This is a genomic window from Neoaquamicrobium microcysteis, from assembly GCF_008180155.1.
Lineage (GTDB): Bacteria > Pseudomonadota > Alphaproteobacteria > Rhizobiales > Rhizobiaceae > Aerobium > Aerobium microcysteis.
On record NZ_VSZS01000060.1, the window covers coordinates 55,563 to 112,933 of the forward strand.

A 57,371-nucleotide genomic window follows, 5' to 3' on the forward strand; every position below is an offset into this window, starting at 1 on the left:
GGCGACATCACGCTTGAAACCGAACTGACGGAGCTTGGCATCCATTCGCTCGAACTCACCGAGATCATCTTCGACCTCGAGGACGAGTTCGGCATCGAGATCGAGATGAGCACAGTCGACGCCTGGTCCAACCTCAACAATGTCGGGGATATGGTGGAGGCCGTGCGCGGCCTGATCCAGAAAAAAGCCTGATATGTCGCGTCCCCGCATCGTCATCACCGGAATGGGCGGCATCTGCGCGCTCGGCACTGATGTCGCCGGCATATGGGACGCGATGTGTGCCGGACGCTCCGGTATCGGCCCGATCGAGACGGTGCCGCTGCACGACCTCAAGGTGCGCACGGGCGCCGAGATCAAGGCGCTGCCGGACCACGGCATAGACCATCGTCGCCTCGTCACCATGGATCGCTTCAGCGTTCTGGCCGTGATCGCCGCGCGCGAGGCTGCCGCGCAGGCGGGGCTGGTGGTCGACGAGACCAACACTCACCGTATCGGCGCCATTGTGGGCGCGGGCGTTTGCGGCTGGGAATCCATCGAGGACAACTACCGCGGCATCCTGCTCGACGGGCGACCGCGCGCCAGCATCTTCTCCGTCCCGCGCGCCATGACCGGCGCGCCGGCGGGCCAGGTCAGCATGGATCTGGGCCTGCGCGGCCCGGTCTTTGGCGTCACGTCGGCCTGCTCGACGGCCAACCATTCCATCAGCACGGCGGTCGACCAGCTCGTGCTCGGCCGCGCCGACGTGATGCTGGCCGGCGGTACCGAGGCGCCCATCGTGTGGGGCATTCTCAAGGCATGGGAGGCGCTGCGGGTGCTGGCTAAGGAGACCTGCCGGCCGTTCTCCGCGGATCGCGAAGGACTGGTGATAGGCGAGGGCGCCGGCGTACTGGTGCTGGAGACGCTCGACCACGCACTGGGGCGCGGCGCGACGATCCTTGCCGAATATGCCGGGTCCGGCATGTCGGCTGACGCCACCGACATCGTCGCGCCCACCGTCGAAGGGCCGACAGCCGCGATGGTGAACTGTATGGCGGATGCGGGGCTTTCGCCCGACGAGATCGACTACGTCAATGCGCACGGCACCGGCACCAAGGCCAACGACCAGATCGAGACCAAGGCGATCCGTGCGGCGTTCGGCGCGGCGGCCGATAGGCTTTCCGTCTCGTCCACCAAGTCGATGCACGGCCACTGCCTCGGCGCCACCGCGGCCATCGAACTGATCGCCTGCGTCAAGGCTATCCATGACGGCATCGTGCCGCCCACGGCCAACCACCGCGAGGCCGATCCGGCCTGCGACCTCGACGTTACCCCCAACACCGCGCGCCGACGCGAGGTGCGCGCGGCGATCAGCAACGCATTCGCCTTTGGCGGGACCAACGCGACCCTGGCGGTAAAAGCCTACAGACCCTGACAGGAATGGTGCAACCGAAGCTTGCGACGGCCCAGCGGATACCTATCTGTCACCGGTCACCCTCGCTGCTTCCGGCGACCTTCCACCAACAGGGGCGTATTCCATGACCGATCTATCGAGCTTTCCCGTTGCCGCGCGCTGGCCGGCAAAGGACGCGGGCAAGCTGCAGCTCTATTCCTTCCCGACGCCCAACGGCGTCAAGATTTCCATCGCGCTCGAAGAAATCGGCCTGCCCTACGAGGCTCACGCGGTAGACATCACGAAGAACGAGACCTGGACGGACGAGTTCCTGTCGCTCAACCCCAATGGCAAGATCCCGGCGATCATCGACCCTGACGGCCCCGGCGGAAAGCCGTTGGCGCTGTTCGAATCCGGCGCGATCCTCGTCTATCTCGCCGAAAAGGCGGACAGGCTGCTGCCACGCGATTCGGCGCGCCGCTACGAGGCCATCCAGTGGGTCTTCTTCCAGATGGGCGGCATCGGCCCGATGTTCGGCCAGCTCGGCTTCTTCTACAAGTTCGCCGGCAAGGATATCGAGGACAAGCGGCCGCTGGAACGCTATGCAAACGAATCGAAGCGCCTCGTCGGCGTTCTCGAAAAGCGGCTTGCCGGCCGTCAGTGGATCATGGACGACGACTACACCATTGCGGACATCGCCATCTTCCCGTGGGTTCGCGGCCTGCGCGATTTCTATCAGGCCGATCCGTTGATCGGCTTCGGCGACTTCCCCAACACGGTCGACTGGCTGGATCGCTGCATCGCCCGCCCGGCAAGCCAGAAGGGCCTCAACATCCCGTCACGCGGCTGAACGCTGGCCCAACCGGCGCGCTTCCGGCGGCCAATGCCGGCCGCTTCTCAAGCCCGGTCCTCCATGCGATAGGAGAGCTTCGGATCTTCCGGAGCTTTCCGCCATGACCCTTGCAGGCTTCGTTACCTATGCGGGCGCGCTCGCCATCGCCGCTGCGATACCCGGTCCCGGCATCGTCGCGCTGATCGCGCGTGCCCTGGGCGCGGGCTTTCGCCCGGCCATCTTCATGGCTGCAGGCCTGATCGTCGGCGATCTCGTATACCTCACGGCCGTCGTTCTCGGCCTCGCGCTGGTGGCGCAGACCTTCGGCACCGCCTTCCTCGTCATCAAATGGGCCGGCGTCGCCTATCTGGCATGGATGGCGTGGACGTTCTGGCGCACCGGCATCACCGCCGAGAAAGTGCATGCCGACCGCTCTCGCGACGGCGTCGCGGCCAGCTTCCTTTCCGGGCTGCTCGTCACGCTGGGCAACCCGAAGGTCATGGTGTTCTATCTCGCAATCACGCCCACCATCATCGATATCGCCACGGTCACCCTGTCGGATTACGGCGTGCTGATGGTCATTACGGCGATGGTGCTGCTCGTCGTGCTGGTACCGTATCTGGCGCTGGCGGCGAAGGCCCGCTGGTTCCTGGCCACCCCGCGCGCGCTCAAGGCGCTCAACCGCACCGCGGCGGGCTTCATGGCAGGGGCTGCCGCGGCCATCGCCTTCCGCCAGTAGTTGCGCTTCCTCGCCGCCGCCCGCTACTATCCGGCGTGTATTTGTGGCATCGCCGCGGGAGGACCATGCCGAAGATCAGGCTAGGCAAAGGCCTTGCCGCCGCCATGGCGCTTGCCGTGATCGCGGCGGTATCGCTCGTTGTGTGGCTGGTTGCGCTAGAGGCCGGCAAAAGACGGGCGCTGGCCGCGCTCGACCAGGAACTCAGCGTGCTCGCCCGCGCGGTGGAGGGCGGTATTGAACGTTTCCGCTACCTGCCTGCCATAGTCGCCCGCGACCGGCGCATCCTCGATGCACTGGCGTCACCCGAGTCCGGCTCCGTCGCCGCAGCAAACGCATACCTCAAGGCGGTGCGTAAGGACTCGCATGCCGACGAGCTCTTCGTGATGGCGCTTGATGGCGACACCATCGCGGCCAGCAACCATGACGAGCCCACCAGCTTCATGGGGCAGAACTACCGCTTCCGCCCCTATTTTCAGGATGCGTTGGCCACCGGCACCGGCCGCTACTACGCCGTCGGGGCCACCACGGGCATTCCGGGCTACTTCCTGTCGTCCGCCATCCGCGACGGCGAACGCGTCATCGGCGTCGCCATCGTCAAGGTCGACATGGGCGGCATGGAGCAGTCCTGGATCGACGGCCGGTCCATCCTTGGCGTGGCCGATGCCGATGGCGTGATCTTCCTCACCGGGCATGCACCGTGGAAATACCGCCCGCTTCACGCGCTCAGCGACGAGGCGCTTTCCGACATTGCGGTGACGCGCAAATATGACGGCGTGGACCTCGGCACGGCGAGCCCGATCTTCCCAGGCACTACCGCGCTGCCCGAAACGGCGAGGGTGGAGGGCGAGGACGCGCGGCGGCTCGTCCGGCAGGTGCGCATCGAGCCCGACGGCTGGCGGCTTCTGGGATTTGCCAGCTTGGCCCCCATTCATGCAAGCGCCCTGCTGATGGCACTTCTGGCCGCGCTTGCCGGCATGCTGGTGGCGGGCGCGGCGCTCTACATGTTGCAGCGCCGCCAGCTCATCAGCGCCAAGCTGCATGCCCATGCCGAGCTCGAGCGCCGGGTGGATGAACGCACCGTCGAGCTTAACCGCGAGATCGAGGACCGCCGCCGCGCGGAGGATGAACTGCGCGAGGCGCAGGCTTCGCTGATCCAGGCCGCAAAGCTGGCCGCGCTCGGCCGCATGTCCGCCGCCATCGTGCATGAGGTGAGCCAACCGCTGGCTGCGATGGAGAACACCCTGGCTTCCACCGGCCTTCTCGCCTCGCGCGGCGAAAGCGAGGCCGTGGCCGGCAAGGTGCGGGCGGCACGCGATCTGGTTCGGCGAATACAGCGCACGGTGAAACTGCTGAAATCCTTCGCCCGCAACGAGCCGGCGCGGCTGGAGCCGGTCGACGCCGACAAGGCGATGGCGATCGCGCTGGAACTCGCCGCACCGCGCGCCGCAGACGACGGCACGGCGATGACACTGCGCCCGCCCGTGCAGCCTGCGATGGTGATGGCCAACGCGACGCGGCTCGAACAGGTGATCCTCAACCTTATCGTCAACGCGCTGGACGCGGTGCGCAACATGCCCGACGCCAAAGTGGAGCTCTGGACCGAAACGGAAGACGACGCTGTGCGCCTCTTCGTGCGAGACAATGGCTCGGGCATTCCCGAGCATCTGCGCGACCGCATCGCCGAGCCGTTCTTCACCACCAAGGTCACGGGCGAGGGACTTGGGCTCGGCCTGTCGATCTCACGTGCCATTCTCGACGAGTTCGGCGGGCGGATGGATTTCGAGACGGGGACCGGCGGAGGCTGCACCTTCCGCATCATCCTTCCGGCCATAGGCCAACAGTCGCGCCGCGAGGCTGCCGAATGAGCCGTGGCACGGTGCTGCTCGTCGATGATGAGGACAATGTGCGCGAATCCGCGCGTGAATGGCTTTCGCTCAGCGGTTTCGACGTGGCCACCGCGCCCGACGCCGAGACGGCCATCGCCCGCCTGAACCCCGCCTCCTGCGATGCGCTCATCACCGATGTACGCATGCCCGGCATGGGCGGCGTGGCGCTTCTGGAGGTGGTGCGCATGCGCGACCCGTCGCTGCCCGTCATCCTGCTGACCGGGCATGGCGATGTGGCGCTGGCAGTGGAGGCGATGCGCGGCGGCGCGCACGACTTCTTGGAAAAGCCCTACGACGCCGATCATCTGGTCGCCGTCCTCGACCGAGCCGTCGCCCAGCGCCGTCTCAACGCCGAGGTGCATCGGCTGCGTGACGCGGTCGGCACGACCGCCCCGCTCGAGACGCGTTTCGTCGGCCTCTCGGCTGCCGCCCAGTCGCTGCGAACCCAGATCGCACAGCTTGCCTCGCTCGACGTGGACGTGCTGGTTCACGGAGAGACCGGCACCGGCAAGGAAGTCGTCGCTCGCGCGCTGCACGATTTCGGCAAGAGGCGCGCGCGGCCCTTCGTTGCGCTCAACTGCGCGGCGATTCCCGAAAGCGTGTTCGAGAGCGAGATTTTCGGCCACGACAGGGGCGCCTTCACAGGCGCTGCGCAGAAACGGGTGGGCCGCATCGAGCATGCCGACGGCGGCACGGTCTTTCTAGACGAGATCGAATCGATGCCGCTTTCCCTTCAGGCAAAGCTTCTCCGCGTCATACAGGAGCGTGTGCTGGAGCCTTTGGGTTCCAACCGACAGGTGCCGGTCGATGTGCGTTTCGTGGCCGCCACAAAGAGCGACCTGAGGACGGAAAGCGAGGCGGGGCGCTTCCGCGCCGACCTCTATTTCCGCCTCGCGACGGTGTCGCTTGCGATCCCGCCGCTGCGCCGTCGCCGCCAGGACGTGGGCCTGCTGTTCCGCCATTTCTGCCTTGATGCCGCGGCACGCCACGCGGTCGCCGTTCCCGAGCCGAGCCGCGGCCTGCTTACGACGCTGGAAGATGCCGAGTGGCCCGGCAATGCGCGCGAACTGCGCGCCGCTGCCGAGCGCTTCGCTCTCGGCCTGCCGCTGGATGCGGTGGCGTTCGGTGCGGAAGATGCCGATGCCGATGCCGCTGCCGATTTGCCGGCGCGCGTCGCGGCGTACGAGGCGCGGCTGATTGCGCAGGCGCTGGCCGACGCCGACGGGAACACGCAGGAAGCAAGTCGCCTGCTCGGTGTGCCGTTGCGCACCCTCAACGAGAAGATCGTGCGCCACGGGCTGCGCCCGCAGCGCAGCTAACCGGCGATTTCTTGCCGGGGCCAGTCGGCATCTGGCGGATTTCCGCCTCGGCGCGCCGCGTGATGTGGGTCAGGAAGCCGGCATTCCCGCGGATCTGGCAAGTTTCTTGGAAATGGCACGTGCCATGCTAGGTTGCGCCCGGGTGCGCGGCGGGAGGTCGCGCACAGACACAGTCTGCATATCAGGGAGGACTACGCATGAAACACGTCACCAGGAATCTGCTCGCAGCCGGCGCCGTCGCGCTCACGATGGGCCTCAGTGCCACCGCCGCCAAGTCGCAGGAATTCATCAACGTCCTCACCGGCGGCACGTCCGGTGTCTACTATCCGCTCGGCGTGGCGCTCGCGAAGATCTACAGCGACAACATCGAAGGCGTGCAGACCCAGGTGCAGTCGACCAAGGCGTCGGTGGAAAACCTGAACCTGCTGCAGCAGGGCCGCGGCGAGATCGGTTTCGCACTCGGAGATTCGGTGCAGGATGCGTGGGAAGGCAACACCGAGGCAGGTTTCCCCGGCAAGCTCGACAAGCTTCGCGCCATCGCGGCAATCTATCCCAACTACGTCCAGATCGTCGCTTCGAAGGAGTCGGGCATCACCGATCTCGAAGGCCTCAAGGGCAAGAGCCTCTCGGTCGGCGCGCCGGCCTCCGGCACCGAGCTGAACGCCCGCGCCATATTCGAGGCTGCCGGCATGACGTATGACGATCTGGGCAAGCTGGAATACCTGCCGTTCGCCGAATCCGTCGAGCTCATCAAGAACCGCCAGCTCGACGCCACGCTGCAGTCGGCTGGCATGGGCGTTGCGTCGATCAAGGACCTGGCGATCTCGTTGCCGACGACGGTCGTCGCCGTGCCTACGGAAATCGCAGAATCGATGGGCGCTCCCTTCATGCCCGCCACCATCCCGGCCGGCACCTATGAGGGACAGGCAGAAGACGTGCCGACGGTGGCGATCACCAACATCCTGGTCACGCATGATGGCGTGTCGGATGAGGTCGCCTATCAGATGACCAAGCTGCTCTTCGAAAACCTCGATGAGATGAGCGCAGCCCACGCAGCCGCGCGCGCCATCGCCGCCGACAAGGGCGCCGAAGGCCTTCCGATCCCGCTGCACCCCGGCGCCGAGCGCTACTACAAGGAAGCCGGCCTCCTGTAGAGCCTGACCTTGGACAGCGAGGAGACCGGCGCGGACTGCGCCGGTCTTCTCGTGGATTTGCAGCGTAGATTTCGGAGCACGCCATGACGAGCGCAGCGACCGGCCGTCCTGCCGACGAGGCAGCAGCCGCCATTCACGATCCCACCCATGGCAGCTTCCCGCTGACGCGTGAAGGAAAGGTCCTGTTCTGGATCGCCGTGGCTTTCTCCGTCTACCAGCTGGCATCGGCTGCGCACATCATCAACCTGCCAAGTCAGGTTGTGCGCGCCTTTCACGTCGGCTTCCTTGTTCTGCTTACCTTCCCGCTTGTGGCGGCGATGACTGGCAAGCCCCTCCCCGTGCGCATCCTGGCATGGGCGCTGGGCATACTGGGCATGTCGGTCGCCTTCTACCAATGGTGGGAATATGTGCCGCTGATCCAGCGCACCGGCTTTCCGCTCACCCGCGACATCGTGTTTGGCGTTATAGCACTGGCGACGGTGTTTGCCGCCGCCTGGGTCATCATGGGGCCGGCGTTGCCGATCATCTCCGGGCTGTTTCTGGCTTACTGCTTCTTCGGCCAGCATCTGCCGCGTCCACTCAACCACCGGGGCTACTGGTTCGACCAGGTCATCGACCATATGGCCTACGGCACCGAGGGTATCTACGGCATTCCGATCTACGTTTCGGCTACCTATATCTTTCTCTTTATCCTGTTCGGCTCGTTCCTCGAACGCGCGGGCATGATCAAGCTTTTCACGGACGTGTCGCTCGGTCTCGTGGGCCATGCACGCGGCGGCGCGGCGAAGGTCGCGGTCATCTCGTCGGGCCTCATGGGCACCATCTCGGGCTCCGGCGTCGCCAACGTCGTCACCACAGGTCAGTTCACCATCCCGCTGATGAAGCGCTTCGGCTACCGGCCCGCCTTTGCCGGCGGCGTCGAGGCCACCGCATCGATGGGTGGCCAGATCATGCCTCCGGTCATGGGCGCGGTGGCCTTCATCATGGCCGAGACGCTCGGCATCGAATATTACGAGGTCGTCAAGGCGGCCATCATCCCGGCAATGCTGTATTTCGGCTCTGCCTTCTGGATGGTTCATCTGGAGGCCGGCAAGCGCAACCTGCTCGGCCTGCCGCGCAACGAACTGCCGTCGGCCCTGCGCGCCATCAGGGAGGGCTGGTATCTCATCCTGCCGCTGGCAGCGCTGGTCTATCTGCTGTTCTCCGGCTACACGCCGCTCTATGCCGGCACCGTCGGCCTCGCGCTCACCGCATTGCTGGTGCTGGGCGGCACCGTCGCGCTCGGCGCGTCGTCGATCGTCCTGCGCTACATGTTCTGGATCGTGCTCGGCATCGTGGCGGCAAGCTTCTTCCGCTTCGGCATCAACGTGGTGCTGGCAGCGGCCGCTGTGCTCATCGTGGCCAATCTCTTCGTGGCTGGCGGGCGCGACACGCTGGCCGCCTGCCGCGATGCGCTTGCCGAGGGCGCCAAGACCGCTCTCCCGGTGGGTGTGGCATGCGCCGTGGTCGGCATCATCATCGGCACGATGACGCTGACCGGCATCGCCAACACCTTCGGCCAGTACATCGTCTCGGTGGGGCAGACGTCGCTGCTGCTGTCGCTCATCCTCACGATGATCGTCTGCCTCATCCTCGGCATGGGCATCCCGACGATCCCCAACTACATCATCACCTCCACCATCGCCGGTCCCGCACTTCTGGCGCTGGGCGTGCCGCTGCTCGTCAGCCACATGTTCGTCTTCTATTTCGGCATCCTCGCCGACCTGACGCCGCCTGTGGCGCTGGCCTGTTTCGCGGCCGCGCCGATCGCCAGAGAGGCCGGCCTCAAGATCGCGATGCAGGCGATCAAGATCGCGGCGGCCGGCTTCGTCATCCCGTTCATGGCGGTCTACACGCCAGCACTCATGCTGCAGGATGGCGGTGCGCTGACCGAGGCGATCGGCTTCTGGCCGGCGGTGGTCTACATCGTCTTCAAGGCGTCGCTTTCGATCATGCTGTGGGGTGCTGCGGTTATCGGCTATCTCAGGGGGCACCTTGCATTCTGGGAGCGGATCGTCGCCACCGTCGCAGCCTTCATGCTCATCATGGCGATGCCGATCACCGACGAGGTCGGCTTCGCAATGGCCGCGGCCTTCCTCGGCTGGCACTGGTGGCGCACGCGTGAAACCCCGCAGGCGCCTGCAAGCCAGGCCGGCGGCTAGCAGCATGAGCCTGTGTATCGCCGCCGGCGGCAAGGCCATCGTGCTGGCGGCGAACCTGTTCACCCTGTCGTGGCAACACTCGGTCGAAAGGACCGAGTGGCGTGAGGCCTGGCGCATAACGCCCGCAGGGCTCGAACTGGTAGAGGCGCGGGTCAAGGGTTCCGGCGCGGGCATCGATCCGCCCGAGGGTGCCACGCTCATCGAAGGATGGTGGGTCTGGAAACCGGCGCTACCCGCGCAGCCGCGTCTCGTGCTGGCCGCCTCCGGCGCGACCGCGTCCGGCTGGTCGGTGTGCGTCGGCGATGAATGCGTCAAGTTAGGAGATCGGGCGGGCGAGCCAGTTACGCTCGAGCCCTGCCCGAACGGGAAATCCGATTAGCGGAAGCTTGCGTTTGTGTGCACGCGCTGTGTGCGTGCGCATGCCGGCCCCGGTCCGCGCATGTAGTGGCGTTCCGGCTTGTAGCTCGGCAGAAAGAATTCGCGCACCGCAAGCACGCTGTTGAAGATGTGAGCCCAGATACGCATGACCCGATCCCTGTCCAGTCGGCTGTCCCTTCCGAATGGCGATCATTGTAGCGCTCACCCGTGAATAACCGGTGAACGCGTTGTTAAGTTGTTGCTGTTTAGCGGGCAAAGCGTGGCTGAAAAGCGGGTGATTCGCGGCGCTTTCGCGTTGCGCGCACGATTGCCGGTGTGTGTTGCATTTCTGCTACGCCGCACAATGCTGCGGCCGCTTCGGTAAACTCTTTTCTCTGCCGTTAAAATCTCGGAACCGTCCGCGACTTGCCTACGTTGGAGGGGCAGGCGGGCAGTACCCCCAGACGATACGGCCCAAGACGGTCGTTCGCCCCTCAAACGAAGAAAAGAAGAAGGCTAAGACGATGGGCATTTTCTCCAAAGACATCAAATCCATGGACGACCTGTTCGTCCACACGCTCCGCGACATCTACTACGCTGAAAAGCAGATCGCGAAGAACCTGCCGAAGATGATCGACAAGGCGACGAACGCCGAGCTCAAGAAGGGCTTCGAGAAACATCTGGTGGAAACCGAAGGCCATATCGAACGGGTCGAAGAGGTGTTCCGGATGCACGGCATCGAGGCCAAGGCAGTCAACTGTCCGGCGATCGACGGCATCCTCAAGGAGGCCGACGAGATCGCCGGTGAGGTCGATGACGACCGCGTTCTCGATGCCGCGCTGGTCGCCGCCGCGCAGGCCGTCGAGCACTACGAGATGACGCGCTACGGCACGCTGGTCGCATGGGCCAAGGAGCTCGGCCGCAGCGACTGCGCGGCAGTCCTCCAGAAGAACCTCGATGAGGAAAAGGCTACCGACAAGAAGCTCTCGGAGCTGGCCAACAGCCGCATCAATCTTCAGGCTGCCGAATAGCGCCTGACACGGGTAGTACGCCGGGGCCCAGGAGGCATCGGTATTCCGGCCCGCCGCTTTCCCAGCGGCGGGCCGACGTTCTTGGAGGGCTATCGTAGCCGTCTTTTGCGGCTATGATGCGTCGCGCAACGGTCAGGGAGGATGATCATGGCGGCGGTTCCGCCTGTCTGCGATTTCGGCTGGAAGGGCGTCGATGCCATTCTGCCGGGGGTGGATGGCAACGAGCATCAGCTTTCCGAGCATGTCGGACCAGGCGGGCTGGTCGTGGCGTTCATCTGCAATCACTGCCCCTATGTGAAGGCCGTCATCGGACGCATCGTGCGCGACGCAAACGACCTTCGCGGACACGGCGTCGGCTTCGTCGCCATCAATTCCAACGACGCGGTGGCTTATCCGGAAGACTCTTTTGCCCGCATGCAGGAGTTTTCCCGCGAGCACCGCATGAGCTTTCCCTACCTTCATGATGCCGACCAGTCGATCGCGCGCGCCTACGGCGCGGTCTGTACCCCGGATTTCTTCGGCTTCAACGCCGACATGAAGCTGCAATATCGCGGCAGGCTCGATGCCTCGCGCAGCACCGCCGGGCCTGAGGATCTTCGCCGCGATCTTTACGAGGCGATGGTGCAGATCGCGCAGAGCGGAGAGGGGCCGCGCGAACAGGTCGCCTCCATGGGCTGCTCCATCAAGTGGAAGGACGGCGGCGACTGGGCATGAGCGGCGAGCCGGAGGTCCTTTATTCGGTCACGGGGCACGTGGCGACGCTCACCATCAACCGGCCGGAGCGGCGTAACGCCATCACCGAGGGCGTCATTGCGGGCATCGGCGAGGGTATAGGGCGCGCTGCCGAAGATGCCGACATCCGCGTCGTCGTGCTCACCGGTGCAGGCGACAGGGCGTTTTGCGCGGGGGCCGATCTCGCCGGCGGCACGGCCCGCTTCGGCCTCGACCCGAACCGTTCCAGCCACCCCTTCGCGGACTTGTTGCGCGCCGCGCACGCCTGCCCGCTGCCGCTTGTGGCCCGGGTCAACGGCGCGTGCATGGCCGGCGGCATGGGCCTGCTTGCCATGTGCGATATGGCCGTTGCCGCCGACCATGCGAGCTTCGGCCTGCCGGAGGTCAAGGTGGGCGTCTTCCCCATGCAGGTTCTGGCCGCGCTGATGCCGCTGGTTCCGCCGCGCGACCTTGCCGAACTGTGCTTCACCGGCGAGCCGGTCGATGCGGATACGGCCTCGCGGATGCGGCTGGTGAACCATGTCGTGCCGGCTGCCGAGCTGGACGCCAAGACGCAGTGGCTGGTTGGGCGCATCATCGACAAATCGCCCGCCGCGATCCGCCGTGGTCGCCATGCGATGAATGCCGTGGGGGACATGAATTTCGAGCAGGCTCTTTCTTTCCTGGAAGGCCAGATCGCCCTCGTCGCCCAGACCGAGGACGCCCGCGAGGGGATCGCAGCCTTCAACGAAAAGCGCAGACCGCAATGGACCGGGAGGTGAAGACGGTCCGCATCGGCGGAGCCTGCGGCTTCTGGGGCGACAGCGCGCTTGGCCCGGTGCAGCTCGCCAGGAGCGGCATGGTCGATTACCTCGTCTTCGACTACCTGGCCGAGCTCACCATGTCGCTGTTGGCCCGCGCCCGCGCAAAAGATCCGGCGCTAGGCTTCGCCCCGGACTTCGTGGACGTGGTCAAGCTGATCCTCAAGGACGTCGCCGCGCGAAAGATACGCCTCGTCGCCAATGCCGGAGGCATGAACCCATCCGCATGCGCGGCCGCACTGCGCGCGGTGTGCGAGGGGGCCGGCGTGCCGCTGCGCATCGCAACGGTCGAGGGCGACGATCTGACGGAGCTTGTCGGCCAACTGCGCGCTGAGGGTGTCACCGAGATGTTCTCCGGCGAGGCGATGCCGGACGGGATCGTCGGCGCCAACGCCTATCTCGGCGCGCTGCCCGTCGCCGCTGCGCTTGGACGCGGTGCGGACATCGTTGTCACGGGCAGGGTGGCCGACAGCGCGCTGGCGCTCGGCATCCTGATGCACGAATTCGGCTGGGCTGGGGACGATTGGGACCGGCTCGCCTCCGGCAGCCTTGTTGGCCACATCCTCGAATGCGGCGCGCAGGCCACTGGCGGGCTGCACACGGACTGGCGCGACGTGCCGGATTGGGAAAACATTGGCTATCCGGTCGCGGAATGTTTCGAGGATGGCGCCTTTATCGTCACCAAGCCGCAGGGCACAGGCGGGCTCGTCACCCGTGCCGTCGTGGCCGAACAGATGCTCTACGAGGTGGGTGATCCGAAAGCCTACATCCTGCCGGACGTGGTTGCGGATTTTTCCGCCGTAACCATCGAACAGGAGGGCGACAATCGGGTGCGTGTATCACCCGGGCGCGGCCGGCCGGCCCCTGCCTCGCTAAAGGTCTCGGCGACGGTTGCCGACGGCTTCCGCGCCTTCGGTACGCTGTCGATCATCGGCATCGACGCGGCTGCGAAGGCGCAGCGGACGGCCGAGGCGATCCTGGCGCGTTGCCGGGCGATCTTCCGCCTGCGCAACCTTGCCGATTTTCGCCGGACCGATATCGAGATACTCGGCACGGAAGCGGTCTACGGCCCGCATTCCCGCGCCAGAGAAGCGCGCGAGGTTGTGATGAAGCTCGGCGTCGAGCATGAGGACGCGGCAGCCCTTGCCATCTTCGCGCGCGAGATCGCGCCCGCCGGCACCAGCTATGCGCCGGGCACCACGGGCTTTGCCGGCGGCCGGCCCAGGCCCCAGCCCGTCGTGCGGCTGTTCTCGTTCCTGATCGACAAGGCCCGCCTGCCGGTTGCGACCGTGACCATAGACGGCGAGCGGTTCGAGGTGCCGCTCGCGGGCCTTTCGGCGCAGCAAGGTCCGGCCTTTCCCGCCGAAAATCGCCCCGGCGATCCTGTCATCTTTGATGGACCTAACGTCCATCTCCCGCTGATCCGGCTTGCCTGGGCGCGTTCCGGCGACAAGGGCGACAGCGCCAATATCGGCGTCATCCCGCGCGATCCCGCATTGACCGATGTGCTTCGCCGCGAACTGACGGCGCAGCGCGTGAAGGATTATTTCGCGCATCTGGTAAAGGGCGAGGTCGAGCGCTTCGAGGTGCCGGGCATCGGAGGGTTCAATTTCCTCATGCACCGCGCGCTCGACGGCGGTGGCATGGCCAGCCTGCGCAACGACCCGCTCGGCAAGGGGCTGGCGCAGATGCTGCTGGACATCGAGGTGGCGGTGCCGCAGGAGATCGCATCCACGCTCTGACGAAGGCGTGAGCGTCTGGAACGGTCGATGAACCACCTGTGGCGCTGTGTCAGGTGATCTCCGGCGGCGATGGTGCATGCCGCAGGGAGAAAACCATGAACGCTTCGCCGGCTACCGACGCCGACATAGACGGCCGCTACGCATGGATGCGGCTGCTGATATCGGTGCTGATCGCCACGATCGGCAGCGTCGGTATGTGGTCGGTGGTGGTCGTGCTGCCCGCCGTGCAGACCGAGTTCGGCGTCGACCGTGCGTCGGCCTCGCTGCCCTACACGATGACCATGGTCGGCTTCGCCTTCGGCAACGTTATGCTCGGCCGCTTCGTCGACCGCTCCGGCATCTTCCTGCCGCTGGTGGCCTCGGCCGGCGCGCTCGTCGTGGGCTATCTTCTCGCCTCCGCCGTTTCATCCATCTGGGTTTTCGCCCTGCTTCAGGGGCTGATCGGCTTCGGCGCATCAGCCACGTTCGGCCCTCTGATCGCGGATTTGTCGCACTGGTTCCGCAAGCGTCGCGGCGTCGCGGTGGCGGCAGCCGCCAGCGGAAATTACTTCGCCGGCGCGCTCTGGCCGCTAGCCATGCAGTTGACCCTGCCGGGCGAAGGCTGGCGCTTCACCTATGCCGCCATCGGCATCTTCTGCATCGTCACCATGGTGCCTCTGGCGCTGCTGCTGCGCCGGCGTGCGCCGCATGTCGGGCTGCCCGCCGGCGGCGTCGCGGCATCTCCCGCGCAGACCCGCGCGATCGACCTGTCGCCGCGTGCGTTGCAAATCCTGCTCGCCATTGCCGGCGTCGGATGCTGCGTGGCCATGTCGATGCCGCAGGTGCACATCGTCGCCTACTGCGTCGATCTAGGCTACGGCGTTGCGCGCGGCTCCGAGATGCTGTCGCTGATGCTGGTGGGCGGCATCGTCAGCCGCCTCGCCTCGGGTTTCCTGGCCGACTATATCGGCGGCGTGAAGACGCTGCTTATAGGCTCGGTGCTTCAGTGCCTCGCGCTCTTCGCCTACATCCCCTTCGACGGGCTCGCCTCGCTCTATGTCGTGTCGCTGGTCTTCGGCCTGTCGCAGGGCGGTATCGTGCCGAGCTACGCCATCATCGTGCGCGAATACCTGCCGGCGCATGAAGCTGGCCAGCGCGTCGGCGTCGTCATTATGGCGACCATCGCCGGCATGGCGCTGGGTGGCTGGCTCTCGGGCTGGATATACGATCTCACCGGCTCCTACGCCGCCGCGTTCTGGAACGGCATCGCGTGGAACCTGCTCAACATCGCGATCATGGTCATGATCCTGCTGCGCACAAGGACACTGCGGCCGCTGCCGGCCTGAGATTCCCGTTGACACAAATGTTTCACTGTCGCTCTATTGCGTGACAAGTGTTTCAGGTGTGAGCGGGAACGGTGCCCCTTCAGGAAATCTGGCAGCGCATAGATGCCCGCTACGGCGCGTTCTCGCCGCAGCTCCGCCGTGCCGCGCGTTTCGTGCGAGAGCACCCGCAGGATGTCGCCCTGCAGTCGCTGCGCACCGTCTCGCGGCAGGCGGGCGTTTCACCGACCTCGATGACGCGGCTGACGCAGGCGCTAGACGTTGAGACGTGGGACGCCTTTCAGGCCACGCACCGCGCCTGGCTGACGGCTGGACGGCCGGGCGTCTTTTCCGGCAGGGCGGACAGGCTCATCAGCGGCACGCGGAAGCCAGGCGCGGAAGATCACCTTCTGGATGCCGTCGCCGAGGCCGAGCGCGCCAACATTGCCCACGCCCTTGATGCAGCGTCGCGAAGCCTGCTCAGGCAGGCGGCCGATCTTCTGGCGAATGCCCCGGCCGTTTCGGTCGCCGGCATCAGAAGCTGCTTCCCCGTCGCCTTCAGCCTGCATTACTCGCTGTCTCTGTTCATGCCCAACGTGAGGCTGATGACCGGGACGGGCGGCTCGCTGCTCGATGAACTGCATCATCTGCGCGCCGGCGATGCGCTGGTCGTCGTCTCGGTCGCGCCCTACAGCCGCGAGACGGTCGAAGTCGCCCGCCATGCGCGCAGCGCCGGCGTGCGCGTGGTCGGCATCACCGATGGGCCGCTGACGCCGGTGGCCCGTCTTTCCGACATCACGCTCGTCGCCGGCAATGACAGCCCGGCTCACATCGCCTCGCCCATCGGGCCCATTGCGGTCGCGCAGGCGCTTGCGCTCCTCGTGCTTGCGCGTGCGGGCGAAGGCGCGCTCGAAACCCTGCGCCGCCGCGAGGCGACGCTCGAAGCCACCTCCGCATACCTGCCCGAAGAGTCCACGACATGAGCGCCAACCGCACCCGCATCCTTCACCGCGAGCCCTCGCGCGACCTGCCCGTGGCGGTCGGCGGCGAGGGGCCGTTCGTGGTCGACAGCACGGGCAAGCGCTATCTCGACGCGTCGGGCGGCGCGGCCGTGTCCTGCCTCGGCCACAGCGAGCGCCGCGTCATCGACGCCATCAAGGCGCAGCTCGACCGGCTGCCCTACGCGCATACCGGCTTCTTCACCAACGAGCCCGCCGAGGCGCTGGCCGAACATCTCATCGCGCGCGCCCCCGAAGGGCTCGGCCACGTCTATTTCGTCTCGGGCGGTTCTGAGGCCAACGAGACGGCGATGAAGCTCGCGCGTCAGTATTTCTACGAGCGCGGAGAGACCGGCCGACGGCATTTCATCGCCCGGCAGCAGAGCTATCACGGCAACACCATCGCCGCGCTCTCGGCCGGCGGAAATGCCGGAAGGCGGGCCGTCTACGAACCGATCCTCCTGCCCGTCAGCCACATCGCGCCGTGCTTCGAATACCGCCACCGACGCGACGACGAGACGGGAGAGCAATATGCCATCCGCGCCGCCGACGAACTGGAGGCGGAAATCCTGCGTCTGGGGCCGGAAACGGTGATCGCGTTCATGGCTGAAACGGTGGTGGGCGCGACAGCGGGTGCGGTGCCTCCGGCTCCGGGCTATTTCCGCCGCATCCGCGAGATCTGCGACCGCTACGGCGTGCTGCTCATCCTCGACGAGGTGATGAGCGGCATGGGCCGCACCGGCACCCTCTACGGCTGCGAGCAGGACGGCGTATCGCCGGACATCCTCACCTGCGCCAAGGGTTTGGGCGCAGGCTACCAGCCGATCGGCGCGACGATCCTTTCGGAGAAGATTTTCGACACGATCACCGGCGGCTCGGGCGCCTTCCAGCACGGCTTCACCTATATCGGCCATGCCACGGCGGCGGCGGGCGCGCTCGCGGTGCAGCAGGTGATCGAGGAGGACGGCCTGCTGGAGAACTGCCGCGCGATGGGCGAAGCGCTCGATGCGCGCCTGCGCGATGCCTTCGGCGCGCATCCTTACGTGGGCGACATTCGCGGACGCGGCCTGTTCCGGGCCGTCGAGCTGGTCGAGGACCGGGCGACGAAGACGCCGTTCGATCCGGCGCTGAAGCTGCATGCCAGGATCAAGGCTGCGGCGATGGAGCAGGGGCTGATGTGCTACCCCTCCGGCGGCACGGCGGACGGAAAGGCGGGAGACCACGTGTTGCTCGCGCCGCCCTTCATCGTCGGCGAGGACCATGTCGGCCTCATCGTCGAGCGCCTGGGCGCGGCGATTTCGGCGGCGTTGGTGCAGGCGGGGGTCAAGGCTCCATGACCCAGCCCTTCGCCATCGCGGTTGCACCCAACGGCGCCCGCCGGACGAAAGCGGATCATCCTCGCCTGCCGATGACGGCGGACGAGATCGCGCGTGACGCTGCCGAGGCGCTGGAGGCGGGGGCGGCGATGATCCATCTCCACGTGCGCGACGGCGCGGGCGCGCACTCGCTCGATGTCGCGCTTTATCGTGAGGCGGTGAAGGCGGTGCGCGAAGCGGTGGGCGACGAGCTGGTGGTGCAGGTCACCACCGAGGCCGTCGGCCGCTACCGACCCGCCGAACAGATCGCCGTCGTCGATGCGCTGCAGCCGGAGTCCGTCTCGATCGCGCTGCGCGAAATCCTGCCCGAAGGCGAAGACGAGCGCGCCGCCGCCGCCCTTTTCGAGCGCATGGAGAAGGCCGGTACCCTGCATCAGATCATCGTCTACGACGGGGCCGAGCTTGCCCGCCTGGATGCGCTTTGCGCGCGTGGCGTTTTGCCGTCCGCGCCACTCGCGGTTTTGGCCGTGCTTGGCCGCTACACCGATGTCGGCGCGACTGACGCGGAGTTCGACGCGTTCGTCACCGCTGGAATCGCTCGTCATCAATGGATGCTTTGCGCCTTTGGCCCGCGTGAAACCGAATTCATGAGCCGCACGGCGCTGGCGGGCGGGCACGCGCGCGTCGGGTTCGAAAACAATCTGTGGTTGCCCGGTGGAACGCTTGCGCCGTCCAACGCAGCCATAGTAGGCGCAACCGTCAAAGTGGCGGCAGGCTTGCATCGCGGGGTTGCAAAAGCTGCCGATTTGCGCAGGCTCTGGCGAGCGCCTCCACCTGTGCTTGCCGCATTCAATTCGGCTGCCCGGAGGCAGCACGAACAACCGGACATCGTGCACGGATCGTCCGGACCAACCTCAACCAGCCCGCAAGGGGAACGTGCAAACAGCAAGGAGACGCAGATATGAAACCCAGAAACCTGATCGGCCTCGGCCTGGCGGTAGCGATGGGCGGCTCCCTGGCCGCAGGCGCGGCCGCCGCGCAGGACCAGCGCTTCGTTTCCGTCGGCACCGGCGGCGTCACGGGCGTCTACTACCCCGTCGGCGGGGCGATCTGCCGCCTGATGAACCAGACGCGCCGCGACCACGGCATCCGCTGTTCGGTGGAATCGACAGGCGGCTCGGTGTTCAACGTCAATGCTATCCGCGGCGGCGAGCTCGAATTCGGCGTCGTCCAGTCGGACGTGCAGTACAACGCCTTCAACGGCGCGGCCAACTTCGAAGCCGACGGCGCGCATGAAGATTTGCGTTCCGTGTTTTCGCTCCACCCGGAGCCGCTGACCCTCGTGGCCCGCGCCGAGGCCGGCATCACCGGCATCGCCGACCTGCCCGGCAAGCGCGTCAATGTGGGCAATCCAGGGTCCGGCCAGCGTGCCCTGTTCGAGCTTCTGATGGCAGAGAAGGGTTGGACGATGGACACCTTCTCGCTGGCCTCCGAACTGGCCCCTGCAGAGCAGAGCCAGGCGCTGTGCGACAACAACATCGACGTGTTCGCCTTCACCGTCGGCCACCCGGCCGGCTCGATCCAGGAAGCCACCACCTCCTGCGACACCGTCATCGCTTCTGTCACGGGCCCCGAGGTCGACAAGCTGCTGGAGGCCAACCCGTTCTACTTCACCGCGACCATCCCCGGCGGCATGTATCGCGGCAATGAGGAGGACGTCACGACTTTTGGCGTCGGCGCAACCGTCGTCACCTCCGCCGAGGTGCCGGAAGACGTCGTCTACACCTTCGTCAAGTCGGTGTTCGACGAGTTCGAAGGCTTCAAGGCGCTGCACCCGGCACTCGCCAATCTCGATCCAGAGACGATGATCGCTCAGGGCAATTCCGCCCCGCTGCATCCGGGCGCGGAGAAGTTCTACCGCGAACAGGGCTGGCTCCAGTAAGCCGCAAGCGAGGCGCCCGGTTGTCGGGCGCCTCTTTTCCATCGAACATGGCATTGCGCGCGTGCGTCACGAGAGGGGAACAGGATGGCGTCGAACGATCCGAAATCCGCGACGGGCACTTCGGCGCTCAGTGACGAGGAACTGCAGGATCTCGTAGCTGCGACCGATACCGGCGCGCGCGACCCGGCCGGGCTGGCCGGCTACATCATTGCAGGCGTCGCCCTTTGTTGGTCGCTGTTCCAGCTCTACATCGCATCGCCCCTGCCGTTCACGCTTTCGCGCGTGACAGGCCTGTCCCTGACGCTGAACGCGGCCGAGGCCCGCTCCATCCATCTCGCCTTCGCGCTATTCCTTGCCTATCTCGCCTATCCGGCGTTCAGGACCAGCCCGCGCGACCGCATTCCAATAATCGACTGGCTGCTGGCGCTGGGTGCTGCCGCCTGCGCGCTCTACATCTTCTGGTTCTACCGGGAGCTATCGCAGCGTCCCGGCCTACCAATCCGCGCCGACATCGTGGCGGCATCGCTGGGTCTCGTCCTGCTGCTGGAGGCGACCCGGCGCGCGCTGGGGCCGCCGCTGGTCGTCGTTGCCGTCGTCTTCCTCGCCTACGTCTTTTTCGGCAACTCCTCCTGGCTGCCAGACATGATCCAGTGGCGAGGGGCCACGCTGGCGCGCGCCATGAGCACGATGTGGCTCACCTCCGAGGGGGTGTTCGGCGTGGCGCTCGGCGTCTCTACCTCCTTCGTCTTCCTGTTCGTCCTGTTCGGCTCGATGCTCGACCGCGCCGGGGCCGGCAATTTCTTCATCAAGCTGGCTTTCGCCGTGCTTGGCCATCTGCGCGGCGGGCCGGCCAAGGCTGCTGTCCTCGCCTCGATGATGACAGGCCTCATCTCGGGCTCGTCCATCGCCAACGTGGTGACGACGGGCACCTTCACCATCCCGCTGATGAAGCGCGTCGGCTTCTCGGCCGAAAAGGCCGGCTCCGTCGAGGTCGCCTCATCCGTCAACGGCCAGATCATGCCGCCCGTCATGGGTGCGGCCGCCTTCCTGATGGTCGAGTATGTCGGTATCCCCTATATCGAGGTCATCAAGCACGCCTTCCTCCCGGCGGTCATCTCCTACATCGCGCTGCTCTACCTCGTGCACCTCGAGGCGGTGAAGAACGACATGCCCATGCTGCCCAAGGCGGTGCTTTACACCCGCCGCCAGGCGCTGATGCGGCAGGGCATCACCGTTCTTTCGATCGTCATCCTCGCGGGCGCGGCCTATTGGTTCATCAAGGGCGTGCAGATGCTGGTGCCGGCGATTTCCGCTCCGGTACTCATCCTCAGCCTGCTGGCGGTCTATGTCGCGCTCATATGGTACGCGGCCAGAAGCCCCGATCTCGAACTCGACGATCCCAACGCGCCGGTGGTCAAGCTGCCCATCGCGACAGAGGTCATCCGCACCGGCCTTCACTATCTGCTGCCGCTCTTCGTACTCGTCTGGTTCCTGATGATCGAGCGCCGGTCGCCCGGCCTCTCGGCGTTCTACGCCGTGCTGCTGCTGATGGTTATCATCATAACCCAGAAGCCACTCAAGGCGCTGTTCCGGGGGCTTCAGTCGCGCGAATGGCGCGACGCTACCATCGAGGGTTTCAGCGACCTGATTGTCGGCCTCATACTCGGCGCGCGCAACATGATCGGCATCGCCTGCGCCACGGCGGCTGCCGGCGTCATCGTCGGTACGGTCACGCTGACCGGCATCGGGCAGGTCATGGCGGAGTTCGTGGAGTTCCTCTCCGGCGGCAACTTCATGATTATCCTCATCCTCACAGCCGTCATCAGCCTCATTCTCGGCATGGGCTTGCCCACCACCGCCAATTACATCGTGGTCTCGTCGCTGATGGCGCCGGTCATTGTCGAGCTTGGGCTTGCCAACGGTCTGGTCATCCCGCTCATCGCGGTGCACCTGTTCGTGTTCTATTTCGGCATCATGGCCGACGTGACGCCGCCTGTCGGTCTCGCCTCCTTTGCAGCGGCGGCGGTGTCGGGCGGCGATCCCATCAAGACCGGACTGACCGCTTTCTTCTATTCGCTGCGCACTGTGCTGCTGCCATTCATATTCATCTTCAACACCGATCTGCTGCTCATCGGCGTCGGTGTCGTCGGGGCGATCTGGATTTTCATCAAGGCGACGACGGCGATGCTGGTTTTCGCAGCCGCCACCCAAGGCTACATGTTTGCCCGCTCGCGACTGTGGGAGTCGGCCGCTCTGCTGCTCGTCACGCTGATGCTGCTGCAGCCGGGGCTGTTCCTCGACAGGGTGCAGGCGCCCTACCGCGCCGTCGCCCCCGCGCAGCTCTTCGAGGTGGTCGGGGCCCAGCCTGAGGAGTCCATCGTACGGCTGGTCATCGAAGGTCCGGATTTCGACAACCCCGACAGGATGCTGTCGCGCACCTTGCCGTTCGAGCTCGGCCCACAGGGCGACGACGGCGAAACCCGGTTCGAGCGTGACGTCGGGATGGACGTCATGGTCGAGGGCGACGACATCCTGGTGGATGAGCCGCTCGATCCCAACACGCCGGTGGCGCGCGCGCTGCGCAACTACGATTTCTACGGCGACCCGCCCGTCAGGATCACCACCGTAGAGGTTGAGGCCGACCGCATGCCGGCCGAAATCTTCTACATCCCTGCGTTCCTGCTGTTCGGACTGGTGGCGTTCCTGCAGCTGCGCCGGTCGCGTGCGGCCCGCGAAAGCGCCGTGGCGTCTTGAGGGAGGCGGACATGTACAGGGACATTCTCGTTTCGGTCGATCTCGGTGACGCCAAGGCCGAAGTCGCGACTATTTTGGCCGCGGTTGAGTACGCCAGGGCATTTGGCGCACGTCTGCACGTCATGACGGTCGTGCCCGATTACGGCCTGTCCATCGTCGGCGGGTTCTTTCCCAAGGAGCACGAAAAGGCGGCGCTGGATCACGCCAACACCGCTCTTCACGAGTTCACCGTCGCCCACGTGCCATCCGAGGTGAAGCATCGCCACATCGTCGGGCACGGCTCCATCTATCGTCAGATCCTTCACTATGCGGGCGTGGTGAAGGCCGATCTGATCGTGCTTTCCGCGGGGCGCGAAGGGCCGGAAGATTATCTGATCGGTCCCAACGCGGCGCGCGTGGTACGCCACGCCAAGACGTCCGTTCTGGTGGTCAGGCAGGAGGGGTGAGGCCCCGCCTGCCGCGATCATCCGTTGACGGCGCAGTCGTGCCTCGCCAGACTTGGCCCTTACGGCACGGCGGCGTTGGGGCTGCGCTCGTGCCACAAAGGAAACGATGAGCACCATCCGCGAGGCCAGCAAACCCAGGCTTGACGACGCTGCGCGCGCCGGCTGGCTCTATTATGTCGCCGGCAACACGCAGGACCAGATCGCCGCCAAGCTCGGCGTGTCGCGCCAGTCTGCACAGCGTCTCGTCTCGCTTGCGGTCTCCGAGGGGCTGGTCAAGGTGCGCATAGACCACCCCATCGCCAACTGCCTCACCCTCGCCGACAGGCTTCGGCAGCGCTTTGCACTCGATTTCGTCGAGGTGGTGCCCAGCGATCCGGCCTCCGCATCCACCACGCTCGGCATTGCCGAAGCTGCCGCCGCCGAGATCGAGAAGCGCTTGTCCGCGCCCGAGCCTATCGTCATGGCGATGGGAACCGGCCGCACGCTCAAGGCCGCCATCGAGCGGCTGCCTTCGATGGATTGCCCGCACCAGAAGGTGGTTTCGCTGACCGGCAACATAGCGCCCGACGGCTCCGCGGCATTCTACAATGTCGTCTTCACCATGGCCGACAAGGTCAAATCGCGGTCTTTCCCGATGCCGCTGCCCGTCATCGCCTCCTCGCCCGAGGAGCGCGAACTGCTGCACGGGCAGGAGTTGATCCGCGCGACGCTGGATCTCGCTGCGCAGGCCGCCGTGACCTTCGTCGGCATCGGCGATCTCGGTCCAGATGCCCCGCTCTATCAGGACGGCTTCATCTCCAAAGACGAGCTCGCCGCGCTGCGCAAGGCCGGCGCGGTGGCGGAGATCGTCGGTTGGGCCTTCGACAGCGAAGGCAGGCTGATCGACGGCATCACCAACGACCGCGTTGCCTCCGCTCCCATACCCTCCCGCGAAACGTCGCTGGTGATTGCATTGGCAATGGGCGAGCGCAAGCTGCCGGGCATCGCCGCAGCTGTCGGTGCACGCCTCGTCAACGGCCTCGTGACCGACGAACGCACCGCCGCAGCACTGCTGGCGATGTAGCCCAGCCAGCCGCCTGACGGGCCTTTTTCCGCTTACTCCCGACCCATCGGACCGTGTCCGGGCTTTCGCTTGCTGCGCCGCAGCAACGAATCCGCCTTGACTCTGCGCCGGGGTAGTGAATATTTGCTCAAGACATAAGCAATTGCGCATCGTGGTTCTAGGGAGGATATCCATGAAACTGAGAACTGCCTTGCTCGGCGCCTGCTCGGTACTCGTTCTGTCCGGCGCGGCTTTCGCCGAAACAATCACCATCGCAACCGTCAACAACGGCGACATGATCCGCATGCAGCGGCTCGCCGAAGACTTCACGGCCAAGCACCCCGACATTCAGCTCCAGTGGGTGACGCTTGAGGAGAACGTGCTGCGCGAGCGTGTCACAACCGACATCGCGGCCGGCGGCGGCCAGTACGATGTCATGACCATTGGCAACTACGAAGTGCCGATCTGGGCGAAGCAGGGTTGGCTGCTGGAGCTCGACGGCCTGGGTGACGACTATGACGTCGACGATCTGCTGCCCGCCATCCGCGGCGGCCTTACCGTCGACGGCAAGCTCTATGCCGCGCCGTTCTATGGCGAGTCGGCGATGATCATGTACCGCACCGACCTGTTCGAGGCCGCCGGTCTCGAAATGCCGGCCTCTCCCACCTGGGAGTTCATCGGCGAGGCGGCACGCAAGATCAAGGCCGACAACCCCGACGTGAACGGCATCTGCCTGCGCGGCAAGGCCGGCTGGGGCGAGAACATGGCCTTCATCACCGCGCTCGCCAACTCCTATGGCGGCCGCTGGTTCGACGAGAACTGGCAGCCCCAGTTCGATCAGCCGGAATGGAAGGAGGCCTTCCAGTTCTACATCGATCTCATGAACGATGCCGGCCCGGCAGGCGCATCGTCCAACGGCTTCAACGAGAACCTGACGCTGTTCCAGCAGGGCAAGTGCGGCATGTGGATGGACGCCACGGTCGCGGCTTCCTTCGTGTCGAACCCGGAAGATTCGCAGGTGGCCGACAAGGTAGATTTCGCCATCTTCCCCAGCAAGGAAGGCGTGGACAATCACGGCCACTGGCTGTGGTCGTGGAACCTTGCCGTGCCGGCAAGCTCGGGCAAGGCGGAAGCCGCGCAGACCTTCATCTCGTGGGCGACCGACAAGGCCTACACCGAGATGGTGGCCGAGAAGGAGGGCTGGGCCAACGTCCCGCCCGGCACCCGCACCTCGCTTTACGAGAACGCGGCCTACAAGGAGGCGGCGCCCTTCGCGGAGCCGACGCTTGAGGCCATGAATGCGGCCGACATCACCAAGCCTTCGGTCAAGCCGGTGCCCTACACGGGCGGCCAGTTCGTGGCCATTCCCGAGTTCCAGGGCCTCGGCACGACGGTCGGCCAGCTCTTCGCGGCAGCCCTTGCCGGCCAGTCCTCGGTGGACGACGCGCTCGCACAGGCTCAGAACATCGCCACCCGCGAAATGACCCGCGCCGGCTACATCAAATAGGCCTCCTCCCGGAGCCTTGGTCGTCCGGCTTCGGCCGGGCGGCCGCTTTTCCCGACAGCACCGGAAACGTCTGCACGGCAGGGTGAATTGCCATGGCTACGCGACAGACAAGAACGCTCGCCCGCTTCATGATGGCGCCCGCCGTCGTCCTGCTGCTGATCTGGATGATCGTGCCGCTGTCGATGACGATCTGGTACTCGTTCCAGAACTATAATCTGCTCAACCCGATGACCCGCGGCTTCGCCGGCTGGTCGAACTACGTCTACTTCTACACCGACCCGGCCTTCTATCAGGCGATCGGCAACACGCTGATGCTCGTCGGCGGGGTACTGTTCATAACGGTCGTTGGCGGCATCCTGCTGGCGCTGCTGCTCGACCAGCCGATCTTTGGCCAGGGCATCGTACGCATCCTCGTCATCTCGCCCTTTTTCGTCATGCCGCCGGTCGCTGCACTGGTATGGAAGAACATGATCATGCATCCGGGCTACGGCGTCTTTGCCGACATATCCCGGTTTTTCGGCCTCCAGCCGGTCGACTGGTTCGCCCAGTATCCGCTGTTTTCCATCATCATCATCGTCGCGTGGCAATGGCTGCCCTTCGCCACGCTGATCCTGCTCACCGCCCTGCAGTCGCTTGACGAGGAGCAGAAGGAGGCCGCCGAGATGGACGGCGCAAACTTCCTCAACCGCTTCTGGTATCTGACGCTGCCGCATCTGGCGCGCGCCATCACGGTTGTCATCCTCATCCAGACCATCTTCCTGCTGGCGGTCTATGCCGAGATCCTCGTCACCACCAATGGCGGGCCGGGCTACGCGTCAACCAACCTCGCCTTCCTCATCTACCGCACGGCGCTCCTGTCATACGACGTCGGAGGGGCCTCCGCCGGCGGCGTCATCGCAGTCATCCTCGCCAACATCGTCGCCATCTTCCTGATGCGCGCGGTGGGCCGAAACCTGGATCGGTGAGGGAAGAAGAGATGAAAAACATCCGTCTTGCCCCCACCCCTTACCCCTCCCCTCAGGGGGGAGGAGGGCACCAGCGTCTCAGAACCCCCCTCCCCCCTGAGGGGAGGGGTAAGAGGTGGGGGTGGTCCAGCACGGCCTCTCATGCGGGGAGAATCTGATCATGGCGCGCAGAGTATCCACCCGTCACAAGGTCATCGCCACCTTTGCCGCCTGGCTGGTCGCGTTCGTGATCTTCTTCCCCATCCTCTACATGGTCATCACCTCGCTGAAGACCGAGCCGGAGGCGATCGCGGGCATCAACCTGATCCCGTCCTTCACGCTGGAGAGCTATGTCGCGGTGCAGCAGCAGAACGACTATTTCAAGCCGTTCATGAACTCGGTCGTCATCGCGCTGGGCTCCACGCTTGTGGCCCTCATCATCGCCATCCCGGCGGCGTGGTCGATGGCGTTCTCGCCTACTAAGCGCACCAAGGACATCCTGATGTGGATGCTGTCGACCAAGATGATGCCGGCCGTCGGCGTGCTGGTCCCGCTGTTCATCATCTTCCGCGACACGGGCCTTCTCGACACCCGCATCGGCCTCACGATGATCCTCACCCTCATCAACCTGCCGATCGTGGTGTGGATGCTTTACACCTATTTCCGCGAGATACCGGGCGAGATTCTCGAGGCCGCGCGCATGGATGGGGCCAGCCTTTCAGGCGAGATCATCTACGTGCTGACGCCGATGGCGGTGCCCGGCATCGCCTCGACCATGCTTCTCAACATCATCCTCGCCTGGAACGAGGCGTTCTGGACGCTGCGCCTCGCGGCGGCCAACGCCGCCCCGCTCACCGCCTTCATCGCTTCGTTCTCGAGCCCGCAGGGACTGTTCTGGGCCAAGCTCTCGGCGGCGTCCACGCTCGCCATCGCCCCCATCCTCATCATGGGCTGGTTCTCGCAGCGCCAGCTCGTACGCGGCCTCACCTTCGGCGCGGTCAAATAGGTTTCGGGAGGGGAGCCATGGGTAACATCACGCTCAAGAACGTTCACAAGGCCTTTGGCGCGACGGTCATCATTCCCGACATCGACCTCGACATCGCCGACGGCGAGTTCGTGGTCTTCGTCGGGCCGTCCGGTTGCGGCAAGTCCACGCTGTTGCGGCTGATCGCGGGGCTCGAAGACACCACCTCGGGCACCATCCTCATCGACGGCAGGGAGGTGACCGACGAAGCGCCAGCAAAGCGCGGTCTGGCCATGGTGTTCCAGTCCTATGCGCTCTACCCGCATATGAGCGTCTACAACAACATCGCCTTCCCCCTGAAAATGGCGAAGGTCGACAAGGACACTATCGACAGGAAGGTGCGCTCGGCCGCCACCACCCTAAACCTCACCAACTATCTCGAACGCCGCCCCGGCCAGCTTTCCGGCGGCCAGCGCCAGCGCGTCGCCATCGGCCGCGCCATCGTGCGCCAGCCCAAGGCGTTCCTGTTCGACGAGCCGCTGTCCAACCTGGACGCCGCGCTGCGCGGCACGATGCGGCTGGAGATCAGCGAACTTCACCAGCAACTGGCCACCACCATGATCTACGTCACCCACGACCAGGTCGAGGCGATGACCATGGCCGACAAGATTGTGGTGCTCAACGCCGGCAACATCGAGCAGGTCGGTTCGCCCCTGGAGCTCTACCGCAGCCCGCGCAACCTGTTCGTCGCTGGCTTCATCGGCTCGCCGCGCATGAACCTCATCACCGGCGCGGAAGCAGCCAAGCACGGCGCGCAGACCATCGGCGTCAGGCCCGAGCACCTCAAGCTTTCCACCGCATCGGGCACCTGGAAGGGCACCGTCGGCGTCGCCGAGCATCTGGGCTCCGACACCTTCCTTCACATCCAGGTGGACGGCATCGGACAGGTGACGGCGCGTGCTGATGGTGAGTTTGCGGTCGATCACGGCGATCAGGTCTGGCTGACGCCGGAACCGGGCAAGATTCATCGCTTCAACGAAGCAGGCGAGGCGATCTGATGCGCCGGCAGCCAGCCAGTCCCGCGCCGTTCAGCAGGGGAGACGCATCGCGATGACCGAGAAGCTTTCCCTGGCCGGGCTCGATCGCCTGCCGGATCGGGTCGCGCGGCCACGCTATCGCCGCGACGACCTTTCGCCCGGCATCGTCCATTTCGGCGTCGGCAACTTCCATCGCGCGCATCAGGCGGTCTATCTCGACGAGCTTTTCAATGCGGGCGAGGGGCGCGACTGGGCGATCGTCGGCGCAGGCGTGCTCGACGCCGAGAAGGTCGGGCGCGACCGGCTTGCCGGGCAGGATTTTCTGACCACCGTGGTCGAGCAGGATAGCGGCCACATAAGCGCGCGCGTCACAGGCGCGATGATCGATTTCATCGAGCCCGGCGCGACCGATGCTGTCATCGCGCAGCTGGCGGCGCCTGCCATCCGCATCGTCTCGATGACCATCACCGAGGGTGGCTATTTCATCGACCCGGCATCGGGCAGGTTCGACCCGGACCATCCCGCGATCCGCGCCGATGCCGCAAACATTGCACAGCCCAAGACCGTCTTCGGCCTCATCCTTGCAGGCCTGATGCGCCGGCGCGAGGCAGGCACCCCGCCCTTCACGGTCATGTCCTGCGACAACATCCCCGGCAACGGCCACGTCACGCAGGACGCCGTGGCGGGGCTCGCTGCGCTGGTCGATGCTGATCTGGCGAAATGGATCCATGACGAAGTGGCCTTTCCGAACGGCATGGTCGACCGCATCACGCCGGCGACGACGGATCGCGAGCGCTCAATCCTGCGCGACGAGTTCGGCGTCGAGGACGCATGGCCCGTCTTCTGCGAGCCGTTCCGGCAATGGGTGCTGGAGGACCGTTTCCCCGCCGGCCGCCCGGCGTTGGAGAAGGTCGGCGTCACCTTCGTGGACGACGTTTCCCCTTGGGAGCTGATGAAGATCCGCATCCTCAATGGTGGCCACGCGGCCATCGCCTATCCGGCAGCGCTGATGGACATCCATTTCGTCCATGAGGCGATGGAGGAGCCGCTGATCCGCCGCTTTCTCGAAAAGCTCGAGCGCGAGGAGATCATCCCCGTCGTGCCGCCCGTGCCGGACACGGACCTCAACGACTATTTCTCGCTGATCGAGCGCCGCTTCGCCAATCCGAAGATCGGCGACACCATCGCGCGGCTCTGCCAGGACGGTTCCAACCGCCAACCCAAATTCATCCTGCCCTCCGCCGCAGACAGGCTGAGGGCCGGCCAGAGCGTCACCGGCCTGTCGCTGGTCTCCGCACTCTGGTGCCGCTACTGCACTGGCGTCAGCGATTCGGGCCGCATCATCCCGCCCAACGACGCGGCTGCCGAACGGCTGAAGGAAGCGGCGCTGCGCGCGAAGGATGATCCCGGCGCCTTTCTGGCGCTTTCCGACATTTTCGGCGATACAGGCAAATCACCCGTCTTCGCCGGGCGCTTCGCCAGCAATCTCCGCACTGTCTGGGAAAAGGGCGCGAGGGCGACACTTGAATCCTACCTCGCCGGCTCCCTCTGACCGGCCCCGCCGGAGCACCGAGCCGCATGACCACAAGCACCGACCTCGTCATCTTCGATTGCGATGGCGTTCTGGTCGATAGCGAGCCGATCTCGATTGCCGTTCTGCGCGAGGTCATTGCACGCGCCGGCCACGACATCGACGAGGCCACCGCGTACCAGCGCTTTCTCGGTCGTTCCATGACCACCATCGGCGATACGCTGGCCGCCGAATACGGGCTGGTCTTAACCGAAGAGCACCTTGCCGATACGCGCGAGCTGATGTCAGCGCGCTTCCGCGCCGAGCTCAAGGCGATTGCGGGCATCCGTCAGGCGCTGCTGACGCTTCCCAACCGCCGCTGCGTCGCCTCTTCCTCGCGGCCTGAACGCATCCGCCTCTCGCTCGAGCTCACCGGCCTGCTGGACCTGCTCGAACCGGACATCTACAGTGCCACCATGGTGAAGCGAGGAAAGCCAGCCCCCGACTTGTTCCTGCATGCCGCCGCCAGGATGGGCGCACAGCCGCAGGCATGCCTCGTCATCGAGGACAGCCCGGCAGGCATCGAGGCGGCCAAGGCCGCCGGCATGCGTGTGTTCGCCTTTGCCGGCGGGTCGCATGCCGAGGCAGGCGGGCTGCGCACGGCATTCGAGGTGCTCAAGCCCGATCTGGTCTTCGACGACATGCGCCTTCTGCCCTCGCTGGTGGCGGAGGCGGATGCCAGGTGAGCGGAAGGTTGGTCTGTGCCGTCGATGTGGGAACGGGAAGCGCACGGGCCGGCATTATCGACCGCTCGGGGCGAATGCTCGGGCGCGGCGAGCACGCCATCGCGATGAACCGGCCGCAGGCCGACCATGCCGAGCACGATTCCCTCGACATCTGGGCCGCGGTCTGCGCCGCAGTGCGCCAGGCGCTGGAGGCCTCGGGGGCGTCACCGTCCGCTGTGGCGGGCATCGGCTTCGACGCGACATGCTCGCTGGTGGCGCGGGATAATCGTAACCAGCAACTTACATTGTCGACGTCGGGCCAGCCGCGCTGGGATACCATCGTCTGGCTCGATCATCGCGCGCTTGACGAGGCGGACGAATGCACCGCGACCGACCACAAGGTGCTCGATCATATCGGCGGCGTGATGTCGCCCGAGATGCAGACGCCCAAGCTGATGTGGGTCAAGCGCCACCTGCCGCAAAGCTGGCCTGCTGCGGCGCATTTCTTCGATCTTGCCGATTTCCTCACCTTCATGGCCACGGGTTCGACCGCACGCTCCCAATGCACGCTCGCCTGCAAGTGGACCTATCTCGCGCATGAAACGCCGGGCTGGCAGGGCGATTTCTTCGACACGCTCGGCATCGGCGACATGCCCGAACGCGGTGGCTTGCCGGAACGCGCCATGCCGGTCGGTTCCGATCTCGGTCCGCTGACGGCAGAGGCCGCAGCCGCCCTCGGTCTCACCACCGCCTGCCGTGTCGGCACGGGTCTGGTGGATGCCTATGCCGGCGCGCTCGGCGTTCTCGGTGGCTTTGCCGCCGACCGCGACGAGATCGAGCGCCACATGGCGCTCATCGCGGGGACGTCCAGTTGCGTCATGGCGATGTCCACCGACAAGAAATCTTTTGCCGGCGCCTGGGGGCCTTATTGGGGCGTCACTTTGCCGGACTTGTGGGTGATCGAGGGCGGCCAGTCCGCCACCGGCGCGCTGCTCGACCACGTCATCCGCTGGCATGGGGCAGGGGGCGATCCCACCGCGGAGACGCACCGCCGCATCGGCGAGCGTATTGGGCAATTGCGCGCTGTCGAAGGGCTCGACCTCGCCGGTCGTCTCCACGTCCTGCCGGATTTCCACGGCAACCGCTCACCGCTGGCCGACCCGCACGCGCTGGGCGTCATATCGGGGCTTACGCTTGACGCTTCGTTCGACAGCCTCGCGCGGCTCTACTGGCGCACCTGCGTCGGCATCGCGCTGGGCGTGCGTCACATCCTCGACACGCTCAACGGCAAGGGCTTCGTCATCGACACGCTGCACGTCACCGGCGGCCACACGCGCAACCCCATCCTCATGGAACTCTATGCCGACGCCACCGGCTGCCGCGTGGTCGAGCCGCTGGGTGGCGAGGCGGTTCTGCTCGGCTCGGGCATGGTCGCGGCTGCGGCGGCCGGCCTCTATCCCTCGCTGGAGGACGCCTGCGTCGGCATGAGCCAGCGCGGCCGCGAACGCGCGCCCAACCCGGCCGCCCGCGACCGCTTCGACCGCGACTACCGCGTCTTTCTGGAGATGCACCGCCAGCGGCAGACGCTGGAAAGTATAATGTAAAGCCTCAAAACGCCTTGAAGGTCAGCGTTGTCAGCGAGCGCACGATGCCCGGCACGTTGGCGACGTTATCGTTGATGAACTTGCCGATATCGACGCCCTCGTCGATATAGACCTTCATCAGCAGGTCGTAGTCGCCGCTGGTCGAATAGAGTTCCGAAGCGACCTCGCGCTTGAACAATTCGTCGGCGACCTCGTAGGTCCTTCCCGGCGAAACCTGAAGCTGCACGAAAACTGCTCTCATCATATTCCTCGTCAGTGGTGAGCCAAAGTCGGGCCTGGGGGTCAGCCTGTCAACAGCGTTTGCGTCAGCGCGTGGTTCGGGTCGGCCAGCCCGTCGATGACGTCAAAATGGTGCCTGTCGGGCTCTTCCATCACCAGTGTCGTTGCCCCCAGCCCGGTCCAGGCGTTGGCCAGAAGCGCGTTCTGCCGCACGAACTCCGACCGCTCGGCCGCCCCCACCCAGCACGCCAGCCGCGCGCCTTGCATGGGCTCGAGCAGAGCGGGACTTTCGGCGCGCGCCTCGGCAGCGTCGATCGTGAGCCCCTCGTTCATCTTCGTCGCCATCAACGGGCGCAGGTCGTGCACGCCGGATATCGACACGGTGTTGACGATACGCGCCCGCACGGCGTCGGGCAGAGGGGAGGTCGCGCTTATCATCCGCGTTACCAGATGCCCGCCGGCCGAATGCCCCGTCAGCCGGATCGGCCCTTCCACCATCGACGCGGCCTTCTCCACCGCGCGACCGACCTCCGTGACGATGCCGGAAATGCGGATGTCCGGGCACAGCGTATAGGATGGCATCGCCACCGCATGCCCATGCGCCAGCGGGCCGGCCGCAAGATGCGACCAGAAGCTCTTGTCCAGCCTTAGCCAGAACCCGCCATGCACGAAAACGACGAGGCCCTTCGGCGTGCCTTCCGGCATGAACAGGTCGAGCTTGTTTCGCGCCGCGTCGCCGTAGGAGACGTCGAGCCGCGCCCGGCCCTCCGCTTCCAGCCGCTCGCGAAAACTCCTGGCCGGCTCGACCCAGGCGTTCGGCCAGCGTTCGCCCTGCGGAATATTCGCGCCGTTGGCGTAGGCGTCGTCCCAGTCGTCGATGCGGTGATAGAACATCGCGCTCCCCTCTCCATTGCGCCCGATCCATGGCGCGGACCGGGCCATCCTGTCCAGTCTCCAGATTATTTCAACCTTGAAATTTTATGCTTGAAGGAAGCCGCCTTTGGTGCAATCCTCCTTCAAAACATAATAAGCAGGGAACACGGCGGATGAAGGTCGCAGTGCTTGGCGGGGGACCCGCTGGCCTCTACTTTGCGATTTCGATGAAGCTGCGCGATGCGGCTCACGAGGTCACCGTTTTCGAGCGCAACCGCGCCGACGACACCTTCGGCTGGGGCGTGGTTCTTTCCGACGAGACGCTGGACAATCTGGCCGCAAACGACGCCCGGAGTGCGGCCGCCATCCGCGAGCACTTCGCCTACTGGGACGACATCGCCGTAGTTCATAAGGGCGTGCGTACGGTCTCCACCGGCCACGGCTTCTGCGGCATCGGGCGCATGAAGCTGCTGCTGCTGCTTCAGGAGCGCGCCCGCGAACTGGGCGTCGACCTCCGCTTCCAGGCCGAGATCGCCGACCAAGAAAAACTGATGGGCGAATACGATCTCGTCATCGCTGCCGACGGGCTCAACTCGCGCACCCGCACGGCCTTCGCCGAACATTTCCGCCCCGACGTCGACACCCGCAAGTGCAAGTTCGTCTGGCTTGGCACGAAGCAGAAATTCGACGACGCCTTCACCTTCATCTTCGAAAAGACCGAGCATGGCTGGGTCTGGGCGCACGCCTACCAGTTCGATCCCGACACCGCGACCTTCATCGTCGAATGCACCGAAGCGACGTGGGAAAAATTCGGCTTCGGGCAGATGAGCCAGCAGGAATCCATCGCCGTCTGCGAGCGGATTTTCAGGGATCATCTCGGCGGCCACGCGCTGATGACGAATGCCAACCACATTCGTGGCTCGGCGTGGATCAACTTCCCGCGCGTATTGTGCGAGCGCTGGTCGTACAGGAATATCGCGCTCATGGGCGATGCGGCTGCGACGGCGCACTTCTCCATCGGTTCGGGCACCAAGCTGGCGCTGGAATCCGCCATCGCCATGGCCGAGTACCTCCATTCCGAACCCACTCTGGAAGCCGCCTTCACGAAATATGAGGATGCACGCCGGCTGGAAGTGCTGCGCCTGCAATCGGCGGCACGCAACTCGATGGAGTGGTTCGAGGAGGTCGAGCGCTACCTCGACCTCGATCCCGTCCAGTTCAACTATTCGCTGCTCACCCGTTCGCAGCGCATCAGCCACGAGAACCTGCGCCTGCGCGACGCGGCATGGCTGGGCGGCGCGGAAGACTGGTTCCAGCGCCAGGCTGGTGCCGCCGCCAACTCCAACCGCGCGCCGATGTTCGCGCCGTTCCGCCTGCGCGGTATGGAGCTGAAGAACCGCGTCGTCGTCTCGCCCATGGCACAGTACCGAGCCGTCGACGGCACTCCGACGGACTGGCACTTCGTCCACTACGCCGAGCGCGCCAAGGGCGGTGCTGGCCTCGTTTACATCGAGATGACCTGCGTGTCGCCAGAAGGCCGCATCACACCCGGCTGCCCAGGTTTCTACAAGCCGGAGCACGAGGCGGTGTGGAAGCGCATCGTCGACTTCGTCCATGCCGAGACCGACGCGAAGATTTGCGCCCAGATCGGCCATTCGGGTGCCAAAGGCTCCACCCAGCTCGGCTGGGAAGAGATGGACGCACCATTGAGGGACGGCAACTGGCCGCTGCTCTCGGCCTCCGCCACGCCGTGGTCGCCGAAGAACCAGACGCCGAAGGCGATGGACCGCGCCGACATGGATATGGTGTGCGACCAGTTCGTCGCCGCCGCCGAGATGGCCGATCGATGCGGCTTCGACATGCTGGAACTTCACATGGCCCACGGCTATCTGCTGTCCTCCTTCATCTCGCCGCTCACCAATCTGCGCACCGATGAATATGGCGGGTCGCTCGAAAACCGCATGCGCTGGCCGCTTGAGGTGTTCCACGCTGTCCGCGCCGTCTGGCCCGCCGACAAGCCGATCTCCGTTCGCATCTCCGCCAATGACTGGGTCGGCGACGAAGGCGTCACGCCGGAAGAGGCAGTCAGCATCGCACGCATCCTGCAGGAGGCCGGCGTCGACATCTGCGACGTCTCGGCCGGCCAGACCTCGCAGCGGGCGAAGCCGGTCTATGGCCGCATGTTCCAGACCCCGTTTTCGGATCGCATCCGCAACGAGACCGGCATGGCCACCATGGCTGTCGGCAACATCTACGAGCCCGACCACGTCAACTCTATCCTGATGGCCGGTCGCGCCGACCTCGTCTGCCTCGCCCGCCCGCATCTGGCCGATCCGTACTGGACACTGCACGCGGCGGCGAAACTTGCCGACAAGGGCGTCAAATGGCCCGACCCTTATTTGCCCGGCCGCGACCAGCTCTATCGTCTGGCAGAACGCGGTCCCGAACAGATGACGGGGAAGGTGTGATGGTGATGGTTGGCACCCACGCCCTCGTGACAGGCGGCGGCACTGGCATCGGCAAGGCCATTGCCGAGGCGCTCGCCGCGCAGGGCGTCGAGGTCACGATATGCGGCCGCCGCATCGAGGCGCTTGAGGCCGTCGCCGCCGGCAATACGCGCATCCATGCGCTTGCCGCCGATGTCACCGACGAGGTTTCGGTCGCCGCGCTCTACGAGAAGGCTACCGCCGCGCGCGGCGCTTTCGACATCGTCGTCGCCAATGCCGGCATGGGCTCCAGCGCGCCGGCCGGTCGCACCTCGCTCGACCTCTGGCAGCAGACGCTGGCCGTAAATCTCACCGGTGCGTTCCTCACGGTGCGCCCTGCGATCGATCCGATGCGCAAGGCGGGCAAGGGCCGCATCGTGTTCATAGCTTCAATCGCCGGGTTGAAGGGCGCACCATACATCTCCGCCTATGTCGCCTCCAAGCATGGCGTCGTCGGGCTGACGCGGGCGCTCGCGGCCGAGCTTGCGCAGACCGACATCACCGTCAACGCCGTCTGCCCCGGATATGTCGAGACGCCGATGCTGGAGCGCACCGTCGCCAACATCCTGGACAAGACCGGCCGCGACGAGGCGGCAGCGCGCGCAGCCATCGCAAAGGACAATCCGCAGGGCCGCATCATCGCCCCGCAGGAGGTGGCCGACACGGTCATGTGGCTGTGCGGCGAGGGCGCGCGTTCGGTCAACGGTCAGGCCATCGCGCTGTCGGGAGGCGAGGTCTGATGGACGCCACACTCGACACGCTCGAAGCACCGCCAGCCAGCAAGGACCGCCTGCGTCTGTGGATCAGGCTTCTGCGGGCCGCGCGCATTGTCGAAGGCGAATTGCGCGAGCGTCTCAAGACCAACTTCGACACCACCCTGCCGCGCTTCGACGTGATGTCGGCGCTCAATCGCCAGCCCGAAGGCATGCTGATGAGCGACCTGTCGCGCTTCCTTCTGGTGTCGAACGGCAACGTCACCGGCATCGTCGATCGCCTCGTGTCCGACGGCTTCGTCGTGCGGTCCAACCGGGAGGGCGACCGCCGCACATCCATCGTACGGCTGACGGATGCGGGCGCGGAGCGCTTCGCCGCAATGGCGGCCGCACATGAAATCTGGATAGCGGAACTGCTTGCCGAGGTGAGCGAGGGCGACGCGCGCAAGCTGTCGTCCATGCTCAAGGCGTTCCGCAGCAATTGGGAGAGCGAGCATTGACCCAGATGGCGGGCCTGAAGCCCCAGCATTTTCTGTGGAGCGTGGACGACCGCGTCGCGACCATCCGCCTCGACCGGCCGGAGCGCAAGAACCCGCTCACCTTCGCGTCCTACGCCGAGCTGCGCGACACCTTCCGCGACCTGGTCTACGCCGACGATGTCGATGTCGTCGTCTTCCTGCCGAACGGCGGCAATTTCTGCTCGGGCGGCGACGTGCACGACATCATCGGCCCGCTGGTCGACATGGACATGAAGGACCTCCTTGCGTTCACGCGCATGACCGGCGATTTCGTCAAGGCGATGCTCGCCTGCGGCAAGCCGATCATCTCGGCGGTAGACGGCGTGGCCGTCGGCGCCGGCGCGATCATCACCATGGCGTCCGACATCAGGCTGGCGACGCCGGAAGCCAAGACCGCCTTCCTGTTCACCCGCGTCGGGCTTGCCGGCTGCGACATGGGCGCGTGCGCCATGCTGCCGCGCATCATCGGTCAGGGCCGCGCCGCCGAGCTGCTTTATACCGGCCGCTCGATGAGCGCGGAGGAGGGCGAGCGCTGGGGCTACTATAATCGCCTCGTCGCGGCCGCCGAGCTTGAGGCCGAAGCGCTCAAGCTCGCCCGCCAGCTCGCATCCGGCCCGACCTTCGCGCACGGCATCACCAAGACCCAGCTCAACCAGGAATGGTCAATGGGATTGGAGCAGGCGATCGAGGCGGAAGCCCAGGCTCAGGCGATCTGCATGCAGACGCAGGATTTTTCGCGGGCGTACCATGCGTTCGTGGGCAAAGAGCGTCCGGTGTTTGAGGGGAATTGAGGATGCCTGACCGCTCATTCCTTGACTGGCCGTTCTTCGAGGACCGTCACCGCGAGCACGCCGAGCGCCTCGATGCGTGGTGCGAGGCAAACCTGCCGGTCGACCACTCCGACATCGACGCCGCCTGCCGCAAGCTCGTCGCCATGCTGGGCGAGGCCGGCTGGCTTCAGCCTACCGCCGTCGATCCGACCGATCCGCATCCGCTCGATGTGCGTAAGCTTTGTCTTACGCGTGAAACGCTTGCCCGCTACGATGGCCTTGCAGACTTCGCTTTTGCCATGCAGGGCCTCGGCACCGGCGCGATCAGCCTGTTCGGCACGCCCGAGCAGCGCCGGTGGCTGGATAGGACCCGTTCCGGCAAGGCGATCTCCGCCTTCGCGCTGTCCGAGCCCCGCTCCGGATCCGATGTCGCCAACATGGAGATGACCGCCACGCGCGACGGCGGCGACTATGTGCTTTCTGGCGAGAAGACCTGGATTTCAAACGGCGGCATCGCCGATGTCTACTGCGTTTTCGCCCGCACCGGCGAGGGCCCGGGCGCGAAGGGCATCTCGGCCTTCGTCGTGCCCGCCGACACGCCGGGCCTCACCGTTGGCGAGCGCATAGAGGTCGTCGCGCCGCATCCGTTGGCAACGCTCTCCTTCGACGACGTTCGCGTGCCCGCTTCCGCGCTTATCGGCAAACCCGGCGAAGGCTTCCGCATTGCCATGTCTGTGCTCGACGTGTTCCGCTCAACCGTTGGGGCTGCGGCCCTCGGCTTCGCACGCCGCGCGCTGGATGAAAGCGTGGCGCGCGTCCGCGATCGCCGGCTTTTCGGCGCGCCTTTGTTCGACCTGCAGATGGTGCAGGGCCACGTCGCCGACATGGCGCTGGATGTCGATGCCGCGGCCCTGCTCGTCTACCGCGCCGCGTGGACCAAGGATGCAGGCGCGCCGCGCGTCACGCGCGAGGCCGCGATGGCCAAGCTCTACGCGACCGACCGCGCGCAGCAGGTCATCGACAAGGCGGTGCAGCTTCACGGCGGCGACGGCGTGCGCAGGGGGCACATCGTCGAGAGCCTCTATCGCGAAATCCGGGCCCTGCGCATCTATGAGGGCGCGTCCGACGTCCAGAAGGTCGTCATCGCGCGGCAGGTTATGGGAGCAGGATGATGCAGTTCGGTCCCACCGCCCACACAGACACGTTCACGCGAGACAGTCTCCCGCCGCTCGACCAGTGGCCGGCGCTCCCGCAGGCCGGTTTCGACTATCCGGAATACCTGAATTGCGCGGTCGAACTCACCGACCGTATGGTCGAGAAGGGATTCGGCGACCGCACCGCGCTGATCGGCAACGGCCGCCGCCGAACCTACAAGGAGCTTGCCGACTGGACCAACCGGCTCGCCCGCGCGCTGGTCGAGAACTACGGCGTCAGGCCCGGCAACCGCATCCTCATACGCGCGCCGAACAATCCGGCGATGGTCGCCTGCTGGCTGGCCGCCACCAAGGCCGGCGCTGTGGTGGTCAACACCATGCCGATGCTGCGCGCCGGCGAACTCGCCAAGATCGTCGACAAGGCGGAGATCTCGCTGGCGCTGTGCGACACGCGCATCAAGGACGAGATCGTCGCCTGCGCCAAGGACAGCCGCTTTCTGAAACAGGTCGTGGGCTTCGACGGCACAGCCAACCACGATGCCGAGCTCGACCGCGCGGCTCTCGACAAGCCGGTCACCTTCGACGCTGTGAAGACCGGCCGCGACGATGTCTGCCTGCTGGGCTTCACCTCAGGCACGACCGGGGTGCCTAAAGCGACGATGCACTTCCACCGCGACGTGCTCATCATCGCAGACGGTTATGCGAAGGAAGTGCTGGGCGTTACCCCAGACGACGTGTTCGTCGGTTCGCCGCCGCTCGCCTTCACCTTCGGCCTCGGGGGGCTGGCGGTGTTCCCGCTGCGCTTCGGCGCGGCCGCGACACTTCTGGAAAGTGCTACCCCGCCCAACATGATCGAGATCATCGAGAAGTACAAAGCGACGATCTCGTTTACCGCCCCCACCGCCTACCGGGCCATGATGAAGGCGATGGACGAGGGGGCGGATTTGTCGTCGCTTCGCATCGCGGTGTCCGCTGGAGAGACGCTGCCAGCCCCCGTCTATGAAGAGTGGACGCAAAAAACCGGCAAGCCGATCCTCGATGGCATCGGCGCGACCGAGATGCTGCACATCTTCATTACCAACCGGCTCGACGATCGTGCGCCGGGCGTCACCGGCAGGCCGGTCACAGGCTACGAGGCGAAGATCGTCGACGAGGACATGAACGAGGTGCCGCGCGGGCAGGTCGGCCGTCTGGCCGTTCGTGGGCCGACAGGCTGCCGTTATCTCGCCGACGCGCGCCAGGCCGACTACGTCCGCGACGGCTGGAACCTGACCGGCGACAGTTTCATCCAGGATGAGGACGGCCGCTTCCGCTTCGCCGCGCGCTCCGACGACATGATCGTGTCTGCCGGCTACAACATCGCCGGCCCGGAGGTCGAAGCAGCGCTGCTGTCCCACGACCTCGTCATGGAATGCGCGGTCATCGGCGCCGACGACGGCGAGCGCGGCCAGATCGTCGAGGCGCATGTGGTTCTAGTCGCGGGCGTTCCCGCCGATGCCGGGACAGTCAAGCTGCTGCAGGAGCACGTCAAGGCGACGATCGCGCCCTACAAATACCCTCGCTCGGTAAAGTTCGTGGCGTCGCTGCCGAAGACCCAGACCGGCAAGATCCAGCGCTTCCGCCTTCGGGAGGAGCAGCAGTGAACGTGGCCCCAAACGGTACCTCCACCCCTTACCCCTCCCCTCAAGGGGGAGGGGGCCGCCGACGCCGCAGAATCCCCCTCCCCCTTGAGGGGAGGGGTAAGGGGTGCGGGTATGACGGTGCCTCTCCCTTCCAGAGGGGAGAGGATAAGCGTGAGGGGCAGCGCTGCGGGAGAAGCATTCCATGACCGATCACGGCGCACAGACCGACTTCCGCGGCCGCATGTCCTATGCCGACTATCTGCATCTGGAAAAGGTGCTCCACGCGCAGGAGACGCTGTCGTCCTCGCCCGACGAGCTTCTTTTCATCATCCAGCACCAGACCTCCGAATTGTGGATGAAGCTCGCCATCCACGAGATTTCCTCGGCGCTGGAGGCGATGCGCGCTGACGATCTGCGCCCCGCCTTCAAGATGCTCACGCGCGTCGCGCGCATCTTCGAGCAGTTGAACAGCGCATGGGACGTGCTGCGCACCATGACGCCGTCCGAATACACCCGCTTCCGCGGCGCGCTCGGCCAGTCTTCGGGCTTCCAGTCGGCGCAGTATCGCGCCATCGAGTTTCTGGCCGGCAACCGCAATCTCTCTATGCTCAAGCCCCACGATCACCAGCCGGAGATCATGGGCAGGCTGGAGGGGATACTCGCCCGGCCCAGCCTCTACGACGAGGCGCTGGCGCTGCTTTCCCGCAACGGTTTCGACATCGGCGCCGACGCTGCGCGAACCGACTGGCGCGAGAGCCGGCAGCCCAATGCGGCCGTGCTTGCGGCTTGGCAAGCGGTCTATGCCGAGCCGGAGAAGTACTGGGCACTCTACGAACTGGCGGAGAAGCTGGTCGATTTCGAGGACTACTTTCGCCGCTGGCGCTTCAACCACGTCACGACCGTCGAACGCATCATCGGCCTCAAGCGGGGCACGGGCGGCACGGCGGGTGTCTCCTATCTCCGTCGCATGCTGGAGGTCGAACTCTTCCCCGAGTTGTGGACGGTCAGGACGGAGCTTTGAAATACCGGCCGCCAATGGCCCAACAACAAAAACACTGACGCGGACTGGCAATGCCGCCAGATTTTTTTCATCGTGCGGAACCCCAGAGGGTTCCTTGGGTAACAACGGGAGCAGGAAATGAAGAAGCTTATCGCCGCCAGCATTGCGGCACTTGCCATGGGCGTGTCGGGTATCGCGTCCGCCGAGCCGATCAAGATCGGCATGATAACGACGCTTTCGGGCGGCGGCGCAGGCCTCGGCATCGACGCGCGCGACGGTTTCATGCTGGCGCTCAAGAACGCCGGCGACGCGGCCGCCGAAATCGAGGTCGTCACCGAGGATGACGGCCAGAAGCCGGAACTCGCGGTGCAGATCGCCGACAAGATGATCCAGTCCGATCAGGTCGACATCCTCACCGGCATCATCTGGTCCAACCTGGCCATGGCCGTGGTTCCCAGCGCGGTGGCGCAGGGCAAGTTCTACCTGTCGGTCAATGCCGGGCCGTCGCCGCTCGCCGGCGCGCTGTGCAACGAGAACTACTTCAACGTCGCCTACCAGAACGACAACTTCCACGAGGCGATGGGCCAGTACGCCAGCGAAAACTACGAGAAGACCTTCATCATGGCGCCGAACTATCCGGCGGGCACCGATGCGCTCACCGGCTTCAAGCGGTTCTACGGTGACGATGTCGCAGGCGAGATCTACACCCAGGTCGGCCAGACCGACTACGCGGCTGAGATCGCACAGATCCGTGCGTCGGGTGCGGATTCGCTCTTCATCTTCCTGCCGGGCGGCATGGGCATCGCCTTCATGAAGCAGTACGCGCAGTCGGGCGTCGACATTCCGGTCATCGGCCCGGGCTTCTCGTTCAGCCAGGACGTTCTCCCCGCCATCGGGGAAGCCGCGCTCGGCGTGAAGAACTCCTCGTCCTGGGCGAAGGACCTCGACAACGAAGCCTCGAAGAAGTTCGTCGAGACCTTCCAGGCGGAGTACAACCGCCTGCCGTCGATCTACGCCGCACAGGCCTACGACACCGCCAATCTCATCGTCTCGGCGGCAGGCAAGGCCAGCGTCAAGGACGCCGAGGCGTTCCGCGCCGCACTCAAGGAAGCCGATTTCGACAGCGTTCGCGGCAAGTTCTCGTTCAACACCAACAACCACCCGATCCAGGACATCTACGTCACGGAAGTGGTGGACGAGGGCGGCGTGCTGACCAACCACATCATCGCCACCGCCTTCACCGACCACAAGGACGCCTACGCCGAACAGTGCCAGATGCAGTAGCGGCATCGACGCCCCCTCCACCGTCTACCGGCGGTCCTCCTTCCCCGTGAACCGGGAAGGATGAAGGTTGCGGCCCTCCGCGACCCGGTTCCTCCCCTGCGAAGCGGGGGAGGGGACCATGCGAAGCATGGTGGAGGGGGCGTAAGCCTACAGTTGAATTGTTCGCCACCACTGCGGCGGAATGACAAGGGCCGGAACCACCCGTGCAAACCGCACTCTTCATCGAACAGATACTCAACGGGCTCCAGCTCGGGGTAATGCTGTTCCTCATGGCAGCCGGGCTGACGCTCATCTTCGGCGTCATGGGGCTCATCAACCTCGCCCACGGCTCGCTCTACATGGTCGGCGCTTTCGCCTGCGCGGCGGTGGCGGCCGCGACCGGCTCGTTCTGGCTAGGGCTTGCCGCATCGCTTGCAGCGGCGGCCGCGGCCGGTGCGATCATGGAAATCCTTGTCATCCGAAGGCTTTATGAGCGCGACCATCTCGACCAGGTGCTGGCGACCTTCGCCCTCATCCTCATCTTTTCGGAAGGCACGCGCTGGCTGTTCGGCTCCTTCCCGCTCTATCTCGACATTCCGAAACTCTTGCAGGGCACGGTGCCCATACCCGGCGGCTCGCGCTACCAGCTCTACCGCCTCGCCATTATCGGCGTCGGGGTGGCCGTCGCCGTCGGCCTGTTCTTGCTCATCTCGAAGACGCGGCTCGGCATGCGCATCAGGGCGGGCGAAAGCGACCGCGAGATGATCGGGGCGCTGGGCGTCGACATCCGCACGCTCTACACCGTCGTCTTCGCGCTGGGTGCCGCACTCGCCGGGCTTGCCGGCGCGATGGTCGGCGCGCTGCAATCCGTGCAGGTTGGCATGGGTGAGCCTGTCCTCATCCTTGCCTTCGTAGTCATCGTTATCGGCGGTATCGGCTCCATCAAGGGGGCGCTGGTCGGCGCGCTTCTCGTCGGCCTCGTCGATACGATGGGCCGCTTCCTGCTGCCGCAGCTCTTCGGCATGCTCATGCCGCCGTCGCAGGCCGGTCTGGTCGGCGGCGCGCTCGCCTCCATGCTGATCTACATCGTCATGGCTTTCGTGCTGGCCATGCGCCCGCAGGGCCTTTTCCCGGCTGCGAAGGGCTGATGCGATGACGATCTCTCGCGAAACCGTCATCAACCTCGCTCTGGCGCTGCTGCTGCTCGCGATCCCTTATGCCGCGATCCAGCTCGGCAATCCGTTCTACGTCACGCTCGCCACCCGCATGGCCATCCTCGGCCTCGCCGCGGTCGGGCTCAACATCGCGCTGGGGCTGGGTGGGCTTGTGTCGTTCGGCCATGCAGCCTTCTTCGGCGTCGGCGGCTACGTCGCTGGTATCCTCGCCAGCCACGCCATGTCTATGCAGCCATTCAATTTCGGCTTGTTCACGCTGTCGGGCAGCAACCAGATGCCGGTCATCTGGTTGGTCGCGCTCGTTGCAGGCGGCCTGCTCGCCGCCGCCATCGGCGCGATCTCGCTGCGCACGTCCGGCGTCTACTTCATCATGATAACGCTCGCCTTCGCGCAGATGACCTACTACTTCGCCATCTCGTGGCCAGCCTATGGTGGCGAGGACGGGCTTTCGATCCTCATCCGCAACCAGTTTCCCGGCGTTAACACCATGGTGCCGCTCAACTACTTCCTCATCTGCTACGCGGTGCTCATCGCGGCGATCCTCGTCTCGATGCTGATCCGCGATTCGCGCTTCGGCGCGGCTCTGCAGGCCTCACGCCAGAACGAGGTCCGCGTCGCATCGGTCGGCATCGCGCCGTTCCGCATCCGGCTTGCCGCCTTCGTCATCTCGGGCATGATGACCGCGCTCGCAGGCGCGCTCTACGCAGACCTCAACCGCTTCGTCAGCCCGTCGATGCTGTCGTGGCATATGTCGGGCGAGTTCATCGTGCTCATCATCCTGGGCGGCGTCGGCCGTCTCTACGGGCCGGTCGCGGGCGCGATGCTGTTCGTCATGTTCGAGTTTCTGCTCGGCGGCATGACCGAGCGCTGGCAGTTCTTCCTCGGTCTCGTGCTGTTGGGCGTGGTGCTGTTTGCGCGCGGCGGCCTCATCGGGCTTCTGGCCGGGAGGGCGCGTCATGGTTGAGTCGAGCGGGCCTGACGCGGTCCTGTCCATCCGCGACCTGTGCAAGAGCTTCGGCGCGCTCAAGGCGACCGACCACGTCTCGCTCGACCTGCGCGACGGCGAAATCCACGCCCTGATCGGCCCCAACGGCGCGGGCAAGTCCACGCTCATCCACCAGATCGCCGGCACGCTCCGGCCCGATGCCGGCGAGATCGACTTCCTCGGCCAGCCGGTCGGCCATCTGGGGGTGGCGGAGCGCGCGCGGCTGGGTCTGGGTCGCTCGTTCCAGGTCTCCTCGCTCGCGCCCGAGTTTTCGGCGCTGCGCAATGTGATGCTTGCGGTGCAGTCGCGGCAGGGCTCGTCCTTCCGCTTTTTCAGGCCCGTGATGCGCGACGCCTCGCTTGTCGATCCCGCAATGGCAGCACTCGAGCGCGTGGGGCTGAAGGACCGCGCCCGCATCCCGGCAGCCGAGCTCTCCCACGGCGAGCGCCGCCAACTCGAGATCGCGATAGCTCTCGCATTGGGCTCGCGCGCCTTCCTGCTCGACGAGCCGATGGCCGGCATGGGGCCTGAAGGCTCGCGCCAGCTCACCGGCTTCCTCGACCGTCTTCGCGGCGAAGCGCCCATCCTGCTGATCGAGCACGACATGGATGCCGTCTTCGCGCTGGCCGACCGCGTCTCGGTCCTGGTCTACGGCCGCGTCATCGCGTCCGGCAGCGTCGACGAGATCCGCAACGACGCGGAAGTCCGCCGCGCCTATCTGGGAGACCCGGCATGAGCCTGCTGCAGATCTCAGGTCTCGAAACCTTCTACGGCGCAAGCCAGGCTCTGTTCGGCGTCGAACTCGACGTTGCCGAGGGCGAGGTCGTCGCGCTCATGGGCCGCAACGGCATGGGCAAGACCACCACCATCCGCTCCATCATGGCGCTCACGCCGGCGCGCGCGGGCGAGGTCCGCTTCGCCGGCCGGACGATCCAGGCGATGAAGCCGCACCGCATTGCGCGGCTTGGGCTCGGTCTCGTGCCCGAGGGGCGCCGCTGCTTCCCGAACCTCACCGTCGCCGAGAACCTCACGGCTGCCGCGCGGCCCGGCCGCTGGACGCGCGGGGAGATCGACCGGCTGTTCCCCCGCCTTGCCGAGCGCCGCGACCAGATGGCGCGCACGCTTTCGGGCGGCGAGCAGCAGATGCTGGCCATCGGCCGTGCCCTGATGACCAACCCGTCGCTGCTCATCCTCGACGAGGCGACGGAGGGGCTTGCGCCCGTCATCCGCCACGACATCTGGAGCGTCATCCGCACGCTCAAGCAGGAGGGCCAGTCGATCCTCATCGTCGACAAGACGCTGGCGGAGCTTCTGCCTTCCGCCGACCGCTGCTTCGTGCTCGAAAAGGGGCGCACGGTGTGGACCGGCCATCCCGCCGAGCTCACGCCCGAACTACAGGACCGCTATCTCGGCGTCTGACGCCGCAACGAAGAGCGGGGCGGCAGGCCCCGCCATCGGAGGATTCCCGCATGACCGAAACCGCACCCCCCCACGAAATCCTTCACCCGGCAGGCTGGAAGAAGGCGTCCGGCTACGCCAACGGCGTCGCTTCCGAAGGTCGCACCGTATGGGTCGGCGGCCAGATTGGCTGGAACGGGCAGCAGGTCTTCGAGGCCAGCGACCTTGCCGGACAGACGCGGCAGGCGCTGGAAAACATCGTCGCCGTTCTCGCCGAGGCCGGCGGCCGGCCCGAGCATGTCGTGCGGCTGACGTGGTACGTGGTCGACAAGCGCGACTACCTCGCCAACCTCAAGGGCATCGGCGAAGCCTATCGCGCGGTCATGGGCCGACATTTTCCGGCCATGACGATGGTCCAGGTCGTCGCCCTCATCGAGGATGAGGCCAAGGTCGAGATCGAGGCGACGGCGGTCCTGCCATAGGCTCATAGCCATGTGCGGCTACGTTGCGTAAGCAATTGCTTACAATATAATTGTGCACTGCATCCGGCATGGCTGCCATGCGGCTGCCCCGGTTGACTGCTGAAACCTTGGGCGTCCATCATTGAGCCTGACGCCTCTCCATCCATCAACGGGAAAGTCTCATGTCCAAAGCGGAAATCGGTCTCATCGGCCTCGGGGTCATGGGCTCCAACCTCGCGCTCAACATCGCCGAAAAGGGCTATCCGATCGCGGTCTACAACCGCACTTCCTCGCGCACCGGGGCGTTCTTCGAGAATGCGGGTGACCTGCGCGAGAACATCGTTCCCTGCGCCACACTCGAAGAGCTGGTCGCCCAGATCAAGCCGCCGCGACCCATCATCCTTATGGTGCAGGCCGGCAAGGCGGTGGACGAGCAGATCGAGGTGCTGCGCGACCTGCTGCAAAAGGACGACATCATCATCGACGCGGGCAACGCCAATTTCCGCGACACCATTCGCCGCTTCGAGGAGCTTGAAGGCTCGGGCCTCACCTTCATCGGCATGGGCGTTTCGGGTGGCGAGGAGGGCGCGCGCCACGGCCCGTCCATCATGGTCGGCGGCAAGGAAGATGCCTACAAGCGCGTCGAGAAGGTGCTGACGGCGATCGCCGCGCGCTTCGAGGACGAGCCCTGCTGCGCCTGGCTTGGCGAGGGCGGCGCCGGCCACTTCGTCAAGACCATCCACAACGGCATCGAATATGCCGACATGCAGATGATCGCCGAGATTTATGGCATCCTGCGCGACGGCTTCGGCATGAAGGCCGGCGAGATCGGCGCGATCTTCAAGCGCTGGAACGAAGGCCGTCTCAACTCATACCTCGTCGAGATCACGGCGGCGGTACTGGAGGCGAATGATCCGCAGACCGGCAAGGCGATGGTCGATATGATCCTCGACCGCGCCGGCCAGAAGGGTACCGGGCGCTGGTCGGCCATCGAGGCGCAGATGATGGGCGTGCCGGCCACCGCCATCGAAGCGGCCGTCGCCGCACGCAGCCTGTCGGCCGAGAAAAGCCTGCGCGAGGCCGCTTCCGAAGCCTATGGCGAACCCGCGCCTGCCGGCGGCACGCCCGACGCCGCGTTCATCGACGATCTCGAACTGGCGCTTTTCGCCGGCAAGATCGCGGCCTACGCGCAGGGCTTCGCGGTGATGGCCGAGGCGTCTTCCGAGTTCAAGTGGAACCTGCCGATGCCCACCATCGCGCGCATCTGGCGCGCCGGCTGCATCATCCGCTCGCAGTTCCTCGGCACGCTGGCCCAGTCCTTCGAGGCTGATGCCGGTGCGGAGAACCTGCTGCTCATCGGCGATTTCGTGGCTATGATGAAGGAGGCGAACCCCTCGCTGCGCCGTATCGTCTCCCATGCAGCACTGGCGGGCCTGCCCGTGCCGGCGCTTTCGGCCGCGCTCGGCTATTTCGACGCCTTCCGGCAGGCCCGTGGCACCGCCAACCTCATCCAGGCCCAGCGCGACTTCTTCGGCGCACACGGCTTCGAGCGCATCGACGCGGAGGGTGAGCACCACGGCCCATGGGGTGGCAAGGCCGGATAAGTCTCGGCCGCCGCCCTCTCCTTCCCTTCGGGACACCCGCCCTGCTTCGCAGAGAGAAGGAGCCAGGGTTGTGTGCGGCCGCGACGCAGGATCTTCCCCCGTTAACGGGGGAAGGGGACCACGCGAAGCGTGGTGAAGGGGGTGTCGGCACGGGATGTTCCGCGTAACGTGAAGCGCGCTAGCGAACCTACCCCCTCGCCGGCCCTTCGACAGCACCCGGCAGTGCCAGTGTCTGGAGCCCCCGCGCATCGGCCCCGCCGATGGACGCGATCACCGCGCGCGCCAGCTCGCGGCCAGCAAGGCGGAAATCCTCGTTCACCACGATCAGGTCGCGGCGCACCATTTGCACCAGCTTGCTCGACTGCTTGGTGACGACATCGACATCCCGGCCCAGTACCAGCCCTGCATCCTCGATCGCTGCCGCCAGCGCGAACGCACCGGTGCCGCTGGAGCATACGAGCCCGTCGGGGCGCGAGCCCTCGCGCAGCAGGCTCAGCGCGCGTTCGCGGATCCGCTCGACCGGCTGGTCGATCCACGTGTCGCCCAGAGATGCCTCGCTGGCACCCGTCTCTGCCAGTCCGCCGGCAAACCCGTCGCGCGTGTGCTGGTGGTAGGTGTAGCCCGGCGGCGGGGCCAGCAGCGCCAGCCGCCTTCGGCCGCGCGCCGCGAGCGTCTTCACCGCCTCCAGCGCGAATGCGTGATTGTCGAAATCATGCCAGGGATGCTCGACCCCCATATGCGTGCGGCCATGCGTGGCGAAGGGAAAGCCGTGCTCGCTCATATAGCGCACGCGCGCGTCGTTCGGCTCGGTCTGCGATATGATGATCCCGTCGGCCGAGTGCGTCTCCACCACATAGCGCACCGGGTCCATCGGGTCGTTGCGGCTCGAATAGGGCGTCAGGATCAGGTGGTAGGGCGAGTTGGCCAGTTCTGCCGACACGCCGTAGATGATGTCGGAGATGAAGCCCATAAGCTGTTCGTCGGTGTTCAGCACCAGCGAGATCACGTTGGTCTTGCCCGTGCGCAGGCGAACGCCGGCCCGGTTGGGCCGATAGCCAACCTGCCGGGCCACCAGTTGCACGCGCTTCTTGGTCTCCACGCCGATATCAGGCGCATCCTTCAGCGCCCGCGACACGGTGGTCACGCCCAGCCCCGTCATGAAGGCGATCGTCTTCAGCGTCGGCCGCCCGGCTTCCGCCGTACCGCCTCTGTCGATCTCGCTGCTGTCTTCCATTGCCATCTTTGCCCATCCCTTGCGGCGCATGGCTTACTTCATGCGCGACAGAGACGCCAGTGCGGCGGTTCGTGTCCAAACTGTAACGTTACAGTGATGATATTCGATTGAACAGGCAGGGCGGTCATTTTCATCTGCATATCGCCTGTCGAGCGACGCCGCGGCAGGCTTCGCGGACGCAAGTGATGCGGCGCACCATGCCGGTGAATCAGGCACTTAACGGCAAAAAAGCTCCGCAATCGCTGCAATGCAGCAATCGTGACTCGTGGTTTCTCACGGCATTCGATTCCCAGGGCTTTTATTCGGGCTGCGAAAAAAATCGCCTCGCTGGTCCGATTCACCGTTGCGCTCCCTTTCCGATTGCCCTAGCCTTCCACCTGTAACGTTACAGTTTCAGGGAGGAATATGATGCGTTATAGGCTCCTCACGGCCGCTCTCGGTGCGACGGCCGCACTCACAATCTCCGGACCATCACAGGCCACGGATCTCGAAGTCACACATTGGTGGACCTCCGGCGGCGAAGCGGCTGCGGTCGCCGAATTTGCCAAGGCGTTCGACGCCACGGGTCACAAATGGATCGACGGCGCCATCGCCGGCTCCGGCGGCACGGCCCGCCCGATCATGATCAGCCGGATCACCGGCGGCGACCCGATGGGCGCCACCCAGTTCAACCACGGACGCCAGGCGGAAGAGCTTGTCGAGGCAGGTCTCATGCGCGACCTCACCGACATCGCGGAAGCCAATAACTGGAAAGAGGTGGTTCATCCCGCCTCGCTGCTCGATTCCTGCACGCTCGACGGCAAGATTTACTGCGTCCCCGTGAACATCCATTCCCAGCAGTGGCTGTGGCTGTCACACAAGGCGTTCGAGGATGCCGGTGTACCGGTGCCCACCAACTGGGACGAATTCGTCGCCGCTGCGCCCAAGCTCGAGGAAGCCGGCAAGATTCCGCTGGCGATGGGCCAGCAGCCTTGGCAGACGTCGCTGGCCTTCCAGGTTCTCGTTGTCGCCCTCGCCGGCCAGGACGCCTACAACAAGATCTACGGCGACAAGGACGCAGAGGTCGCCGCCAGTCCCGAGCTTGCTAAGGTCTTCGAAGCGGCAGACCAGGCGCGCTCCATGGCAGCGAAGTCCAACGTGCAGGATTGGAACCAGGCTACGAACATGGTCATCACCGGCCAGGCCGGCGGGCAGATCATGGGCGATTGGGCGCAGGGCGAATTCCAGGTCGCGGGACAGGTCGCCGGCGAGGATTATTCCTGTCTGCCCGGCCTCGGCGTGAACGAGGTCATCCAGACGGGCGGCGACGCGTTCTACTTCCCCGTCCTTGCCGACGAGGAAAAGAGCGCTGCTCAGGCGGACCTCGCTGCTCTGATGCTTTCTCCGGAAGTGCAGGTCGCCTTCAATCTCAAGAAGGGCTCACTGCCCGTCCGCGGCGACGTCGATCTCGACGCTGCGAATGACTGCATGAAGAAGGGTCTCGACATCCTGGCCAAGGGCAACATCATCCAGTCGCCCGACCAACTCATGTCGGCGGATTCGCTCACCCGGGTGAACGACCTGTTCGTCGAGTTCTTCAACAACACGAGCATTACGGCCGAAGACGCTCAGAAGCGGTTTGTCGACATCGTCGCCAGCGCGGACTGATATCGCTCTCCGTGTGCCCCGCCTTCCACTGGAAGGCGGGGTGCCGGCTCTTTGACTTTCCCGCGATGGAGTGAACCGGCATGGAAGAGGCTCGCCGCCCCAACCAGCTGTTCAGGAACCTGAACGCAAAGTTCGCCGCCATACCGATGGTGCTCACCGCCCTGGTGGTCTTCGTCGGCGGCACGATCTGGACGATCGTCTATTCCTTCACCGACTCGAGGCTTCTGCCGCGGGAAAACTTCGTGGGGCTCGCGCAGTACGAGCGGCTGTGGAGTTCGAGCAAGTGGCTGATTTCGATCCAGAACCTGTTCATCTACGGCGTCTGCCTGCTGATCTTCTCGCTGGTCATCGGCTTCATCCTGGCGGCGCTCCTTGATCAGAAGATCCGTTTCGAAAACACCTTCCGCACCATCTTCCTCTACCCGTTCGCATTGTCTTTCATTGTAACCGGCCTCGTCTGGCAGTGGATACTCAACCCGCAATTCGGCATCGAGGGCGTGGTGCGCTCATGGGGCTGGACGAGTTTCTCCTTCGATCCGCTCTACAATGCCGACATCGTCATCTACGGCATCCTCATTGCCGCCGTGTGGCAGAGCACCGGCCTGATCATGTGCCTCATGCTGGCCGGCCTGCGCGGCATTGACGAGGACATCTGGAAGGCCGCGCGCGTCGACGGCATCCCGATGTGGAAGACCTATCTCTTTATCGTCATTCCGATGATGCGGCCCGTCTTCATCACGACGCTGGTCATCATCGCTTCCGGCATCGTGCGTGTTTACGACCTTGTCGTGGCCCAGACGGGCGGCGGCCCGGGCATCGCGTCGGAAGTGCCGGCCAAATACGTCTACGACGCGATGTTCCTGTCGCAGAATCTGGGCCAGGGCTTCGCCGGCTCCACGATGATGCTGCTGTCGGTCCTCATCGTGCTCATCCCGTGGGCTTATCTCGAATTCGGAGGCAAGAAGCGTGGCTGAGCTGACCCTGAATTACGCGCAAGGCGACGCCGCCACCCGTGCCGACGCTCTCGCCGGCCCGGCCGGGCCCAAGCCCCGGCGTGCCTTGTCGCGCCGCAACATCTTCATCTATGGCACGCTCATCGTCGTCTCGATGTACTACCTCTTGCCTCTCTACGTGATGATCGTCACGTCGCTCAAGGGCATGCCCGAGATCCGCATGGGCAACATTTTCTCCCCGCCGGTCGAGATCACGTTCGAGCCCTGGGTCAAGGCCTGGGCACAGGCGTGCACTGGCCTCAACTGCGAGGGGCTTTCGCGCGGCTTCTGGAATTCGGTGCGCATCACGGTGCCGTCCGTCGTCCTGTCCATCGCGATCGCCTCGATCAACGGCTACGCCCTTGCCAACTGGCGCTTCAAGGGCGCCGACATCTTCTTCACCATCCTCATCTTCGGCGCCTTCATTCCCTATCAGGTGATGCTCTACCCGATCGTCATCCTGCTGCGCGAAATGGGCCTGTATGGCGGCCTCTACGGCCTCATCCTGGTTCACTCCATCTTCGGCATGCCGATCCTGACGCTGCTGTTCCGCAACTACTTCACCTCGCTGCCCGAAGAGCTGTTCAAGGCGGCGCGCGTCGATGGCGCGGGTTTCTGGGGCATCTACTTCAAGATCATGCTGCCGATGTCGCTGCCCATTTTCGTGGTGGCCATCATCCTGCAGGTCACCGGCATCTGGAACGACTTCCTGTTTGGCGTCGTCTACACGCGGCCCGACTACTACCCGATGACGGTTCAGCTCAACAACATCGTCAATTCGGTGCAGGGGGTGAAGGAATACAACGTCAACATGGCCGCCACCCTGCTCACCGGTCTGGTGCCGCTGGTCGTCTATTTCGTTTCCGGCAAGCTGTTCGTTCGCGGCATCGCGGCCGGCGCGGTCAAGGGTTGAAGAATATGGCTGTGGGAGGAAGCATGCCCAGTGTGGTGGTCCGCGACGTGTCGCTCAATTTCGGCTCGGTCGAGGTGTTGAAGAGCCTCAACCTGGAGGTCGGCCGGGGCGAATTCCTCGTCCTTCTCGGCCCGTCCGGTTGCGGCAAGTCCACGCTGCTCAACTGCATCGCCGGCCTGCTCGACGTGTCGCAGGGGCAGATCTTCATCAACGAGCGCAACGTCACCTGGGACGAGCCCAAGGACCGCGGCATCGGCATGGTCTTCCAGTCCTACGCGCTCTATCCCCAGATGACGGTCGAGGGCAACCTCTCCTTCGGCCTCAAGAACGCCCGCCTGCCGAAGGACGAGATCGCCACCCGCATCGCGCGCGCGGCCGAAATCCTGCAGATCGAGCCGCTGCTGAAGCGAAAGCCTCTGGCGCTGTCCGGCGGCCAGCGCCAGCGCGTCGCCATCGGCCGGGCGCTGGTGCGCGACGTCGACGTGTTCCTGTTCGACGAGCCGCTGTCCAATCTCGACGCCAAGCTGCGTTCCGAGCTGCGCGTCGAGATCAAGCGCCTGCACCAGAAGCTCGAGAACACGATGATCTACGTCACCCACGACCAGATCGAGGCGATGACGCTGGCCGACCGCATCGCGGTCATGCGCGGCGGCATTATCCAGCAGCTCGATACGCCGCAGGCGATCTATTCGCGCCCCGTCAACCGCTTCGTCGCCGGCTTCATCGGCTCCCCCGGCATGAATTTCATCGAGGGTGAAGTGGTCGGCGGTGCCGCCCCCGCCTTCGACGCCGGCGGCATCAAGGTGCCGCTGGACCGCTACGAGTTCGGCGATGGCGGCGCGCGCGGCGGCAAGGCCGTCTTCGGCGTGCGGCCCGAGCATGTGGCGCTCGGCGATGCCGCTGCCGCCATGCCCTGCCAGTACGATGTCGAGGTGGAGATCGTCGAGCCGATGGGCTCCGATACGCTGGTCTGGGGCAAGTTCGCCGGCCAGAACCTCAGCTTCCGGGTCGAGACCGAACGCGCGGTTTCCGTGGGCGACCGCGTGCGGATCGGCTTCGACCCCGGCCGCGCTTCCCTGTTCGACGCCGACGGCGGCGAGCGCATCTGAAACTGACCCGAACGACGGATACTGCAATGAACTGGTCTTTCCAACTTTACTCCGCGCGCAAGTTCCAGCCGTGGGAAAACGTGTTCAAGACGGTCGCCGCTGCCGGCTATACGCAGGTGGAAGGCTTCGGCGGCATCTACGAAGACCCGTCGGCGCTGCGCGCGCAGCTCGACGCCAACGGCCTGTCCATGCCGACCGGGCATTTCTCGCTCGACATGCTGGAGAACGATTTTGCCACCGCGCGGCGCATCGCCGAAACGCTGGGCATCGGCACGCTGATCTGTCCGCACATCGCGGCCGAATTTCGTCCCACCGACGAGGCGGGCTGGCGCTCCTTTGCCGCCCGGCTCGCCGCCGTTCACGAGAACTGCCGCAAGGCCGGCCTGCGCTTTGCGTGGCACAACCACGATTTCGAGTTCGTGCCCTGCAAGGACGGCTCCGTGCCGCAGCGTGTCATCCTCGATGCCGCGCCAGAGATCGGCTGGGAGATCGACGTCGCCTGGGTGGTGCGCGGCGGGGCAGACCCGCTGGCATGGATCGGCGACTACGCCTCGCGCATCGTAGCCGCCCATGTGAAGGACATCGCTCCGACCGGCGTTGCCGAGGACGAGGACGGCTGGGCCGATGTCGGCCACGGCACGATGGACTGGCCCGGCATCATGAAGGCGCTGCGCGAGAAGACGCCCGCCCGCGTGTTCGTGATGGAGCACGACAATCCCAACGATGTCGGCCGCTTCGCGCGCCGCTCCATCGAAGCAGCCAGAAACCTGTAGGGGCACGGCTGGAACATGAAAGTCGCGGCGGCCTCATACCCCCATCCCTTAAGGGGAAGGACGTCGCCGGCGGCTCAGAATCCCCCTCCCCGTTGAGGGGAGGGGTAAGGGGTGGGGTGCCTCAGGCGACCGCCCCGCCGAAAAATCAGGGGGATCGACGGTGCGGTCCGGCAAGAACTCATTTCTAGGAGCATCATAAAATGGCGAGGAAACTCGGAGTCGGCGTGATCGGCTGCGGAAACATCTCGGCGGCCTATTTCAAGCTCGCGCCCCTTTTCAAGGGCGTGGAGATGCGTGCCTGCGCTGACCTTGACCCGAAGGCGGCGGAGGCCCGCGCCAAGGAATTCGGCGTCCGTGCGGAAACCGTGGAAGGGCTGCTTGCGGCCAACGACATCGACATCGTCGTCAACCTCACGACTCCTGCTGCGCATTACGAGGTTTCCCGGGCGATCCTCGACGCGGGCAAGCACGTTTATTCGGAAAAGCCGTTCGTCCTGTCGGTTAAGGAGGGGCAGGATCTGGCGAAGCGCGCCGCGAAGAAGGGGCTGCGCGTCGGCTCGGCGCCCGACACGTTCCTGGGCGGCGCCCATCAGCTCGTGCGCAATCTGATCGACACGGGCAAGGTCGGGCGCGTCACCAGCGGCACCTGCTACGTGATGAGCCACGGCATGGAGCACTGGCACCCCAACCCGGATTTCTTCTTTGCGCCGGGCGGCGGGCCGATCCTCGACCTCGGGCCCTACTACATTTCCAATCTGGTGCAACTCATCGGTCCCGTGACGCGCGTCGCAGCCCTTGCGAGCATCCCTGCGAAGGAGCGCACGATCACGTCCAAGCCGCGCTTCGGCCAGAAGATACCGGTCACGACGCCCACCACGATCCATGCGCTGCTCGAATTCGCCAACGGCGCGACGATCACCTTCAACGCAAGCTGGGACGTGTGGAAGCACGGCCATGCGCCCATCGAGCTCTACGGCGAGGAAGGCACCATCTTCGTGCCCGATCCCAATTTCTTCGGCGGCGACGTGATGTTCACCAACCGGGCCGACCCAGTGAAGAAGCTGCCGAAGTGGCAGCACGCCTTCTCCGTGCCCAACCAGCAGCATGCGCAGGGAATGATGGCCAATTACCGCGCGTCTGGCCTTGCCGACATGGCTTTGGGCATCCTGGAAGACCGGCCGCATCGCTGCTCGCTGGAGTTTTCGCTGCATGTCATCGACGTGATGACCGGCATTCTCAAGTCCGGCGAGACGGGCAAGTTCGTGGCGATGCAGACGACCTGCGAGCGCCCCGCCGCGCTTTCGCCGGCGGATGCCAAGGCTATGCTGGCGAAGAAGAAATAGTTACGAAAGGGCCGGCGCCTGTGCGCCGGCCCTCTCGTGAAAGGAACAGACATGACCTGGCAGCCAGCTGACACCCGCTACGATTCGATGATCTACAACCGCTGCGGCCGGTCGGGACTGAAGCTGCCTGCCATCTCGCTCGGTCTCTGGCACAATTTCGGCGGCGATACCCCCCACGAGACAAAGCGTGCCATCTGCCGCAAGGCTTTCGACCTCGGCATCACTCACTTCGACCTCGCAAACAATTACGGCCCGCCTCCGGGCTCCGCCGAAGTCGCCTTCGGCGAGATGCTGCGCGCCGACTTTGCCGGCTATCGCGACGAGATGATCATCTCGACCAAGGCCGGCTACAACATGTGGCCCGGTCCCTACGGCGAGTGGGGCAGCCGCAAATACGTACTCGCCTCGCTCGACCAGAGCCTCAAGCGCATGGGGCTCGACTATGTCGACATCTTCTATTCGCATCGCTTCGATCCCGAGACCCCGCTCGAAGAGACCATGATGGCGCTCGACCACGCGGTGCGGTCCGGCAAGGCGCTCTATGTCGGCCTGTCGTCCTACAACTCCAAGCGAACCCGTGAGGCCGTGGCGATCCTCAGGCAGCTCGGCACCCCGTGCCTCATCCACCAGCCCAGCTATTCGATGATCAACCGCTGGGTGGAGGAGGACGGTCTTCTCGACACGCTGGACGATCTCGGCATCGGCTCCATCGTGTTCTCGCCGCTCGCGCAGGGCATGCTCACCGACAAATATCTCGGCGGCGTGCCGGACGATGCCCGCGCCGCCCAGGGCAAGTCGCTGCGTCCGGAATTTCTCAACGAGCGCAACCTCGCCAACATTCGCGGCCTCAACGAGATTGCGAAAAAG

Annotated in this window: 53 protein-coding genes (2 of these 53 cut by a window edge); 49 read left to right on the forward strand and 4 right to left on the reverse strand. The window is 65.4% G+C overall.

Annotated features, from left to right (window positions below; translation table 11 throughout):
- The 9 genes from FY036_RS08580 to FY036_RS08620 form a co-directional block, all read left to right on the forward strand.
- On the forward strand, positions 1-192 hold the 3' portion of the coding sequence (locus FY036_RS08580) for an acyl carrier protein (protein WP_148914304.1). 63 nt of this gene lie to the left of the window's left edge; 192 of the gene's 255 nt are visible here — the last part of the coding sequence; its start codon lies off the left edge, out of view; its stop codon occupies positions 190-192.
- 1 nt (position 193) lies between these two features.
- Positions 194-1,411, forward strand: coding sequence for a beta-ketoacyl-[acyl-carrier-protein] synthase family protein (locus tag FY036_RS08585; protein WP_148914305.1), 1,218 nt, complete (start codon positions 194-196; stop codon positions 1,409-1,411).
- A gap of 103 nt (positions 1,412-1,514) precedes the next feature.
- Positions 1,515-2,219 (forward strand): glutathione S-transferase family protein, encoded by a 705-nt coding sequence (locus FY036_RS08590; RefSeq protein ID WP_148914306.1) that lies wholly within the window; start codon positions 1,515-1,517, stop codon positions 2,217-2,219.
- A 103-nt stretch (positions 2,220-2,322) separates the two neighbouring features.
- Positions 2,323-2,940, forward strand: a complete 618-nt coding sequence (locus FY036_RS08595; protein WP_148914307.1) for a LysE family translocator — start codon at positions 2,323-2,325, stop codon at positions 2,938-2,940.
- 65 nt (positions 2,941-3,005) lie between these two features.
- On the forward strand, positions 3,006-4,805 hold the full coding sequence (locus tag FY036_RS08600) for a sensor histidine kinase (protein WP_148914308.1): 1,800 nt from the start codon (positions 3,006-3,008) through the stop codon (positions 4,803-4,805).
- Positions 4,802-6,145 carry a sigma-54-dependent transcriptional regulator gene (locus FY036_RS08605; RefSeq protein WP_148914309.1) on the forward strand — a complete coding sequence of 448 codons (1,344 nt, stop codon included), beginning with the start codon at positions 4,802-4,804 and terminating at the stop codon, positions 6,143-6,145. The genes FY036_RS08600 and FY036_RS08605 overlap by 4 nt, the downstream gene beginning before the upstream one ends.
- 197 nt (positions 6,146-6,342) lie before the next feature.
- Entirely contained in the window at positions 6,343-7,299 is a 957-nt protein-coding gene (locus FY036_RS08610) for a TAXI family TRAP transporter solute-binding subunit (protein WP_148914310.1), read from the forward strand.
- An 83-nt stretch (positions 7,300-7,382) separates the two neighbouring features.
- The gene (locus FY036_RS08615) at positions 7,383-9,500 is read left to right on the forward strand and encodes a TRAP transporter permease (RefSeq protein WP_148914311.1); all 2,118 of its coding nucleotides are present in this window, start codon (positions 7,383-7,385) and stop codon (positions 9,498-9,500) included.
- A gap of 4 nt (positions 9,501-9,504) precedes the next feature.
- Positions 9,505-9,879 carry a DUF1850 domain-containing protein gene (locus tag FY036_RS08620; protein WP_148914312.1) on the forward strand — a complete coding sequence of 125 codons (375 nt, stop codon included), beginning with the start codon at positions 9,505-9,507 and terminating at the stop codon, positions 9,877-9,879.
- Here the strand turns inward: FY036_RS08620 and FY036_RS23900 are convergent.
- Positions 9,876-10,025 carry a hypothetical protein gene (locus FY036_RS23900; RefSeq protein ID WP_201744723.1) on the reverse strand — a complete coding sequence of 50 codons (150 nt, stop codon included), beginning with the start codon at positions 10,023-10,025 and terminating at the stop codon, positions 9,876-9,878. The two genes, FY036_RS08620 and FY036_RS23900, sit on opposite strands and share 4 nt — an antisense overlap.
- A 356-nt stretch (positions 10,026-10,381) precedes the next feature.
- Between FY036_RS23900 and FY036_RS08625 the strand changes: the two genes are divergently transcribed.
- From FY036_RS08625 to FY036_RS08715, 19 genes are all read left to right on the forward strand, one after another.
- Positions 10,382-10,888 carry a YciE/YciF ferroxidase family protein gene (locus FY036_RS08625; RefSeq protein ID WP_148914313.1) on the forward strand — a complete coding sequence of 169 codons (507 nt, stop codon included), beginning with the start codon at positions 10,382-10,384 and terminating at the stop codon, positions 10,886-10,888.
- Positions 10,889-11,035: 147 nt separating this feature from the next.
- A complete protein-coding gene (locus tag FY036_RS08630) occupies positions 11,036-11,602 on the forward strand; it encodes a thioredoxin family protein (RefSeq protein WP_148914314.1) in 567 nt (188 codons plus the stop codon).
- On the forward strand, positions 11,599-12,381 hold the full coding sequence (locus FY036_RS08635) for an enoyl-CoA hydratase/isomerase family protein (protein ID WP_148914315.1): 783 nt from the start codon (positions 11,599-11,601) through the stop codon (positions 12,379-12,381). Before FY036_RS08630 ends, FY036_RS08635 begins: the two co-directional genes overlap by 4 nt.
- Positions 12,366-14,162 carry an acyclic terpene utilization AtuA family protein gene (locus FY036_RS08640; protein ID WP_148914316.1) on the forward strand — a complete coding sequence of 599 codons (1,797 nt, stop codon included), beginning with the start codon at positions 12,366-12,368 and terminating at the stop codon, positions 14,160-14,162. Before FY036_RS08635 ends, FY036_RS08640 begins: the two co-directional genes overlap by 16 nt.
- A 95-nt stretch (positions 14,163-14,257) precedes the next feature.
- Positions 14,258-15,487 (forward strand): MFS transporter, encoded by a 1,230-nt coding sequence (locus FY036_RS08645; RefSeq protein ID WP_148914317.1) that lies wholly within the window; start codon positions 14,258-14,260, stop codon positions 15,485-15,487.
- Between the two features lie 71 nt (positions 15,488-15,558).
- Positions 15,559-16,446, forward strand: a complete 888-nt coding sequence (locus FY036_RS08650) for a MurR/RpiR family transcriptional regulator (RefSeq protein ID WP_148914318.1) — start codon at positions 15,559-15,561, stop codon at positions 16,444-16,446.
- Positions 16,443-17,798, forward strand: a complete 1,356-nt coding sequence (locus FY036_RS08655) for an aspartate aminotransferase family protein (RefSeq protein ID WP_148914319.1) — start codon at positions 16,443-16,445, stop codon at positions 17,796-17,798. The genes FY036_RS08650 and FY036_RS08655 overlap by 4 nt, the downstream gene beginning before the upstream one ends.
- Positions 17,795-18,742 carry a BKACE family enzyme gene (locus tag FY036_RS08660; RefSeq protein WP_148914320.1) on the forward strand — a complete coding sequence of 316 codons (948 nt, stop codon included), beginning with the start codon at positions 17,795-17,797 and terminating at the stop codon, positions 18,740-18,742. Before FY036_RS08655 ends, FY036_RS08660 begins: the two co-directional genes overlap by 4 nt.
- Positions 18,739-19,719 carry a TAXI family TRAP transporter solute-binding subunit gene (locus FY036_RS08665; RefSeq protein WP_148914321.1) on the forward strand — a complete coding sequence of 327 codons (981 nt, stop codon included), beginning with the start codon at positions 18,739-18,741 and terminating at the stop codon, positions 19,717-19,719. Before FY036_RS08660 ends, FY036_RS08665 begins: the two co-directional genes overlap by 4 nt.
- Positions 19,720-19,803: 84 nt before the next feature.
- Positions 19,804-22,473 carry a TRAP transporter permease gene (locus FY036_RS08670; protein WP_148914322.1) on the forward strand — a complete coding sequence of 890 codons (2,670 nt, stop codon included), beginning with the start codon at positions 19,804-19,806 and terminating at the stop codon, positions 22,471-22,473.
- A gap of 11 nt (positions 22,474-22,484) precedes the next feature.
- Positions 22,485-22,919, forward strand: a complete 435-nt coding sequence (locus tag FY036_RS08675) for a universal stress protein (protein ID WP_148914323.1) — start codon at positions 22,485-22,487, stop codon at positions 22,917-22,919.
- Between the two features lie 106 nt (positions 22,920-23,025).
- Positions 23,026-23,982: a sugar-binding transcriptional regulator gene (locus FY036_RS08680; protein ID WP_148914324.1), complete on the forward strand. Its 957-nt coding sequence runs from the start codon at positions 23,026-23,028 to the stop codon at positions 23,980-23,982.
- Between the two features lie 172 nt (positions 23,983-24,154).
- Positions 24,155-25,468, forward strand: a complete 1,314-nt coding sequence (locus FY036_RS08685; protein WP_148914325.1) for an ABC transporter substrate-binding protein — start codon at positions 24,155-24,157, stop codon at positions 25,466-25,468.
- Between the two features lie 92 nt (positions 25,469-25,560).
- Positions 25,561-26,433, forward strand: coding sequence for a carbohydrate ABC transporter permease (locus FY036_RS08690; RefSeq protein WP_148914326.1), 873 nt, complete (start codon positions 25,561-25,563; stop codon positions 26,431-26,433).
- A 160-nt stretch (positions 26,434-26,593) separates the two neighbouring features.
- Positions 26,594-27,418: a carbohydrate ABC transporter permease gene (locus FY036_RS08695; RefSeq protein WP_148914327.1), complete on the forward strand. Its 825-nt coding sequence runs from the start codon at positions 26,594-26,596 to the stop codon at positions 27,416-27,418.
- 17 nt (positions 27,419-27,435) lie between these two features.
- Positions 27,436-28,434, forward strand: a complete 999-nt coding sequence (locus FY036_RS08700) for an ABC transporter ATP-binding protein (protein WP_148914328.1) — start codon at positions 27,436-27,438, stop codon at positions 28,432-28,434.
- A gap of 52 nt (positions 28,435-28,486) precedes the next feature.
- Complete coding sequence (locus tag FY036_RS08705; protein ID WP_148914329.1) at positions 28,487-29,965, forward strand: mannitol dehydrogenase family protein; 1,479 nt, start codon at positions 28,487-28,489, stop codon at positions 29,963-29,965.
- A gap of 26 nt (positions 29,966-29,991) precedes the next feature.
- A complete protein-coding gene (locus FY036_RS08710) occupies positions 29,992-30,669 on the forward strand; it encodes an HAD family hydrolase (RefSeq protein WP_148914330.1) in 678 nt (225 codons plus the stop codon).
- Positions 30,666-32,252: an FGGY-family carbohydrate kinase gene (locus tag FY036_RS08715; protein ID WP_148914331.1), complete on the forward strand. Its 1,587-nt coding sequence runs from the start codon at positions 30,666-30,668 to the stop codon at positions 32,250-32,252. Before FY036_RS08710 ends, FY036_RS08715 begins: the two co-directional genes overlap by 4 nt.
- Before the next feature lie 4 nt (positions 32,253-32,256).
- On the opposite strand, the gene FY036_RS08720 is transcribed toward FY036_RS08715, so the two are convergent.
- On the reverse strand, positions 32,257-32,493 hold the full coding sequence (locus tag FY036_RS08720) for an Lrp/AsnC ligand binding domain-containing protein (protein WP_148914332.1): 237 nt from the start codon (positions 32,491-32,493) through the stop codon (positions 32,257-32,259).
- A 41-nt stretch (positions 32,494-32,534) separates the two neighbouring features.
- Entirely contained in the window at positions 32,535-33,365 is an 831-nt protein-coding gene (locus tag FY036_RS08725) for an alpha/beta hydrolase (protein WP_148914455.1), read from the reverse strand.
- 152 nt (positions 33,366-33,517) lie between these two features.
- On the opposite strand from FY036_RS08725, the gene FY036_RS08730 reads away from it, so the two are divergent.
- From FY036_RS08730 to gndA, 14 genes are all read left to right on the forward strand, one after another.
- Positions 33,518-35,812 (forward strand): bifunctional salicylyl-CoA 5-hydroxylase/oxidoreductase, encoded by a 2,295-nt coding sequence (locus FY036_RS08730; RefSeq protein ID WP_148914333.1) that lies wholly within the window; start codon positions 33,518-33,520, stop codon positions 35,810-35,812.
- Entirely contained in the window at positions 35,812-36,570 is a 759-nt protein-coding gene (locus FY036_RS08735; RefSeq protein ID WP_148914334.1) for an SDR family NAD(P)-dependent oxidoreductase, read from the forward strand. Before FY036_RS08730 ends, FY036_RS08735 begins: the two co-directional genes overlap by 1 nt.
- The gene (locus FY036_RS08740; RefSeq protein ID WP_148914335.1) at positions 36,570-37,043 is read left to right on the forward strand and encodes a MarR family winged helix-turn-helix transcriptional regulator; all 474 of its coding nucleotides are present in this window, start codon (positions 36,570-36,572) and stop codon (positions 37,041-37,043) included. The genes FY036_RS08735 and FY036_RS08740 overlap by 1 nt, the downstream gene beginning before the upstream one ends.
- A complete protein-coding gene (locus FY036_RS08745) occupies positions 37,040-37,852 on the forward strand; it encodes an enoyl-CoA hydratase family protein (protein ID WP_148914336.1) in 813 nt (270 codons plus the stop codon). Before FY036_RS08740 ends, FY036_RS08745 begins: the two co-directional genes overlap by 4 nt.
- A 2-nt stretch (positions 37,853-37,854) precedes the next feature.
- On the forward strand, positions 37,855-39,003 hold the full coding sequence (locus FY036_RS08750; protein WP_148914337.1) for an acyl-CoA dehydrogenase family protein: 1,149 nt from the start codon (positions 37,855-37,857) through the stop codon (positions 39,001-39,003).
- Positions 39,003-40,628, forward strand: coding sequence for an AMP-binding protein (locus tag FY036_RS08755; RefSeq protein WP_148914338.1), 1,626 nt, complete (start codon positions 39,003-39,005; stop codon positions 40,626-40,628). Before FY036_RS08750 ends, FY036_RS08755 begins: the two co-directional genes overlap by 1 nt.
- A 181-nt stretch (positions 40,629-40,809) precedes the next feature.
- Complete coding sequence (kynA, locus tag FY036_RS08760; protein ID WP_148914339.1) at positions 40,810-41,628, forward strand: tryptophan 2,3-dioxygenase; 819 nt, start codon at positions 40,810-40,812, stop codon at positions 41,626-41,628.
- Positions 41,629-41,745: 117 nt separating this feature from the next.
- Positions 41,746-42,891 carry an ABC transporter substrate-binding protein gene (locus FY036_RS08765; RefSeq protein ID WP_148914340.1) on the forward strand — a complete coding sequence of 382 codons (1,146 nt, stop codon included), beginning with the start codon at positions 41,746-41,748 and terminating at the stop codon, positions 42,889-42,891.
- A 203-nt stretch (positions 42,892-43,094) separates the two neighbouring features.
- On the forward strand, positions 43,095-44,018 hold the full coding sequence (locus FY036_RS08770; RefSeq protein ID WP_148914341.1) for a branched-chain amino acid ABC transporter permease: 924 nt from the start codon (positions 43,095-43,097) through the stop codon (positions 44,016-44,018).
- Between the two features lie 10 nt (positions 44,019-44,028).
- Entirely contained in the window at positions 44,029-45,009 is a 981-nt protein-coding gene (locus tag FY036_RS08775; RefSeq protein WP_148914456.1) for a branched-chain amino acid ABC transporter permease, read from the forward strand.
- Complete coding sequence (locus FY036_RS08780) at positions 45,002-45,766, forward strand: ABC transporter ATP-binding protein (RefSeq protein ID WP_148914342.1); 765 nt, start codon at positions 45,002-45,004, stop codon at positions 45,764-45,766. Before FY036_RS08775 ends, FY036_RS08780 begins: the two co-directional genes overlap by 8 nt.
- Complete coding sequence (locus tag FY036_RS08785; RefSeq protein WP_148914343.1) at positions 45,763-46,449, forward strand: ABC transporter ATP-binding protein; 687 nt, start codon at positions 45,763-45,765, stop codon at positions 46,447-46,449. Before FY036_RS08780 ends, FY036_RS08785 begins: the two co-directional genes overlap by 4 nt.
- A 50-nt stretch (positions 46,450-46,499) precedes the next feature.
- Positions 46,500-46,910: a RidA family protein gene (locus tag FY036_RS08790; RefSeq protein WP_148914344.1), complete on the forward strand. Its 411-nt coding sequence runs from the start codon at positions 46,500-46,502 to the stop codon at positions 46,908-46,910.
- Positions 46,911-47,071: 161 nt separating this feature from the next.
- Positions 47,072-48,493 (forward strand): NADP-dependent phosphogluconate dehydrogenase, encoded by a 1,422-nt coding sequence (gndA, locus tag FY036_RS08795; protein ID WP_148914345.1) that lies wholly within the window; start codon positions 47,072-47,074, stop codon positions 48,491-48,493.
- A 187-nt stretch (positions 48,494-48,680) separates the two neighbouring features.
- On the opposite strand, the gene FY036_RS08800 is transcribed toward gndA, so the two are convergent.
- A complete protein-coding gene (locus FY036_RS08800) occupies positions 48,681-49,733 on the reverse strand; it encodes a LacI family transcriptional regulator (RefSeq protein ID WP_407941147.1) in 1,053 nt (350 codons plus the stop codon).
- 402 nt (positions 49,734-50,135) lie between these two features.
- Between FY036_RS08800 and FY036_RS08805 the strand changes: the two genes are divergently transcribed.
- The 7 genes from FY036_RS08805 to mgrA form a co-directional block, all read left to right on the forward strand.
- Positions 50,136-51,374, forward strand: a complete 1,239-nt coding sequence (locus tag FY036_RS08805) for an ABC transporter substrate-binding protein (protein WP_148914346.1) — start codon at positions 50,136-50,138, stop codon at positions 51,372-51,374.
- Between the two features lie 80 nt (positions 51,375-51,454).
- On the forward strand, positions 51,455-52,348 hold the full coding sequence (locus FY036_RS08810; protein ID WP_148914347.1) for a carbohydrate ABC transporter permease: 894 nt from the start codon (positions 51,455-51,457) through the stop codon (positions 52,346-52,348).
- A gap of 1 nt (position 52,349) precedes the next feature.
- Positions 52,350-53,279 (forward strand): carbohydrate ABC transporter permease, encoded by a 930-nt coding sequence (locus FY036_RS08815; protein ID WP_235897604.1) that lies wholly within the window; start codon positions 52,350-52,352, stop codon positions 53,277-53,279.
- Between the two features lie 23 nt (positions 53,280-53,302).
- Positions 53,303-54,388: an ABC transporter ATP-binding protein gene (locus tag FY036_RS08820; protein WP_148914349.1), complete on the forward strand. Its 1,086-nt coding sequence runs from the start codon at positions 53,303-53,305 to the stop codon at positions 54,386-54,388.
- A gap of 26 nt (positions 54,389-54,414) precedes the next feature.
- Positions 54,415-55,161, forward strand: a complete 747-nt coding sequence (locus tag FY036_RS08825; RefSeq protein ID WP_148914350.1) for a sugar phosphate isomerase/epimerase family protein — start codon at positions 54,415-54,417, stop codon at positions 55,159-55,161.
- A 200-nt stretch (positions 55,162-55,361) separates the two neighbouring features.
- Positions 55,362-56,504 (forward strand): Gfo/Idh/MocA family protein, encoded by a 1,143-nt coding sequence (locus FY036_RS08830; protein WP_148914351.1) that lies wholly within the window; start codon positions 55,362-55,364, stop codon positions 56,502-56,504.
- A 51-nt stretch (positions 56,505-56,555) separates the two neighbouring features.
- Positions 56,556-57,371 carry the 5' portion of an L-glyceraldehyde 3-phosphate reductase gene (mgrA, locus tag FY036_RS08835; RefSeq protein ID WP_148914352.1) on the forward strand. The gene runs 243 nt beyond the window's last position, so only the first 816 of its 1,059 coding nucleotides appear in the window; its start codon is at positions 56,556-56,558; the stop codon falls past the right edge of the window.

Coding starts and splice junctions, on each gene's coding strand:
- FY036_RS08720 (WP_148914332.1), bottom strand. CDS start 32,493: ATGAGAGCAGTTTTCGTGCAGCTTCAGGTTTCGCCGGGAAGGACCTAC.
- FY036_RS08605 (WP_148914309.1), top strand. CDS start 4,802: ATGAGCCGTGGCACGGTGCTGCTCGTCGATGATGAGGACAATGTGCGC.
- FY036_RS08755 (WP_148914338.1), top strand. CDS start 39,003: ATGCAGTTCGGTCCCACCGCCCACACAGACACGTTCACGCGAGACAGT.
- gndA (WP_148914345.1), top strand. CDS start 47,072: ATGTCCAAAGCGGAAATCGGTCTCATCGGCCTCGGGGTCATGGGCTCC.
- FY036_RS08640 (WP_148914316.1), top strand. CDS start 12,366: ATGGACCGGGAGGTGAAGACGGTCCGCATCGGCGGAGCCTGCGGCTTC.
- FY036_RS08740 (WP_148914335.1), top strand. CDS start 36,570: ATGGACGCCACACTCGACACGCTCGAAGCACCGCCAGCCAGCAAGGAC.
- FY036_RS08625 (WP_148914313.1), top strand. CDS start 10,382: ATGGGCATTTTCTCCAAAGACATCAAATCCATGGACGACCTGTTCGTC.
- FY036_RS08705 (WP_148914329.1), top strand. CDS start 28,487: ATGACCGAGAAGCTTTCCCTGGCCGGGCTCGATCGCCTGCCGGATCGG.
- FY036_RS08655 (WP_148914319.1), top strand. CDS start 16,443: ATGAGCGCCAACCGCACCCGCATCCTTCACCGCGAGCCCTCGCGCGAC.
- FY036_RS08820 (WP_148914349.1), top strand. CDS start 53,303: ATGCCCAGTGTGGTGGTCCGCGACGTGTCGCTCAATTTCGGCTCGGTC.
- FY036_RS08800 (WP_407941147.1), bottom strand. CDS start 49,733: ATGGCAATGGAAGACAGCAGCGAGATCGACAGAGGCGGTACGGCGGAA.
- FY036_RS08730 (WP_148914333.1), top strand. CDS start 33,518: ATGAAGGTCGCAGTGCTTGGCGGGGGACCCGCTGGCCTCTACTTTGCG.
- FY036_RS08585 (WP_148914305.1), top strand. CDS start 194: ATGTCGCGTCCCCGCATCGTCATCACCGGAATGGGCGGCATCTGCGCG.
- FY036_RS08700 (WP_148914328.1), top strand. CDS start 27,436: ATGGGTAACATCACGCTCAAGAACGTTCACAAGGCCTTTGGCGCGACG.
- FY036_RS08830 (WP_148914351.1), top strand. CDS start 55,362: ATGGCGAGGAAACTCGGAGTCGGCGTGATCGGCTGCGGAAACATCTCG.
- FY036_RS08735 (WP_148914334.1), top strand. CDS start 35,812: ATGGTGATGGTTGGCACCCACGCCCTCGTGACAGGCGGCGGCACTGGC.
- FY036_RS08665 (WP_148914321.1), top strand. CDS start 18,739: ATGAAACCCAGAAACCTGATCGGCCTCGGCCTGGCGGTAGCGATGGGC.
- FY036_RS08685 (WP_148914325.1), top strand. CDS start 24,155: ATGAAACTGAGAACTGCCTTGCTCGGCGCCTGCTCGGTACTCGTTCTG.
- FY036_RS08610 (WP_148914310.1), top strand. CDS start 6,343: ATGAAACACGTCACCAGGAATCTGCTCGCAGCCGGCGCCGTCGCGCTC.
- FY036_RS08600 (WP_148914308.1), top strand. CDS start 3,006: ATGCCGAAGATCAGGCTAGGCAAAGGCCTTGCCGCCGCCATGGCGCTT.
- FY036_RS08670 (WP_148914322.1), top strand. CDS start 19,804: ATGGCGTCGAACGATCCGAAATCCGCGACGGGCACTTCGGCGCTCAGT.
- FY036_RS08785 (WP_148914343.1), top strand. CDS start 45,763: ATGAGCCTGCTGCAGATCTCAGGTCTCGAAACCTTCTACGGCGCAAGC.
- FY036_RS08790 (WP_148914344.1), top strand. CDS start 46,500: ATGACCGAAACCGCACCCCCCCACGAAATCCTTCACCCGGCAGGCTGG.
- FY036_RS08680 (WP_148914324.1), top strand. CDS start 23,026: ATGAGCACCATCCGCGAGGCCAGCAAACCCAGGCTTGACGACGCTGCG.
- FY036_RS08660 (WP_148914320.1), top strand. CDS start 17,795: ATGACCCAGCCCTTCGCCATCGCGGTTGCACCCAACGGCGCCCGCCGG.
- FY036_RS08765 (WP_148914340.1), top strand. CDS start 41,746: ATGAAGAAGCTTATCGCCGCCAGCATTGCGGCACTTGCCATGGGCGTG.
- FY036_RS08690 (WP_148914326.1), top strand. CDS start 25,561: ATGGCTACGCGACAGACAAGAACGCTCGCCCGCTTCATGATGGCGCCC.
- kynA (WP_148914339.1), top strand. CDS start 40,810: ATGACCGATCACGGCGCACAGACCGACTTCCGCGGCCGCATGTCCTAT.
- FY036_RS08825 (WP_148914350.1), top strand. CDS start 54,415: ATGAACTGGTCTTTCCAACTTTACTCCGCGCGCAAGTTCCAGCCGTGG.
- FY036_RS08725 (WP_148914455.1), bottom strand. CDS start 33,365: ATGTTCTATCACCGCATCGACGACTGGGACGACGCCTACGCCAACGGC.
- FY036_RS08645 (WP_148914317.1), top strand. CDS start 14,258: ATGAACGCTTCGCCGGCTACCGACGCCGACATAGACGGCCGCTACGCA.
- FY036_RS08615 (WP_148914311.1), top strand. CDS start 7,383: ATGACGAGCGCAGCGACCGGCCGTCCTGCCGACGAGGCAGCAGCCGCC.
- FY036_RS23900 (WP_201744723.1), bottom strand. CDS start 10,025: ATGCGTATCTGGGCTCACATCTTCAACAGCGTGCTTGCGGTGCGCGAA.
- FY036_RS08780 (WP_148914342.1), top strand. CDS start 45,002: ATGGTTGAGTCGAGCGGGCCTGACGCGGTCCTGTCCATCCGCGACCTG.
- FY036_RS08635 (WP_148914315.1), top strand. CDS start 11,599: ATGAGCGGCGAGCCGGAGGTCCTTTATTCGGTCACGGGGCACGTGGCG.
- FY036_RS08675 (WP_148914323.1), top strand. CDS start 22,485: ATGTACAGGGACATTCTCGTTTCGGTCGATCTCGGTGACGCCAAGGCC.
- FY036_RS08710 (WP_148914330.1), top strand. CDS start 29,992: ATGACCACAAGCACCGACCTCGTCATCTTCGATTGCGATGGCGTTCTG.
- FY036_RS08630 (WP_148914314.1), top strand. CDS start 11,036: ATGGCGGCGGTTCCGCCTGTCTGCGATTTCGGCTGGAAGGGCGTCGAT.
- FY036_RS08805 (WP_148914346.1), top strand. CDS start 50,136: ATGCGTTATAGGCTCCTCACGGCCGCTCTCGGTGCGACGGCCGCACTC.
- FY036_RS08595 (WP_148914307.1), top strand. CDS start 2,323: ATGACCCTTGCAGGCTTCGTTACCTATGCGGGCGCGCTCGCCATCGCC.
- FY036_RS08590 (WP_148914306.1), top strand. CDS start 1,515: ATGACCGATCTATCGAGCTTTCCCGTTGCCGCGCGCTGGCCGGCAAAG.
- FY036_RS08750 (WP_148914337.1), top strand. CDS start 37,855: ATGCCTGACCGCTCATTCCTTGACTGGCCGTTCTTCGAGGACCGTCAC.
- FY036_RS08620 (WP_148914312.1), top strand. CDS start 9,505: ATGAGCCTGTGTATCGCCGCCGGCGGCAAGGCCATCGTGCTGGCGGCG.
- FY036_RS08810 (WP_148914347.1), top strand. CDS start 51,455: ATGGAAGAGGCTCGCCGCCCCAACCAGCTGTTCAGGAACCTGAACGCA.
- FY036_RS08695 (WP_148914327.1), top strand. CDS start 26,594: ATGGCGCGCAGAGTATCCACCCGTCACAAGGTCATCGCCACCTTTGCC.